This window comes from Paraburkholderia dinghuensis (assembly GCF_003837865.1).
Lineage (GTDB): Bacteria > Pseudomonadota > Gammaproteobacteria > Burkholderiales > Burkholderiaceae > Paraburkholderia > Paraburkholderia dinghuensis.
This window is the reverse complement of record NZ_RQIS01000002.1, coordinates 288,358-346,028: the sequence shown is the minus strand read 5'-3', so window position 1 is coordinate 346,028 and position 57,671 is coordinate 288,358. Positions and strand designations below refer to the sequence as shown.

General features: G+C 60.9%; 48 protein-coding genes and 1 pseudogene (2 of these 49 only partly in view). 16 read left to right on the top strand and 33 right to left on the bottom strand.

Going from position 1 to position 57,671, the window contains the following annotated elements; all coding sequences use genetic code 11:
- The 4 genes from hutI to D1Y85_RS04375 all read right to left on the bottom strand — a co-directional run.
- A protein-coding gene (gene hutI / locus D1Y85_RS04390) for an imidazolonepropionase (RefSeq protein ID WP_124149807.1) crosses the window boundary here: on the bottom strand, window positions 1-1,111 show its 5' portion. 113 nt of this gene lie to the left of the window's left edge; 1,111 of the gene's 1,224 nt are visible here — the first part of the coding sequence; its start codon is at window positions 1,109-1,111; its stop codon lies off the left edge, out of view.
- Window positions 1,108-1,782, bottom strand: coding sequence for a HutD/Ves family protein (locus D1Y85_RS04385; RefSeq protein WP_124149806.1), 675 nt, complete (start codon window positions 1,780-1,782; stop codon window positions 1,108-1,110). Before D1Y85_RS04385 ends, hutI begins: the two co-directional genes overlap by 4 nt.
- Window positions 1,779-3,467: a urocanate hydratase gene (hutU, locus tag D1Y85_RS04380; RefSeq protein ID WP_124149805.1), complete on the bottom strand. Its 1,689-nt coding sequence runs from the start codon at window positions 3,465-3,467 to the stop codon at window positions 1,779-1,781. Before hutU ends, D1Y85_RS04385 begins: the two co-directional genes overlap by 4 nt.
- An 886-nt stretch (window positions 3,468-4,353) precedes the next feature.
- Complete coding sequence (locus D1Y85_RS04375) at window positions 4,354-12,597, bottom strand: dermonecrotic toxin domain-containing protein (RefSeq protein ID WP_185218902.1); 8,244 nt, start codon at window positions 12,595-12,597, stop codon at window positions 4,354-4,356.
- Window positions 12,598-13,903: 1,306 nt separating this feature from the next.
- On the opposite strand from D1Y85_RS04375, the gene D1Y85_RS04370 reads away from it, so the two are divergent.
- Window positions 13,904-14,188, top strand: coding sequence for a type 2 periplasmic-binding domain-containing protein (locus D1Y85_RS04370; RefSeq protein ID WP_246024773.1), 285 nt, complete (start codon window positions 13,904-13,906; stop codon window positions 14,186-14,188).
- Between the two features lie 287 nt (window positions 14,189-14,475).
- A complete protein-coding gene (locus tag D1Y85_RS04365) occupies window positions 14,476-15,474 on the top strand; it encodes a DUF1521 domain-containing protein (protein ID WP_124149802.1) in 999 nt (332 codons plus the stop codon).
- A 108-nt stretch (window positions 15,475-15,582) separates the two neighbouring features.
- On the opposite strand, the gene D1Y85_RS04360 is transcribed toward D1Y85_RS04365, so the two are convergent.
- From D1Y85_RS04360 to sctC, 15 genes are all read right to left on the bottom strand, one after another.
- Entirely contained in the window at window positions 15,583-15,786 is a 204-nt protein-coding gene (locus D1Y85_RS04360) for a hypothetical protein (protein ID WP_124149801.1), read from the bottom strand.
- A 218-nt stretch (window positions 15,787-16,004) separates the two neighbouring features.
- Window positions 16,005-17,321 (bottom strand): FliI/YscN family ATPase, encoded by a 1,317-nt coding sequence (locus D1Y85_RS04355; protein WP_246024772.1) that lies wholly within the window; start codon window positions 17,319-17,321, stop codon window positions 16,005-16,007.
- Window positions 17,322-17,345: 24 nt separating this feature from the next.
- A complete protein-coding gene (locus tag D1Y85_RS04350) occupies window positions 17,346-19,403 on the bottom strand; it encodes a flagellar biosynthesis protein FlhA (protein ID WP_246024771.1) in 2,058 nt (685 codons plus the stop codon).
- Between the two features lie 19 nt (window positions 19,404-19,422).
- Window positions 19,423-20,163: an EscU/YscU/HrcU family type III secretion system export apparatus switch protein gene (locus D1Y85_RS04345; protein WP_124149798.1), complete on the bottom strand. Its 741-nt coding sequence runs from the start codon at window positions 20,161-20,163 to the stop codon at window positions 19,423-19,425.
- A complete protein-coding gene (locus tag D1Y85_RS04340) occupies window positions 20,160-20,888 on the bottom strand; it encodes an EscT/YscT/HrcT family type III secretion system export apparatus protein (protein WP_246024770.1) in 729 nt (242 codons plus the stop codon). Before D1Y85_RS04340 ends, D1Y85_RS04345 begins: the two co-directional genes overlap by 4 nt.
- On the bottom strand, window positions 20,885-21,160 hold the full coding sequence (gene sctS, locus D1Y85_RS04335) for a type III secretion system export apparatus subunit SctS (protein ID WP_124149797.1): 276 nt from the start codon (window positions 21,158-21,160) through the stop codon (window positions 20,885-20,887). The genes D1Y85_RS04340 and sctS overlap by 4 nt, the downstream gene beginning before the upstream one ends.
- Entirely contained in the window at window positions 21,157-21,804 is a 648-nt protein-coding gene (locus D1Y85_RS04330) for an EscR/YscR/HrcR family type III secretion system export apparatus protein (RefSeq protein WP_124149796.1), read from the bottom strand. Before D1Y85_RS04330 ends, sctS begins: the two co-directional genes overlap by 4 nt.
- Complete coding sequence (locus D1Y85_RS04325; RefSeq protein WP_246024769.1) at window positions 21,801-22,706, bottom strand: FliM/FliN family flagellar motor switch protein; 906 nt, start codon at window positions 22,704-22,706, stop codon at window positions 21,801-21,803. Before D1Y85_RS04325 ends, D1Y85_RS04330 begins: the two co-directional genes overlap by 4 nt.
- Before the next feature lie 74 nt (window positions 22,707-22,780).
- Window positions 22,781-23,422, bottom strand: a complete 642-nt coding sequence (locus D1Y85_RS04320) for a FliH/SctL family protein (RefSeq protein WP_221410263.1) — start codon at window positions 23,420-23,422, stop codon at window positions 22,781-22,783.
- 83 nt (window positions 23,423-23,505) lie between these two features.
- Entirely contained in the window at window positions 23,506-24,081 is a 576-nt protein-coding gene (locus D1Y85_RS27290; RefSeq protein ID WP_221410262.1) for a hypothetical protein, read from the bottom strand.
- Window positions 24,078-24,908 (bottom strand): type III secretion system inner membrane ring lipoprotein SctJ, encoded by an 831-nt coding sequence (sctJ, locus tag D1Y85_RS04310; protein WP_124149792.1) that lies wholly within the window; start codon window positions 24,906-24,908, stop codon window positions 24,078-24,080. Before sctJ ends, D1Y85_RS27290 begins: the two co-directional genes overlap by 4 nt.
- Window positions 24,908-25,240, bottom strand: coding sequence for a hypothetical protein (locus D1Y85_RS04305; protein WP_124149791.1), 333 nt, complete (start codon window positions 25,238-25,240; stop codon window positions 24,908-24,910). The genes sctJ and D1Y85_RS04305 overlap by 1 nt, the downstream gene beginning before the upstream one ends.
- Before the next feature lie 64 nt (window positions 25,241-25,304).
- Window positions 25,305-25,493, bottom strand: coding sequence for a hypothetical protein (locus tag D1Y85_RS04300; RefSeq protein WP_124149790.1), 189 nt, complete (start codon window positions 25,491-25,493; stop codon window positions 25,305-25,307).
- Window positions 25,494-25,621: 128 nt separating this feature from the next.
- Window positions 25,622-26,722: an FHA domain-containing protein gene (locus tag D1Y85_RS04295; protein ID WP_124149789.1), complete on the bottom strand. Its 1,101-nt coding sequence runs from the start codon at window positions 26,720-26,722 to the stop codon at window positions 25,622-25,624.
- On the bottom strand, window positions 26,719-28,701 hold the full coding sequence (gene sctC / locus D1Y85_RS04290) for a type III secretion system outer membrane ring subunit SctC (protein WP_246024768.1): 1,983 nt from the start codon (window positions 28,699-28,701) through the stop codon (window positions 26,719-26,721). Before sctC ends, D1Y85_RS04295 begins: the two co-directional genes overlap by 4 nt.
- Before the next feature lie 62 nt (window positions 28,702-28,763).
- Here sctC and D1Y85_RS04285 point away from each other — a divergent pair, with 62 nt between their 5' ends.
- The 5 genes and pseudogenes from D1Y85_RS04285 (at window position 28,764) to D1Y85_RS04270 (ending at window position 31,146) form a co-directional block, all read left to right on the top strand.
- The gene (locus D1Y85_RS04285; RefSeq protein WP_124149870.1) at window positions 28,764-29,063 is read left to right on the top strand and encodes a ribbon-helix-helix domain-containing protein; all 300 of its coding nucleotides are present in this window, start codon (window positions 28,764-28,766) and stop codon (window positions 29,061-29,063) included.
- Between the two features lie 92 nt (window positions 29,064-29,155).
- Window positions 29,156-29,411: pseudogene (locus D1Y85_RS27435) on the top strand (hypothetical protein); the annotation flags it as partial.
- A complete protein-coding gene (locus tag D1Y85_RS04280; RefSeq protein WP_124149787.1) occupies window positions 29,408-29,839 on the top strand; it encodes a hypothetical protein in 432 nt (143 codons plus the stop codon). The pseudogene D1Y85_RS27435 and the gene D1Y85_RS04280, both read left to right, overlap by 4 nt.
- 621 nt (window positions 29,840-30,460) lie before the next feature.
- Window positions 30,461-30,700: a hypothetical protein gene (locus D1Y85_RS04275; RefSeq protein ID WP_124149786.1), complete on the top strand. Its 240-nt coding sequence runs from the start codon at window positions 30,461-30,463 to the stop codon at window positions 30,698-30,700.
- 26 nt (window positions 30,701-30,726) lie between these two features.
- Window positions 30,727-31,146 carry a hypothetical protein gene (locus D1Y85_RS04270; RefSeq protein ID WP_124149785.1) on the top strand — a complete coding sequence of 140 codons (420 nt, stop codon included), beginning with the start codon at window positions 30,727-30,729 and terminating at the stop codon, window positions 31,144-31,146.
- A gap of 703 nt (window positions 31,147-31,849) precedes the next feature.
- Here D1Y85_RS04270 and D1Y85_RS04265 read toward each other — a convergent pair.
- From D1Y85_RS04265 to D1Y85_RS04255, 3 genes are all read right to left on the bottom strand, one after another.
- A complete protein-coding gene (locus tag D1Y85_RS04265; RefSeq protein ID WP_124149784.1) occupies window positions 31,850-32,239 on the bottom strand; it encodes a hypothetical protein in 390 nt (129 codons plus the stop codon).
- A gap of 144 nt (window positions 32,240-32,383) precedes the next feature.
- The gene (locus D1Y85_RS04260; protein ID WP_124149783.1) at window positions 32,384-33,544 is read right to left on the bottom strand and encodes an OmpA family protein; all 1,161 of its coding nucleotides are present in this window, start codon (window positions 33,542-33,544) and stop codon (window positions 32,384-32,386) included.
- A gap of 90 nt (window positions 33,545-33,634) precedes the next feature.
- Window positions 33,635-37,042, bottom strand: coding sequence for a YadA-like family protein (locus D1Y85_RS04255; protein WP_124149782.1), 3,408 nt, complete (start codon window positions 37,040-37,042; stop codon window positions 33,635-33,637).
- A gap of 367 nt (window positions 37,043-37,409) precedes the next feature.
- Here D1Y85_RS04255 and D1Y85_RS26955 point away from each other — a divergent pair, with 367 nt between their 5' ends.
- Window positions 37,410-37,553, top strand: coding sequence for a hypothetical protein (locus tag D1Y85_RS26955; protein WP_185218899.1), 144 nt, complete (start codon window positions 37,410-37,412; stop codon window positions 37,551-37,553).
- Window positions 37,554-38,047: 494 nt separating this feature from the next.
- Window positions 38,048-38,431 carry a hypothetical protein gene (locus D1Y85_RS26950; RefSeq protein WP_185218898.1) on the top strand — a complete coding sequence of 128 codons (384 nt, stop codon included), beginning with the start codon at window positions 38,048-38,050 and terminating at the stop codon, window positions 38,429-38,431.
- 854 nt (window positions 38,432-39,285) lie between these two features.
- Here D1Y85_RS26950 and D1Y85_RS04240 read toward each other — a convergent pair.
- The 4 genes from D1Y85_RS04240 to D1Y85_RS04225 all read right to left on the bottom strand — a co-directional run bounded on the left by D1Y85_RS04240 (window position 39,286) and on the right by D1Y85_RS04225 (window position 42,876).
- On the bottom strand, window positions 39,286-39,744 hold the full coding sequence (locus tag D1Y85_RS04240; RefSeq protein WP_124149869.1) for an MEKHLA domain-containing protein: 459 nt from the start codon (window positions 39,742-39,744) through the stop codon (window positions 39,286-39,288).
- Window positions 39,745-39,938: 194 nt separating this feature from the next.
- The gene (gene hutC, locus D1Y85_RS04235; RefSeq protein WP_246024766.1) at window positions 39,939-40,652 is read right to left on the bottom strand and encodes a histidine utilization transcriptional repressor HutC; all 714 of its coding nucleotides are present in this window, start codon (window positions 40,650-40,652) and stop codon (window positions 39,939-39,941) included.
- Window positions 40,653-40,748: 96 nt separating this feature from the next.
- Window positions 40,749-42,182, bottom strand: coding sequence for a sensor histidine kinase (locus D1Y85_RS04230; protein WP_124149778.1), 1,434 nt, complete (start codon window positions 42,180-42,182; stop codon window positions 40,749-40,751).
- Window positions 42,183-42,198: 16 nt separating this feature from the next.
- Complete coding sequence (locus tag D1Y85_RS04225) at window positions 42,199-42,876, bottom strand: response regulator (protein ID WP_124149777.1); 678 nt, start codon at window positions 42,874-42,876, stop codon at window positions 42,199-42,201.
- A gap of 195 nt (window positions 42,877-43,071) precedes the next feature.
- Between D1Y85_RS04225 and D1Y85_RS04220 the strand changes: the two genes are divergently transcribed.
- From D1Y85_RS04220 to D1Y85_RS04210, 3 genes are all read left to right on the top strand, one after another.
- Window positions 43,072-44,091: an ABC transporter substrate-binding protein gene (locus D1Y85_RS04220; protein ID WP_124149776.1), complete on the top strand. Its 1,020-nt coding sequence runs from the start codon at window positions 43,072-43,074 to the stop codon at window positions 44,089-44,091.
- Window positions 44,092-44,169: 78 nt separating this feature from the next.
- Window positions 44,170-44,964: an ABC transporter ATP-binding protein gene (locus D1Y85_RS04215; RefSeq protein WP_124149775.1), complete on the top strand. Its 795-nt coding sequence runs from the start codon at window positions 44,170-44,172 to the stop codon at window positions 44,962-44,964.
- 47 nt (window positions 44,965-45,011) lie between these two features.
- The gene (locus tag D1Y85_RS04210) at window positions 45,012-45,875 is read left to right on the top strand and encodes an ABC transporter permease (protein ID WP_124149774.1); all 864 of its coding nucleotides are present in this window, start codon (window positions 45,012-45,014) and stop codon (window positions 45,873-45,875) included.
- 91 nt (window positions 45,876-45,966) lie between these two features.
- Here D1Y85_RS04210 and D1Y85_RS04205 read toward each other — a convergent pair whose 3' ends face one another.
- Entirely contained in the window at window positions 45,967-46,620 is a 654-nt protein-coding gene (locus tag D1Y85_RS04205; RefSeq protein ID WP_124149773.1) for a peroxiredoxin, read from the bottom strand.
- 181 nt (window positions 46,621-46,801) lie between these two features.
- On the opposite strand from D1Y85_RS04205, the gene D1Y85_RS04200 reads away from it, so the two are divergent.
- Window positions 46,802-48,769, top strand: a complete 1,968-nt coding sequence (locus D1Y85_RS04200; RefSeq protein ID WP_124149772.1) for a beta-galactosidase — start codon at window positions 46,802-46,804, stop codon at window positions 48,767-48,769.
- 18 nt (window positions 48,770-48,787) lie between these two features.
- Here D1Y85_RS04200 and D1Y85_RS04195 read toward each other — a convergent pair whose 3' ends face one another.
- Complete coding sequence (locus tag D1Y85_RS04195) at window positions 48,788-50,755, bottom strand: enterotoxin (protein WP_124149771.1); 1,968 nt, start codon at window positions 50,753-50,755, stop codon at window positions 48,788-48,790.
- Between the two features lie 249 nt (window positions 50,756-51,004).
- Here D1Y85_RS04195 and D1Y85_RS04190 point away from each other — a divergent pair, with 249 nt between their 5' ends.
- Window positions 51,005-51,370, top strand: coding sequence for a hypothetical protein (locus D1Y85_RS04190; protein ID WP_124149770.1), 366 nt, complete (start codon window positions 51,005-51,007; stop codon window positions 51,368-51,370).
- 230 nt (window positions 51,371-51,600) lie between these two features.
- On the opposite strand, the gene D1Y85_RS04185 is transcribed toward D1Y85_RS04190, so the two are convergent.
- Window positions 51,601-51,963 (bottom strand): hypothetical protein, encoded by a 363-nt coding sequence (locus D1Y85_RS04185; protein ID WP_185218897.1) that lies wholly within the window; start codon window positions 51,961-51,963, stop codon window positions 51,601-51,603.
- A 309-nt stretch (window positions 51,964-52,272) separates the two neighbouring features.
- Between D1Y85_RS04185 and D1Y85_RS04180 the strand changes: the two genes are divergently transcribed.
- Window positions 52,273-53,328 (top strand): phytoene/squalene synthase family protein, encoded by a 1,056-nt coding sequence (locus D1Y85_RS04180; protein WP_124149768.1) that lies wholly within the window; start codon window positions 52,273-52,275, stop codon window positions 53,326-53,328.
- A gap of 66 nt (window positions 53,329-53,394) precedes the next feature.
- Here the strand turns inward: D1Y85_RS04180 and mmsB are convergent, their stop codons facing one another.
- Genes mmsB through D1Y85_RS04165 form a run of 3 tightly spaced genes read right to left on the bottom strand, consistent with a single transcriptional unit; the run spans window position 53,395 to window position 56,138 of the window.
- Window positions 53,395-54,285, bottom strand: coding sequence for a 3-hydroxyisobutyrate dehydrogenase (mmsB, locus tag D1Y85_RS04175; RefSeq protein ID WP_124149767.1), 891 nt, complete (start codon window positions 54,283-54,285; stop codon window positions 53,395-53,397).
- 48 nt (window positions 54,286-54,333) lie between these two features.
- Window positions 54,334-55,860 carry a CoA-acylating methylmalonate-semialdehyde dehydrogenase gene (locus tag D1Y85_RS04170; RefSeq protein WP_124149868.1) on the bottom strand — a complete coding sequence of 509 codons (1,527 nt, stop codon included), beginning with the start codon at window positions 55,858-55,860 and terminating at the stop codon, window positions 54,334-54,336.
- A 20-nt stretch (window positions 55,861-55,880) separates the two neighbouring features.
- Window positions 55,881-56,138, bottom strand: coding sequence for a hypothetical protein (locus D1Y85_RS04165; RefSeq protein ID WP_124149766.1), 258 nt, complete (start codon window positions 56,136-56,138; stop codon window positions 55,881-55,883).
- A gap of 122 nt (window positions 56,139-56,260) precedes the next feature.
- Between D1Y85_RS04165 and D1Y85_RS04160 the strand changes: the two genes are divergently transcribed.
- Complete coding sequence (locus tag D1Y85_RS04160; RefSeq protein ID WP_124149765.1) at window positions 56,261-57,214, top strand: LysR family transcriptional regulator; 954 nt, start codon at window positions 56,261-56,263, stop codon at window positions 57,212-57,214.
- A gap of 146 nt (window positions 57,215-57,360) precedes the next feature.
- Here the strand turns inward: D1Y85_RS04160 and D1Y85_RS04155 are convergent, their stop codons facing one another.
- Window positions 57,361-57,671, bottom strand: partial view of a BON domain-containing protein gene (locus D1Y85_RS04155; RefSeq protein ID WP_124149867.1) — the 3' portion only. Its footprint extends 79 nt past the window's final position; the window shows 311 of its 390 coding nt (coding positions 80-390); its start codon lies beyond the right edge, outside the window; it ends in the stop codon at window positions 57,361-57,363.

The following is a 57,671-nucleotide window of genomic DNA, read 5'->3' as shown; positions in this document are numbered from 1 at the left end:
CGAAATCAGCGGGACGGCCCGTGGCGAGCGTGCCGTGGCGATCAGCGTCGCCGAACGCTCGGGCCGCGTGCTGCGTCACGCCGAGCAGGACTTCGGGCACCGTCATGCGAAACAGCGTCGTCGCCATGTTCATCATCAGCAGGAGCGACGTAGCGGGCGATGTCCCCGGATTGCTGTCCGTCGAAATCGCGATCGGCACCTCGTAGCGGCGCAGCAAGTCGAGCGGCGGCAACTGCGTTTCGCGGATGAAGTAGTACGCGCCCGGCAACAGCACCGCGACGCTACCCGCACCTTTCATCGCCGCGACGCCCGCTTCGTCGAGAAATTCGAGGTGGTCGGCCGACAACGCGCCGTGGCGTGCAGCAAGCGCCGCACCGCCACCGTTCGAAAGCTGCTCGGCGTGCATCTTGACCGGCAGGTTACGACGCGCCGCCGCTTCGAACACACGCTCGCTCTCTTCGAGCGTGAAGCCGATGCGCTCGCAAAACACGTCGACCGCGTCGACCAGTCCTTCGTCCGCGAGCGCGGGCAGCATATGCTCGCAGACCTCGTCGATGTAATCGCCCGAACGCCCCGCGAATTCGGGCGGTAATGCATGCGCGCCGAGGAATGTCGTGCGCACCGTCACCGGATAACGGTCGCCCAGCCGTCGCGCGACGCGCAACATCTTGCGCTCTGCAGCGAGTTCGAGGCCGTAGCCCGACTTGATCTCGACGGCCGTCACGCCTTCGGCCAGAAGCGGTTCGAGACGCGCCGCCGACTGGGCGAACAGCGCGTCCTCGCTTGCGGCGCGCGTCGCGCGAACCGTCGAGACGATGCCGCCGCCCTGGCGCGCGATCTCTTCATAGCTCACGCCCGCGAGCCGCTGCGCGAATTCATCGGCGCGCTGCCCGGCGTAAACAAGGTGCGTGTGGCAATCGACAAGCCCAGGCGTCACCCACGCGCCGTGCAGGTCTTCACGCGGCCAGGGCGCGTACTGCGCAGGCATGTCCGCAACCGCGCCGAGCCAGGCGAGCTTGCCATCCTCGACGGCAATCGCCGCATCTTCGACCGTGTGCCGGGGATCGCCCTGCGCGCACAGTTTGAGGTTGTGCCAGACAGTTTGCTTCATGACGTCCTCGCGGCGTTCAACGACACCGCACCATTGGATTGCCCGTCCGGATGCAGGCGAAGCACATCGAGCGCGACCGCCAGCAATGCGCCCTCGCCTTGCGTCTCTACGTTCACCGGTTCACTCGCGTCGATCCGCAGCGTATCGCCAGCGACGAGCGAAAACGCACGCTCGCCACGGTCCACGCGGACATCGAACGCGCCTTTCGCGCAATAGAGCAGTACGGTTTGCGCCGCGATGTCACGCACGATCGGCGCGCGCCACACGTCGAGCGTACCGCGCGCCGCATCGCGGCGCACCATCAGGTTGAAGTCGCGCGTGGGCCCGTCCACGAGCCGCGCGTCGATCGCCGTTTCGCCCGCGAAGCGCGCGGTGTCGAGCGGTTGCACGAGGGCGTGCGTCATCGCGGCAGGCCCTGCCTCGTCGAGCAGCATGCCCGCGCCTTCGAGCAGCACCAGCGTCCGATCGACGCCCTCGAAACGCGAGAACGGCCCAGGCTGCGCGACGTCGGCCACACTCACGCGCCACGCGAACGAATCGAGCGTGGCGTCCTGGGTTTCGGCGGAAGCCGCCGCGATCTCGCGCGTGACGCCGCCGCCGTTCTTCCACGGCGACGCAACCAGGTCCGCGCCGCGCAAGAGCACGACGCGGGGTCCGTGCGTGCCGCTCATCGCCCGAGCATCGGCAGCTTCAGGCCCGCTTCGCGCGCCGTCTGCTGTGCGAGTTCGTAGCCGGCGTCCGCGTGACGCATCACGCCCGTCGCCGGGTCGTTGTGCAGCACGCGCCCCAGACGCGCGTGCGCCGCATCCGTGCCGTCCGCCACGATCACCACGCCCGAATGCTGCGAAAAACCCATACCGACACCGCCGCCATGATGCAGCGACACCCACGACGCGCCGCCGGCCGTGTTGAGCAGTGCGTTGAGCAGCGGCCAGTCGCTCACGGCGTCCGAGCCGTCCTTCATCGCTTCGGTTTCGCGGTTCGGGCTCGCGACCGAGCCCGTGTCGAGGTGATCGCGGCCGATCACGATCGGCGCCTTCAGCTCGCCGTTCTTCACCATTTCGTTGAAGGCCTGGCCGAGGCGATAGCGGTCCTTCACCCCCACCCAGCAGATCCGCGCCGGCAGCCCCTGGAACGCAATGCGCTCTCGCGCCATGTCGAGCCAGTTGTGCAGGTGCGCATCGTCCGGAATCAGCTCCTTCACCTTCGCATCGGTCTTGTAGATGTCTTCAGGATCGCCCGAGAGCGCGACCCAGCGGAACGGCCCCTTGCCCTCGCAGAAAAGCGGCCGGATATAGGCCGGCACGAAACCCGGGAAATCGAAAGCGTTTTCGACGCCCATTTCCAGCGCCATCTGACGAATGTTGTTGCCGTAGTCGAGCGTGGCCGCGCCGCGCTCCTGCAGTGTGAGCATCGCGCGCACCTGATTGGCCATCGACTGCTTCGCAGGCAACACGATGCTCTGCGGATCGATCTTCTGCGCCTCGCGCCATTGTTCGACGCTCCAGCCAAGCGGCAAATAGCCGTTGATCGGGTCGTGCGCGCTCGTCTGGTCGGTCACGCAGTCCGGCGTGACGCCGCGGCGGACGAGTTCGGCGAACACAGCCGCAGCGTTACCCAGCAGCCCCACCGACACCGGCTTGCCCGTGCGCTTCGCGTCCTCGACGATGGCCAGCGCCTCGTCGAGCGTCTTCGCCTTGCGGTCCACGTAGCGCGTCTTCAGACGCAAGTCGATGCGCGTCTCGTCGCATTCCACCGCGATCATCGAGAAGCCCGCCATCGTCGCCGCGAGCGGCTGCGCGCCACCCATGCCGCCGAGGCCGCCCGTGAGAATCCAGCGGCCCTTGGGGTCGCCGTTGAAGTGCTGGTTCGCCACGGCGTAGAACGTTTCGTAGGTGCCCTGCACGATGCCCTGCGAGCCGATGTAGATCCAGCTGCCGGCCGTCATCTGGCCGTACATCATGAGGCCTTTGCGATCGAGTTCGTGGAAGTGGTCCCACGTCGCCCAGTGCGGCACGAGGTTCGAGTTCGCGAGCAGCACGCGCGGCGCATCGGCATGCGTGCGGAACACGCCCACCGGCTTGCCCGACTGGATCAGCAGCGTCTCATCCTCATTCAGGTCCTTCAGCGAAGCGAGAATCTGGTCGAAGCACGCCCAGTTACGCGCGGCGCGGCCAATGCCGCCATACACGACGAGCGCATGCGGGTGCTCGGCGACCTCCGGGTCCAGATTGTTCTGGATCATCCGGTAGGCGGCTTCGGCAATCCAGGTCTTGCAGACCTTCTCGCTGCCGCGCGGCGCGCGGATCGTGCGGGTGGGATCGAGGCGGGGATCGGTGAAGTTCGGCTGGTTCATGGCGTCCGTGCTTGTCGGGAAAGTGTGGGTTCGGGTCAGCGCCAGCGCACGCCCTTCAGGGACGGCGGCATAGCGCTGCAATGTGTGCCAAGTCTAACGCCGCTAAGTTGTATATACAACTCGTTTCGATTATTTCCCCGTAGGGAATTACCCTGGAGAATTCGCTGAAATTCCGGCAACAGTGGGGCTGCGGGTAAGCAAAGCCTCACCCGCATTGACTAGACAACACGACGGCCAGCCCATCCTCGAGAGGTACGATCGAACTCAGACGTTGTATCCAGAATCGCGCATCAACTGCCGCGACACCTCGCTGCCCGGGCCTTGCGCCTCGAATTGCGTGCGAAGCCTCGCGTCGGCCTTGCGCGTCACCCCGCGGTGCATCCCAACAACGATCGCGAAAAAGGCTATGAGAAACAAGAAAGGCATCATCGTGCTCCTGGCTGGTCAGACCGGTTGTGTTTCTGGCAACGGTCGAGCGCACCGCTTCGCAAATCACCGTGTCTGTACCCCGATGAGGCGCATAGATCGGGCCTGGACGTGCCCGAGGGGAACTTGAGGGAATCGCAGCGCAAATTTGTGCGAGGCCATTGTTCATCGGGCCGGCCGGGTCTCGAAACGACCGACTGGGTGGTTCCAACCCACTCCTGGTGCGCGATGTCGCTCACCGTCAGCGTCACCGCACTCAACGCTTCGATTAGTGCGGTTGTCTCGTCCCTGTCCGTTTTCCTTTACGTCGCACGTTATTGCTGTCCTTGCGACTTTTCCTGCCGTCATTGACTTCGCGCGTGCGCACAAGGCGATGCAACAGCCAGTCGCCCGCGCGCTCGTCAAAACGAAAGGCTGAGCCCAATTCAGCACACGGCTCAGCCGTTGGCCGTCTTACAGGTTACCGATTATCACCACCACTGCCCGGCGCCTTCTCCTGGTCCGTCTTGCTGGTTCCCGACCCATCACCACCACTGCCTGACGCCGCCCCCTGGGCCGTCGGACCGGTTCCCGAACCAATAACACCACTGGCCGCGATGTTGTCCTTGGCATCCGTGAAGCCCTTTCGCCGCGTATCCGTTATATCGCTGTCCCAGAGCGGATTGAGCGGGAAGTTATAACCACGGTCCTTCGCTGCCTGAACCATTTCTTTCAACTCAGCCTTGTCGTGAATGACGCAGATTTCGTCAAAGCGCCCCATTTTGTACGGAAGGAAGAACGTCGCCGGGTAGTTCGCATCCTGATCCGTTACAGGGTTGGTCGAGTCATCGGCGTGGTGCGCAACGTTTTCACGCGGACGGCCGTCATTCGCCTTGATCTCGTCATTGATGGCAGGGACCAGATTGGCGACGCGCTGCGACGAATTACCGAGATCCGGATCGTCATTCTTGTGGAATTCCTTTTTATCGTCATAGGCCGGTTTCAGATTGGGATTGATGCCATCCTTGTTCTGGTAGGTGTCCACCCGCTGCTTGAATACGTCCTGGTGCACGTCAGGCGTGGGCACCCTGTCCTGTGGACCGACGTCAGCGAGATGCGGCGCGACAGCAAATAGATCGTAATCCGCGGTGAACGGTTTCGCGCCCTTCGTCGTCGGGGCCAGGACTTCAATGGGCTGGTTGTTGCTGGTGATGGTGAAGTTCCCGTTTTTCGTCGGGGTCGCTTCGAAATAATATAGCTTGCCACTCGGCGCGACGGCACCAAAGGTGCGCGCACCCTTCGAATTGGGTTCCGATACTACCGATATGGTCCCCATATCCGAGAGCTTCTGGAGCCGGTCCCACGACAACTCGAGCGGGATTTTCGTGGCATCGCCTCCGTCGATGCTCTTTGTGATTTCCTGATTGAATTTGTCGATGCGCGCGGAATCGGTGTTTTCAAGCTTGCTGAACTTCTGGTCCGCACAGATGAGCCCCGCCTGCGGCCCCCACGATGCGCTCTTTCCTTTGATATGGAAGCCCTTCGTTGCATAACCCTCTTCGATCAGGCCGGTGGCGTATTTATCGACGGGCCGGATACTGATGATCGTGTTGTATTTGTAGGCCATCTTTTGCAGCACCGGCAAATCGACCTTGACGACGCCCGTTTCGCTCGAGGTGTGCGAGACCACATCGTCGATATGAGTCGAATAATCGGGTGATGCGGGGTCCGGTATGTGATTCTGCTCAACCTCTTTTTTGATCTGCACATCGCGCTCGTGGAGACTGCCCGCGCTCGGCGTAATGACTTCCGGATTCGGGACGGTGCTCGTCGACTGGCTCGTTTGCGTCGCTGGCGCGGCCGCGGTATTCGTCGAGGTCGATGGACCCTGGCTCGCTGCGGTATTCGTCGAGGTCGATGGACCCTGACTCACAGCATCACTAGTTCCCGACCCAGACGCCTGTGTTTGCCCAGCATTGGTTTCCACCTTCTGGCCTTGTTGCCCGGATGTGCCCGCGCTGGCCGGGTCACCGCCCGGCAGTCCGGGTCTGCTCCTGCCTTCGTTGAAAAACGCCGTGACATTGTCGATGTCCTGCTGGTTTTGCAGGACCGGGACAGGATTGCGCGCTTCTGGCGCCAGGTAGTTCATCGCGTTTTGCTGGCCCTGCGGCGTGAGTCCGGGCAGTTCGCGAATGACGTTATCGGTGGTCAGCTGGAGGTTCAGATTCGTCACGCCTCCCGAGGTCGACGGTCCCGGCGCGGCGTCCTGCTTTTGTGCTGCGAGCATTTCCGCTCTTCCGCGCTCCATCTCCGCGTCAAATTCGTCCTGGGGAAGTTTCTCGATACGCTTCATTTCCTCCGCTGTACGGTGGTCCTGAAGCCAGGTGATCACCGCGTCGGCATCGGCCGGGGGCGTCGGTGACGAAGCCGCTCTATGCTCGAGCTCTGCCCGTTCCTGCGCACGGGCCGGTGACTGCGACGCATCGGCACTGCCCTGCGTGGACGGAGTTGAAGACCCTGACGAGGTTGAAGACGAGGACCCGGACGACGTCGCCACCGGCGTCGTGGGGGTGCCTTCCTCAGGCATATTCGCGCGCCGCCTGATCATCCCGAGTTCCCCTTCGACCTGGGAATTGGGCAGATCGGCAAGCCGGTGAAGCTCTTCCGGGGTAAGGTTCTTCGACATCCAGCGCATCAAGTCCGGATTGGTGGGCTCCTCCGGATTGACCCACCCCAGTTCGTTCCAGACCTCCTGAAGGTCACGTTCACGTAACGCGGGCAGCGGCGCATCGGCATCGACATTCTGCGCGAACGTAGACTGATGGGATGACTGAGCGGGCGCGGATGAACCGCCCGATGTGCCCGGCTGCGCGCTGGAAGGCGTGCTATCCAGACCGGCCTTGATGTCGTCGACCTTCTTCTGGCTGTTCGGGGACAACGGGGCATCGAGGTCGAGCCCCGCCGGCAACGGAGACGGCACTGGCAGCGGCGCTTCGACATAACCGGGATCATTGCGGATCCGGCTCACGGTCGTGATGCTGATTCCGAAACGAGTGCCGATCTCGGCGTTTGTCAGGCCCTCGTGACTCAGCATGAAGTCGCGGATTTCGATCTTCCGATCGTTACTCAGGGGAATACCCGCACCGCTGGACTTTTGCAGGCCATAATCATGGCGCAGCCTGGAGATCGTCATCCCCGAGACGCCGCACGCCTTGCCGATTTCATCGTTGGAGCCACCGATGTTCTTGCGGATGTACTCGACGATCTCCGCCTTGCGTTGATCGGGAATACCGGTGACCTTGGGAGGGTCGAGTTCCTGGCGAATGGTCTCGGCGAGCGACTTGGTGATATTAAACCGGATCGCGATATCGTCATTGACGGCATCGTCATGCTGCTTAATGTAGTTTTTGATCTCGGTTCTGGTGTTCTCGGAGATGCCACTGGAACGGCCTGAGGTTCTCATCAGGTTAAAGCTTTCGCGCAGGTCAGTGACTACTCTGGTTGGGATCTGGTAATGCAGGGCGACCGTGCTGTCCGCCAGACGCTGATTCGCGCGGACGGTGGCGAGGATACTGTTCTTTAGCTGATCCGAAATGTAGAAGCCACCGTAAATGCCCCCCCCCGTAAAGGTCGGAGCCGCCGGCTGTTGTCCGCTGTTCGCATTGGTCGTCGAAGTCGATGGCTGTCGTCCGTCGTTGGGATTGGTCGTCGAAGTCGATGGCTGTTGCCCGTCGTTGGCATCGGTCCGCGGGCGCTTGGGCTGCGATGGACCATCGCCGCCCGGCGCGCCGCCCAAAAGTCTGAGCTTGCCTCCTTCTTCGTTAAAGAACCGCGTGAGGGCAACGACGTCCTGCTTGTCCTGTATGACCAGCGGCGGGTTCCCGTTTTCGGTGAAGTAGCGCGCCGCATTCAGGTGGCCCTGCGCCGTGAGCCCGGGTAGTTCGCTGGTAACATTCCCCGCGTTCAGCCGGACTTCGGGACGGGTGCCGCCGCCGGCAGGCGACGACGCGGGCGTGGTTGCAGGTGTCGCCGGTTGATCGGTGGCGGGCTTGCCCGTGTTCGTCTGCGATGTGGTGGGTTTCGGTTCGGACGCCTTATCGGTCGGGCCGTTGGGACCGGTGCTGCCGCCGGCAGGCGATGAAGCGGGCGTGGCTGCAGGTGTCGCCGGTTGATCGGTGGCTGGCTTGCCCGTGCTCGTCTGCGACGTGGCGGGTTTCGACCCGGGCGCGCCATCGGCATCGATGTACGGGAAGTCGTAGTGCTCGCCGAACGGCTTTTGTGCGTCCGGTGCTTTGGGTTCCGTGGCCGTGCCTTTCGCCGCTGCGGGCTCGGATTTGTACAGCGTGAAGGAATCCGGAGCCATGACGCCCTTGTCCGAATAGGCCGCGTCGAAGTATGGTTCCAGACCTCTGCTCAACGAATCTTCGGTTTTGTACTTGAACACGCCATTGTTCGAATCGAATAACTGGTATTGCTGATCTTTGGTACGCTGGACTACCAGCATGTGACCCGTATCCAGCGTCTCACCATGCTTGCCCTTGATTTTCGTTCTCAGCAGGGCAACGTCGCCCGGCGCCATGCTCCGGATATCGTTTTCCAGCGCATTGATCGACATCTGCCGGTCAGCGTCATAGCGCTTCGTCGGCTGCTGGCCAAGATTCTGGAACGTCGTCTGCGTCGGATTTATCTGTTGACTCACTACGCTGGTAGAGATCGCCTTCCGGTCGGGACCGGAATTCGCCAAACTCCGCCTGATGTCCAGCACCGCGGATGATAAATCCTTTCCTGAAGCCGAGCCACTGTCAATCCGCTTTATGGCTTCGAGAGAAAGGCCCTGGCTCACCCCGTCCGGATTGGAAATCTGGAATATCGAATAATTGTTTTGATCGAACGTCTTATAGGAAACCGCCCCCGTCTTGAGCGCATCGCCCCCTCTGTCCGCCCGGAAGTTTTTCCGGCTGGCCTGTGTCGGCGACTGCACGGTCTTGCGGGGTTGGGCCGCGGGCGTGCCATCGGCCGTGGTTGCCTTCGGGGCGTCTTGCGTTCCCCCTTTCTGGTCGGTCTTCGGCTTGCCCTGAGCGCCGAATCCCCCTGGCGGGATTTCCTTCGGGCGATTGGTCTGCTTTGGCTGGCTGGCAGGTGTCGTGCTTGCCGTCGCGGGCGTCGTGGGTGTCGCGCTTGTCGTCGCGGACGTCTTCGGTGCCGAATCCTTTGTCGCTTTCGCAGCCTTGCCCGGCTCAATCCTGGGGATTTTTATATTCACGTTAATGGTTTTTTTTACTTTAGGCAGCCTGAATTTCAAGGTCACCGTTTTGCCGCCGAACGCGTCATTCTTGACAGCACCTCCGGAAATAACATCCTTCATCAGCTCGATTATGGAACTCGTGTCGTCCGCCGTCGGAGGCTTGCCTTCAACAACATTGGCAGACGTACCAAAAATCGTGTCCGAAACATCTCTATACTGCCCCCAATACGGGATAAAACCTTCAACCACGCGGCCGACGGATTCCATAAGCCCCTGGGCTGTTTCCCCTCCGCCCATAGCCTTCGTCATGCCCGCCAACGTCTTGCCGATTGGATTGTCGCCCCATTCGTTCAGTTGCTTTCGCCTTTCGGGGGTAGCATTGGGTTCGGTAAGTTGCAGCAACGTGCCAAGCGGATTGCTCAGTTGCCTCAAGACATATGCCGAGATACCTTTCACGTAGAAATCATCGGCTTCAGCCTGCGACGCGAAGCGATGCTCCTTGTTATCGAAATCCACAACCAGCCAGTACGGAGGCGGTGGCTCATAATGACCGCTGTATTCTTTCCAAGGCTTGTAGTCGTGCCTGATGGCGCTTCTAAAATCCTCCACGGCACGACGTCTGATCGCGTCGCCGCCAACATCGGCGGGAGCCTTTTTCCTCGCCTGCTCAAGAAAATAATCGAATCCCGGCGGCGTGGCGTAGTCTCGCCATCCGCCGATGTCACGAAGATAAAGCGCTGCCGTATCGGCATTGGAGGTCAGGATGTCTGCCCGGGTCACATCGTCGTTCAGCAGTTTTTTCCGGACTTCCTGCTTGTCCTTGTCGCTATATATCCAGTTGAGCCGGTCCGCGTATTTTTCCTGGTTTGCCGGGGTCCAGCGGTTGTAGACCTTTACTGCGTCCGCTCTCGAGCTATCGTTGGGAACGGTGCTGTTTGGCAAGCCCAGAACGTACCGGACGGAGTTGTCGTCGAGCGTGGTCGGCGCCCTCCCGAGCACCTGCCAGCAGGTGATGACGTTCGGTACGCTGGATTTAAACTGATGCAGGGCGGTTTTGGCCGAGGTCAGGGCAAATCCATCTTTCGTCTCCTCCACCATGGCGGTCATGAAATCCTGCGTATTGGCCGACAGGCGCGTGAGCTGGTTCATGATGGAATCCACCAGGTCCACGTTATATCGCTTTCCTGCTTCAGCGTCTGAAAGCTTGCTGCGTCCCATATCCGGCGCCTCGAGGTTGATCGCCATCTTGTGGCGATCCTTGAGGTTGATGAACGCATGGGTAGGCGCCTGCGTTTCATGTTCCGGAACCGGTTTGCTCTTGTCGCTTCGTTCGAAAAACTCAATGTCCCTGTAATCGTTCTCCTTCATGAGCTTGAATCGCTCGAATGCATCCGAAGCCAGATTCCCGAGGCGCTCATAGGCCTGATTCAATGCATTTTCGTCCATCGTGTCGAGCGACAGGATCAGCGACGAAAGAATGTCCACCTTCTTGTTCGGGTCGTGGAGCCGCTTGTTGGCATCGTCCAGCCGCTTGTACACCTCGTCGAGCGAATTCTGGAGTCTCTGGAAATTCGTTTTGTCCTTCCCGGTAGCCGACACGTCCCTGACTGCGCTCAGCGACGTATACAACGCCGGATTCGCCTGACCCGTGATCGTCTGGATATTTTTGGTGAATTCGTTCATGGCCTCCGCCCCGTTGCCGGGCGGAAACGATGTCGTGCTGAAATCCTTCTGCCACGGGCCGGAGTAATCGGACGGCGAAGTCGCGGGGGGTTCCGCTCGCACCGCGGCGGCCGACGATTCAGGCGCCAGCAGCAACGTGGCCGCCACACTCATTCCCGGCGCCTCGTTGATGGCCTGGCGCCGGAAGTCGGTGTCAGCGGCGAAGGCACCCCCGCCCTCGCTACCCACGAGTTCCGCAAAGCTTCCAGCCGACAGCGCGCGCTCAATGGGCTTGGTCAGCGAGTCGGTGTGGCCGCTGATCAGATTGTTCAGCCAGATGTCGTGTGTCTCGTGCTTGAGGCTGATTTGAGTAAGATCCTCATCGTTGCGGTTCCGGATACGGTCTGCCATATCCGAAAACGCATCGCCACTAATCTCCTCATTCGCCATGTTGATGCTGCCCGAGTCCCATGCGCCGGAGGCCAGATTCGCAAGCGCCTCATTGATGCCGGACTTTGAAAAGGCACCCCAGTTTCCGGTGCTGCGATCGTAGGCGGAGAAATGGCTCGCCAGTTCCTTTTGCGCAGCGGGATCCTTCGTCTGGGCAATCACCCATTTGTCGAGAGCTGCTTCGTTCTTGAATTCATAGAACGACTGCTTCGATCCGGGAATATAGAGCACGGTGCGGCCGTCCTTGCCCACCATGCGAAGAATGTCGGTGGCCGTATATTTGTCGATATCGAAGCGCCGCACCTTCACGGAAGCGTCCGGTTTGGCCTCGGCTTCCATGTCCTTCATCTTTGCGGGCTTGTCCAGTGCAACATTACTCGCGGCGCCCTTCATCGCGATTTCGTAGCCTTGCCTGGAAAGATGGCCGTCGACGGACGCCTTTTTCGCCAGCGCCGAAAATTCGAATTTCGCCATCTCCCGCCACTGTGGCTTCTGCGCCTCCCAGAACGATTTCTGCTTGGCGTTCAGGTGTTGCTCGAGTTTCTCACCCTGGAACATCGCCCTCAGATCCGTCGGCAGGATTTTGACCTCGTTGTTCGCGCCGTAGGTCGCCGCATTGCTTGAGGTGTACAGGCCATGATAGGAGTTCAATGTGCCCGCGTAGCTGTTTGCCCATTGGTCATCTGCGCCCTTGAGGAGAAAATCGGTCAACGACATGAATTGTTCCACCTGGCTGGCCTTGTGCTGCCAGCCGGTAACGCTTTTATTGCCGTCCGGCGACGCCTCTCCCCCGGAAAAACGCACAAGGTAGGTCTGGTCGGGATCGATGTCGAGACCGGTCTTTGCCTTGATCGTGTCGCGGATGAAGTTGCTGGCCTGGACCATGACATCACCGGATGGGGCCTTTTCCTTGAAAGCCTTGGTCTGTTCAAACAGGTTCTGGAATTCATCCTGTACGTCCTGCGTGATTGATTCCGGATCGACATGGATCTTTTCGATGTCCTGTGAATCCGCATCCGGATTTCCGTCGGCGCTCAAGGCGGAGGCCGCCGGCTCAGGGTTTTCCGGCGGGGCGTCGCGTCTGACGATGTGATGGGCCGACGACACCGACGCAACCGGCGCGGACGATTTCGACTGCGCTGCGGAGCCTCCTGAACTCCTGGCAGAGCGGTTACCGTTTTTTGTTTTTGCATCTTTATCTGAATCTTGTGATGAAATACGCTGCTGTTTTGCATTGGCAGGCAGGAGTGCTGAAGCGTTTACTTTTTGAGCAGTGTCTTTTGTGCCGGTGTCTTTGTTCTTGTCTTTGTCCTTATCGTGGTTTTGGTTATAGAGCGGGATGGGTGCAACATATTGGTTAACTTGCATCGATTTCTCCAATGATTCGATAGCCCATCGTTCGGGCGAAGAGGAACCTGGCATGCATCTGCCATTTTCTGACTAATTAGAAACGGTTAAGACTCACTATCCTGAGTCGTGCGCTTCCGTATCTCCTCCATTTTTTTTCATAAATCGTCATCCGAAAGTTTCTCTATCCTGGCAATCTATTCGATGAAACATTTTCGAAAATCCACCGCATCGTCGCGTCGATCACGTCATGAGACGTCGCCATTCCCATGAGCTAGTCTGGACAGGAACGGGATTCGCGCCAATACTCTCGGTCTCGTCGAGCGAGATGTTTTCCTGCATCCCATCTGTCATTGATCAGCTATCCGTATCATCGTAAACCGCACCGGTCGATTATCTCCATGCGTGTGGCGCTCGCCGATCCCGTGTCCGAAGTGCTCCGGCATCCGTAGCAGTGAACGGATCCTGATTCGCGTGATCCTGCTCACGAAGCCGTTGAAGCATTTTCCCGATAAGCCTCTCCGACACGCGAAAATACCTGCCAGTCTAAAATGATGGCTCGTGTGTACGATCGCCTGATCACCCTCTTTGTTACGTCATCCAAATGAATGATCGGGAGCGCGACTCGTGAGCGTCGCAGGTAACGTGGACGCATTCTCATAGCCCGAGCGCGCGGCAAACACACGCGACGGATCCGGCGATAGATTCTGCTCGTTGCAATGCGAGACCGAAGCGACAGGCGCAGACTTCGGTGAAGACTCGACGCGCGGCGGCTCGTCGTTATGGACGTCCGTGGGCTCGTCAATGGAAGGGTTGACTTGCATATCTCGATCTCCGTGGGGAGTCGAGATCAGTTTCGATGCGCGCCAACACGCCTTGGTGATACGTGCGCATGCACAACACATAGAAGGCACGCGCGACGTACAGCATCCGCAGTGCGGACCAGTTCTGACCATCGGCGTCGAAGCCGACCTGGCGCGCGCCCGGCTCTTCACGCCCACGCGCAACAAGTCGACAAGGACAGCGCGACATCCATGAAAACACGCGTATCAAACCGCTCGACGAGGAGCGCCCTTTTTGCATGGCGGCGCAATATGACTGTCCGATGAAGCACAGCCCTCGTCGCATGGCTCGTTCTGCTAGCGGCGCTCGCGGCGACACCGCGCGTGCACGGGCAGAGGAAACCTGAACCCGTGCGCGTCAGCACGTTCGTAACAGCGCCATTCGTGATGCCGCAACACCGCCAGGCGACGGTTTCTTCATCGACTTGTAGAACGAGATCGCCACGCGTCTGCACCGCCAGACGTACGTCGATGCCGCGCCTGATGTGAACGCGCTTTTCCAGATGCTGCGTGAGGGTGAGGCCGTTGTCTCGGCGTCCGGGCTCTTCTACAGCGCCGAACGCGATCGCGAATTCGATTTTTCATACCCGATGACGGTGGCGGGTCTGCGCGAAATGGTGCGCGATACCCACGAGACCACGTCCGTGTCACCGCTGCGCAGTTTCGGCGAATTGTGGGTCTCGCACACGACGGTGGTCCCGGTCACCATGGTAGAACTGCTCACGGTGATCGCAGCGCATAGGGTGTGTTCGTCAACTACGGTTTCATAACCCGGGGCTCTGGAATGTGATGACCCGATGGAACCTATTTCGAGCGTCTCCTCGACATTCATGTTGCGTTGCTTTCTCCAACTACTTCCGTTATCCGTTTCCGCTTCGTCGATAACTTGTGTTATCGACTCTTATACCCGTTAGCACTGCGATACGCCTGTAGTGCATGCGAAACGTATCCATTCCGTAGACTTTTTCTGCCGGTGAAGACAGGAGCAAACCTGTCCTATCCGGATAGATCCAGCAACCAGCAGGATCGACAAGTCAACCATTCGAGGACTCATTAAATGCAAGCCACAATCGATCGCAGCAGTTTTGCATCGTACAGCCAGACTCAATCCTCATTCGCGACGAGTAGCGCATCGTATCGAAGCACAACACAATCATCCAGTTCGAAGTCGGTCTCGACCGGAACTCGCGATAATGGCACAGGGAATCAGCAATTCTCCGCAACGAGCTATTATCAGCAGAATTCCCGGTCACCGAACAGTACGTCGACATCGACGTGGACGGCCACTTTTCAACAGGTCAGCACCAATACCGGGGCCATGAACAACAATAAAAATATCAGCAGTCGAAATTTCAGCTCGGGCAATACACAGGTCAAGGACAACAAGGGGCATTGCAGCGGTCAGCAAAGTAGCCGGAGCAATACACAGTCAAAAAACAGCAATAGCCGTTGCAGCAGCCAGCAAAGCAGCTGGAGCAATACACAGTTCACGAACATCACGAAGAGCTTCAGTGGTCAACAGAGTAACGGGCGCAACAAGCAATCCGGAAACAACGTAAGCAATTGCAGCAGCCCAAAAAATAGCTGGAGCAACACGGCGGTCCAGAACAACCAGGCGAGTATTAATCTCGGCGATTACACTATCGATCTGAAGAAGAGTGATTCTTCGCTCCTTCTGACGAACAGCCAGACCGGTAATACGACCAAAATCTGGGGTGATCCACACCTCGACACCAACGGCACATCCAACATGTTCAACGGGTCGCTAACGTTCGATCTGCCCGATAAGACGAAAGTCACCGTCGGAACGCAGGCGATGGGCTCCGTCAGTTACGCTGACCAGGTAACGATCACTCAAGGCAACAAGGCCTACGTGGTCAATGGTTTGAGTCAACTCGACAGCAATCCGCTTACCGTGGAACGCAGCCGCAACGGCCGCCAACTCGATCAACAGACCCCTGACGGCTATACGCTCATCGCCAATAGTTCAGGCACAGGCTGGATCGATCCGAATACGGGCAAAGCGCCGACTGCGGCAGACATCCTCAAGGCCTGACCGTAGAAGCCAAGGTCGCCGTAATACGGCGACCTGTGAATGTGCGGGACTCAAACCACCGAAGTCTCACCCGGACGACAATGCCGGGTTCCGTTCGACGTTAGATCATCAATCGTCGGGATCGCTATCGTCCTGCTGTGCAGCGACGAGACGGCGCACCTGCTCCCGCGCATAGTCCAGCCCGCGCATCTCCTTTTGCAGAACATGCAGCGCCGAAACGACGCGTTCCTGTGCGCGCTCCCCGGCATGGCATGCAACGGCTAGCGCCGATTCCAGCGCGTACTTTCCGGCGTCGTGCCGATGCAACGCCATACGCCAAAGCGTCGCGCCCCTTTCGCCACAGGAACATGCATCCAGAATTGTGCAGCGCCTTGCCGCGTGCTCCGCGAGGGCATTCCTTCGCGACGCAACATCTGCTACCGCTCGCTGAACGCCAAGGCGTGCCTCATTCAACAGGCGGCGCGCCCGCTCGACTCTTAGCTGTCGCACACGTGCGAGCAACGTCCACGCACGCACCTGTGCCGCGTCCTTCATTTGTCCGCCCCGCGGCAAAGGGCGTGCAGCGATGAAATCGTGCTCCCCCAATCGCCACATTGGTCTTGCGGCTGGCGCAGGAAGCGTTCAATCAATTTATGACGATCGATCGCGAGATCGCTTTCGGAATCGTTGCCACGCCGATATTCGCCTATCTGCAGCAACAGTTCAACTTCCTGATACCGGCTCATCCAGCCACGTACGCGATTTGCATCGTCGCGATGTTTTTGACTCGTCACGCGTGTCATCACGCGACTCTTGCTCTTCAGCACATCAATGGCCGGATAATGTCCCGCCGCACCGAGTCGTCCCGAGAGTTGAATATGTCCGTCGAGCAGCGAGCGCGCCTCCTCCGCGATGGGGTCCGTCATTTCTTCGTCTTCGGCCAGCACCGTAAAGAACGCAGTGACCGAGCCCTGCCGAGTCAGCCCTGCTGATTCGGTCAGTCTCGGCAACTCGGCGAACACTCGCGGTGGATATCCGCGGCGCACGGGAGGCTCGCCCACTGCGAGGCCAACCTCGCGCAGCGCGCGCGCATAGCGCGTCAGTGAATCGAACAGTAGCAGGACCTGCTTACCCTCGGCGCGCAGTTCGCTCGCGACACTGCACGCCAGTTCGGCAGCCTTGATGCGCTCGGCCGCCGGCCGCTCGGCCGTCGACGTGATCACGATGGACGATGCGCGCCGCGGGCCAAGATGATCGTGAATGAACTCGGCCACTTCGCGGCCACGCTCGCCGATCAGCGCGATGACAATCGCGTCGACGACTGCCCCGTTTGCAATCATGCCTATCAACGTGCTCTTGCCGCCGCCTGCCGGCGCGAAGATGCCGACGCGCTGGCCGACTCCGCAGGACAAGAGGCCGTCGATTGCCCGGACACCGGTCGCGAATGGCGTCGAAATCACCGGACGGTCGAGTGGATTGACCAGTGGCAGCATGCTCGTCTGCTGCCGCGCGGTTGCCGTCGTCGGGGCGGTGCCGCCATCAAGGGGCCGCCCAAGTCCGTCAACCACTCGTCCGAGCAGCGAAGACGCGTCGAAGCCACGCCAGTTGAGCCCGCAGCCTTCCACCTGGGTAATATTCGACAATCCCATCAGCCCGTCGAACGGCACGACGAGCGCCCCGTCCTGCCCGAAGCCAACCACCTCGCCGATTTGCACCTCCTGCGTATCGGGCCGGATAAGCCGCACCATTTCGCCGACGCGCAACGAGGCGCCGACCACACGCACGATTACTCCCCGCGCTTCTGCAAGCCTTGCATTGAGCACTGGTTTCGTCGAAAGTAGCGGCGTTTGCGCCACAAGCGTTTTCATTTTGCTGTTCATTGGTTGCATGGATCAACCCCGTTCGAGCGTCGCGATCGCGTGGACGCGATAGGTGTCGAGCGGAATTTCTTCCATTGCGAGCACATCGGTGCGAATGCCGAGCGTGCGCAGAATGCGCGCGAGATGAGGACGCAGAAGCGCCGTCGTCACCACGAGCCGCACTGGATCGCTTTGCTCGGCAAAGGTCTGCTGCAGGATTTCCAGTTGATCGGCGTCGAGTACGCATCGCGGTTCGCCATCGGGGCCGACTTCAATCTGCGCTTCGAGATCGGCTTCCCACTCCGGTTCGAGCACGACTGCATTGACTACCCAGTTGTTCAGATCCGCCAGCGGGCGAACCACTTGATGTCCGAGGGCGATGCGTGCCTCCCGCACCATCCGGTCGAGCGAGCGCTCCCCGTCCGGCACGCGAAGGATTGCCTCGATAATGCCACGCAGATTCCGAATCGGAATTCGCTGGTCCAGCAGACTGCCCAGCACGCAGGCAAGCTGCACCGTGGTTATCACCTGCTGAATCTGATTCACGAGTTCGCGAAACTCGATGCTGAGCTGATCAAGGAGAATGCGCGTTTCCTGCGTTCCGAAGAACGTCGACGCATGCTGCTCGAACACGTCCATCAGGTGATCACAGAGCGCTGCATCGGCGCTCGATTTTATGATACGTGCGTCGTCGATTGCGGCGGCCGACTGCTCGGGCACCCATACCGATTTCTCCGCGCGCGGGTGATAACCCGACATGCCGTCCATAGTCACCAGCGATGCATCACCGCTCACCAGCACGTGTCCGGCAACCAGCGCCCCCCCGTAGAACGGCACGTCGTCGATATCGAAGATATAGCGATCTTCGTCGAGTTGCGAATCTCGCAAGAGACCGACACCCGGAAACGGCACACCGAGCCGCACCATCAGGTCGCGGCGCATTCGCGCGAAGCGACGGTTAAGTTCGACTGGATGCAGCGCTTCGTACGCTTTGACGCCGATACGCACACGAAGCGGCGAACTCGTGCCCAGTTCGACATCGTCGAGAATGCGTTGCACGTAGGTTCCGCCATCACGCGTCATCCCCGGCATCCGCGGCCGCTCCAACCTTTCCGCCGCCGCACGCTGGCGCTTCGTCACAATTGCCAGGCCGATCTGCGCGCCCCCCGCCAGAATGAACTGGACGTGAGGAAAGCCCGGAATGACCGCGAGACCAAGACAGGCAACGCCCGCCATCACCAGTGCTGCCGGATACAGCGACAATTGCCGAAAAATATCCCGGCCGAGATTCGTGCTTCCACCGCTCGACGAGACGCGCGTAACCAGCAAACCCGCCGATATCGATACGATCAACGACGGAATCTGCGAGACGAGGCCATCGCCAACCGTCAGGATCGTATACGTGTTCAGCGCGTCGCCGAACGACATACCGCGTTGGCCGATGCCGATGGTAAGGCCACCGACAATATTGACAAGCGCGACGACAAGTCCCGCAATGCTATCGCCCTTGACGAACTTCATCGCTCCATCAAGCGATCCATAAAAGTATGTCTCGCGCTCCAGCTCGGCACGTAACCGGACGGCGTCGGAGGCCGTGATCTGGCCGCTGCGCAGATCGGCGTCGATGCTCATCTGACGCCCGGGAATGCCGTCGAGCGTAAAGCGTGCCGACACTTCGGCGACGCGGTCCGCTCCTTTCGCCACGACGATGAACTGGATCACCGACAATACGACGAACACCACAATGCCGACCGCCACATTGCCGCCAACCACTAATTGGCCGAACGCGCTGATGATCTGTCCGGCGTGCGCATCAAGCAGAATCATTTTCGTCGACGCAATCGCGAGGGCCAGCCTCAGCAACGTCGTCACGAGAAGCAGCGACGGGAAGCTCGATAGCTCCGCCGGCTTCGCCGCGTAGATCGTTGCCGCGAGCATCACGAAGCTGGTCGTGAAACTCACGCAGATGAACAGATCGAGGACGAATGGCGGTACTGGTACGATCAACAGCACAAGCACGCAGAGCAGGCCGCCCCCCACGCCAAGGTCCGCGTAACGCGTCAACAGCCCCGTTAAATCGACACGGTTCATTTGGTTTTTCTCGAGCATCTTATTGGCTCAGCTCCCTGTGCAAGGACCGGCGACGCCCCTTGACAAGGGGGTCGCCTTCTTCGTCGCGGTATTCGCGCCTGATTTCGTTCTTGTCCATTCTCAAACGCCGGCGCCACTGGAACTGCTGCAACCTGACGTCCACGGCCGCAGGCACGAGTTGCGAAATGCTCATCATGGCCAGCAAACGCGCAAGCGACTGGCAAGTGACGCTCAGTTGCCCACCGAACGAGAGCGCAAACGAAGGTAGCAACTGCGCACACCACACCTTGAACGCATATGCGAATATGAATAGCAGTATAGAAAACTGCGCCAGCGTGATTGCGGTCTCCACCAACGTCTTCACCCCGAACAGGTTTTTAAGTCCCGACACCGGGTTCATGCGTTTAATGTCCGGCGCCGCACGCTTGAATGCGATCAGACCGCGGGTTTGCGCCACTTCGGGCACGACGATCGCGATCACGCTGACACCGAGTGTTGCGATCACGACCGGCAGCATCGCTGTGAGCGCGCTCACCACTTCGATGTAGCGCTCATCGAACGGTAGCGTTTGATCGATTCGCGTCACAGAATCCACCGCATGAACGCAGACCTGATACATGTGCGGTGCTTCGGTTACCAGAAAGAGCCACCAGAAGAGACCACTCACAGCGACAGTAATATGCGCGCTCTTCGCAATATCGCCGTCTTTGCGCGCGCGTCGTAGCCGGTGAGGAGTCGGGGCTTCAGTTTTGTCGCTCATCGTAATATCGCGCCGGCCAGGAAAATAGCGTTGAATCGTTCGAGCAGAACAGGCACGCAGAAAATAATCGTGAATGACAACACGATCGCCTTGACGGAGGGTGCGGTCATGAACGGATTGATCCGTTTCGCGTAGCGGGACATCAACCCCAGCGAAATATCAACAAGGAACATCAGGCCGATGAGCGGCATCGCCAGTTTTATGCCTTCAACGATTGACAGCGCCAGTCTGCTCTCCGCCAACTCCTGCATCACTCGCATGTAGTCGGGACGTGGCGCACCGGGCGGCCAGAGCGCCCATGCATCGGCGAAGAAGCCGTAGACGGCCTTCAGGCCCGTTCCGGTGAAAAACGTCAACGTGGCCAACCAGACGAAGAGCTTCTCGAAATGCGCTGCTTCGGTGCGGAAATTCGGATCGTAGGACGCGCCGACCATGTAACCACCTTGCTGGTCGATCAACGCACCGGCAGCGGCGGCCGCGTGGAATGTCACGCTCAGCAAGAGGCCAAGCGTCAGGCCGATCAACACCTCAACCCCGATCGCAATGACCGGATTGTCCGGCCAGCCTGCTTGATGCGGCAACACGGCAAGCATCAAGGTCAACGGCAACCGCAACGCTATGCCTAGCGATTCTGTGCCCGCAAAGGGAATCAGCGATAGTGCTACGACCGGCCGGATGCTACAAAACGCCAACCCCTCGATATATCCGATGTAGTCGTCCATCATTTCACGCGTCCCGTTGCGATGTATGAAAACGCCTGATCGAGAAAATGGGACACCTCGGTCTTGCCCCACGGCACCGCGATCATCAACGTAAACGCGACAGCGATGATCTTCACGCTATACGGAAGAGCCTGATCCTGAATTTGCGTAATGGATTGCACGAGACCAATCAGCAGACCGACCGCTGTGGCGACCACGAGCGTGGGCAGCGAAAGCCAGAACACGAGCAACAACGCATCGCTCGCCAGCGAGTGTAGTGACGGACTCCAGTTCATCTTGCGTAGCTGACTATGAGACCGTGCATCAGTTTTGAAATACCCGACACGGACACGAGCACAAAGAGCTTCAACGGTGTCGATACCATCGTGGGCGACAGCATCACCATGCCCATCGCCATCAAGATATTGGCGACGACGAGGTCGATGACGAGAAACGCCATATAAAGCAGAAAGCCAGCTTCGAATCCGCTCGAGATCTCACTGATCATAAACGCCGGAATCAAAACCGAAAAATCGGTTTCCTGTACATCGTGTTCAGGATTCAGGCGCTTTGCGGCCGTCACCATAAACGCACGCTCGGCGGGTCGTGAATGTTGGAACATGAAATCACCGAGCGGCCCCCTCACTCCCCGATAGAGGTCAGCGACGGCGGGCATCTCACCGCGTTCGATGCTCTCGTTGATAGCCGGATCGGCGCCGATTTTCTCCAGTGTCGGCGCCATCACAACCAGCGTTGCCGCGAGCGCCAGCGCCGAAAGCGCCATGTTGCCCGGCGCCTGCTGCACGCCGACCGCTGAACGCAGTAATGTCAACACGATGCTGATCTTGGTGAACGATGTGGTCATCGTGACGATCAGCGGCAGCAGCCCAAGGAAGAAAAAAAGGACGATGAACTGAAGATTGACGACCTGATCTCTCATGATGACTCTTGTGTCTCCGTCATATGCGCCAGATCGACAATGCGTACACCTAGCGCGTCATCAATGTCGATCAGTTCGCCGCGGGCGAACGGAACGCCCTGGCACAGCAACAAGACCGAATTTCTGCGCACCGGCAACTGCAACGACACGATCGAACCCGTACGCAGACGAGTCAACTCATCGAGTGTCAGCGACAGTGTGCCAATCACCGCGTCAACCGGGAACGTCAGGGCGCCGGCGGGAACCAGTTCGCTTGTCATCTCGGCGGATTCCGTGTTTTCGTCGATCATCGGAACATCTATCAACATGTATTCCCCTGCAGGTTTGAGCAAAATACGGCGCGCTCCATGACAGAGCGGCAGACGCAAGAACAGCGACGAGCGATCGAGAAGCAGCGCATCACCGCGCCTCATCCCGCGCAGGCGCCGCAGCGTCAGCGAGGGGCCTGCCTTGCACACTGGCACGGGCACCAGCAGCCGGCGCGATAGACGGGCCATGTCATTCACGGGAGCAGGCTGGCGTTCCAGCCATTGATCGATTGCTTCGCTGTCCAGTGCGAAGTGCGCTGCTCGATGGGTCCGCGCGTGCGTGAGGACGAGACCATGTGCCCCAGGCGGTGGCGCCACATCGAACGACGTGCTACTCACGTCGAGCGTGAATCCGAACACGCCTTCGAGTGCGTCCAGCCAGTCCTCGAAGGCTTGCATGATCAACACATGAGCACTGGCTCCGGCCTGCGTCAATGATTGCCGGGCCAGTTCGGGAAAAAGCGCCTGCGCGTCGCAGTCGAGAGTCAGCATCGCGCCCCCCGCTTGCCCATGAAGCCGCAGTGGATAACTCGCACGACACGGCTCGAATTGCAGCGTGAACATCTGCTTGCCGACGCTGACCGGATAGGCCACGCCAAAATGCAGCGCGGCGACGTTTTGCCGCCGCGCGTGCTCAAGCGAGATCCGCCTGATGTCTCGCCACGGACTCATTTTCCCTCTCCGTCTTCCAGTCCGTTATTCGGCTCCGCAAGCAAGGCGATCACGTCGCGCAAACCGCTGTCGACCAGATCAAACTGCCTCGCCGATTCGCCATCGATGTAGCGGTACTCATCGAGCAGCGTCTTGATTGCGTCTCTCATGCCCTGTTCCAGCACCCGTAGTTGCGGCGTCAGACTGCCGTCGATCACGCCATGCTCGGTTTCGACGACAAGCGAATGTGGCGGCAAGCCCGCATCGGCCAGCACCGTGAAAACCGAGGCGTTCAGTTCCTGTTCAAGCGTGCGTATGCTGCGTTGTGTCTCGTCGTAATCGTCTGCCGACACGCGCACCGAGAGCACCTGTTGCGCACGTGACGCATCAAGGCATCGCCGCAGCTGGATCGGCAGCACTACGTCAGCGGGCAGTTCACCGACTATCCCGGCGACCATCTTCAGCACCATGTCGGCAAGCCGTTCTTCCAGACAACGCGACGCGAACGATACGGCTACCGGTTGCGCGACGAACTCGTACAGCGCGGCGCGACGGCCGGCCTCGTACCCTCTGCGCCACGCGCGGCGCTTCAGTGCACGCACGCGCTCCGCGAGGCGTGCGACCTCGCATTCGGCGTCCCGCGCGCGGAACGCTTCCATTTCCCGCAACCCTTCAAGCCCCTGAAGCTCCGTGGACGACACAAAACCATCAGACTCCACGCGCCACTCACCTCTTCGGCATATCAACATGCTTCACCTCGCGCAAGCGCGTACGCAGCATCGAGCAAGTCGCGGGCGGTTTCTACACGCATGTCGCACACGCCGACGTCCGCCATGCCCCGCACGACGGCGCGTGGTAGACGCAATTCCACCAATACGCGTAGCGCCGGGTCTTCAATCGTACGCAATGCCACCCTCAGACCGGCCGCGGTCATTTCCGCACGATCCAGGACATTTAGCGTCACGTTTTGATCCACATCCACCTGCTCTCCGCGCAAGTCGCGTTGAATCGCGTGCAGCAAGTGCGGTGCAATGCGAATCTCAAAGATTCGCTGCGCCCTCGCGCTGATAACCCTGCGCAATAACCGCGCGTGAGCGAGCGCCGCAGTCACACGCAATACCTTCGCGCATGCTGGGCGTGGCAATACGGCAAACGGCGGCATTGCTGGCGTCGTCTGCATTGCGGTCAGTTGCGGATAGCGCGCGAGCAGATCAGCGTTGGCGTCAACCTGTGCCCACTCCGTAAGCGCGCGTTCACCACGCGGCAGCCAACTGAAGTGCGCCCATTTCGACAAGGCGAGTATCGCGATGCGGGTCATGACGCGTCTTTTCCAGCTGAAGTGTCTGGCTTCTTGTCGGCTGGCTGCTTTTCGGCTGGCTGCCCTGCCATCTTCTTGATGTTTCTTCGCCGAAAGAATGTCGGTGCGAACGAGCGAACGCCCTTGCCCCACACCCACGCCGAAACAATCATCGCCGTCACGGCCAGAAATATCAGCGTCAACATAACGGCGCGGCGCGAATTGCCATCGGACGCGGCAATGCAAGCACTTCTGTTGCTGCCCGCAATGCCAGATTCGACATCAGGCGTGACCGGGACCAGCGTCAGATTAACGTGGTCGGGCGTCAGCCCTTCCACGCTGCCTGCCACCAGACCGCGAATCTTGTCCCTCATGTAGTCGAGGTTGTAGTCGCTGCGATAGCGAATCATTACCGACGCCGATGGCGCCGTGACCTGCTGCATTAGCGGATCGCGTTCGGGTTGAACTACGTGTACACGCGCAATGAGTACCCCGTCGATTTTTTCGAGCGTCTCCGATAGTTCCTCCGTCAATCCATACACATAGCGCACCTGGTCTTCCCCAGGATTCGAAATCAACCCCTGGCGGCTGAACAATTCGCCAAAATTCGCATGGCCGCCGTGAGGCAACGCGTATTCACGCGTAATTTCGGTTGCGGTGGTGACGTTATTACTATCTACAGAGATGCTCCATGTCTTGTCTGCGTTACGCTCCTTGACAGCATCTATACCGTGCTGGCTCAGAACGGCGGCGATCTGGTTTGCCTGGTCCTCGTCCAGGCTTTCGAACAGTGACGATTTGCAGCCGATGAGAAATAGCAGCGGCAGCAGGATCAGTGCGCGGCGCATTAATTCCTCTGTGTAAGCGTGGTCAATGCCTGACTAAATTGATTGGCGACGTTTTTCGCCAGCGTGGCGCTGAATTGCATGTCATCCAGGTCATATTGCAGCTGCAATAGATTGAGCAGTTTCGCCGTCGAGGACTGGCTTTTCGCGTGCGCTTTGAGATCGTCATCAATACGCTGGTCCTGAGCCTTTGAGATTTCTTCCGCACGCTCGAGGATCCAGATAAAAGGAGAATTGCCGGTATTGCCATACGTATTGGTGGGCGACTGAATCTGCCCCGAATCCGGAGCCAGGTCATGATGAAATGCATTCATCACCACGGGTTGCAGCTGCATTTATTTGCCTCTTCAATTTTGTTTGCATTCGAGGCGCCGTCAGTGCGGCGCCTCTATCATGAAATTACTTCAGGTTCGCGATCACACCCATACGCGTCTGATTGCGCTTCGACTCCATGTTGCTTTCTTTCGTCATTTCTTCCTGAAATGCGTTTTGAGCCTTTTGATCCTGAAGGTCCTGAGTGGTCTGCCCATTGCCCGCGCCGGCCGACGAGCCTGTGCCACCCATGTTTCCAGCGTAAGGAGAGTTCATTCCAGCGCCACCTACTTGCATATTAAATACTCCTGATTACATAAATAACGCGCGTTTTAGTTCACATCGACTTATTGCACGCCAGGCAACGCGCGCACATACCCGGCGGGCAAAACCTGTCTCGCTACTCAGTTACACTTCTTGTTGTTGTCACCATTCTGAGCGGAGAGCACATATGGCGTTCCATCGTCGTTGCGGACGATTGTCACCGTGCACCCCGATATGTTCGTAATCTTGCCCAGCGCCAGCTGTGCGCCTGCAAAATAACGCACACCCCGCGTATCAACGAGCCACGAGCCATGGTTCGAGCGTGCCAGATTCATGCCAATGGCTCCGAGGGGTGCTCGCACCGGACTGCTGTCCGCCACATGGCCTTCGAACCGAAGTTCGCGCAGACCGTTGATCGACGCGTAGGCAAGGCGCGCGACGCGTGCGTAATCCCACGATTCCGGCAGAAGATACCCTTCGTCAGCCGGGGGAATGACAGCGAACGTGCCCGGGACGCCTGCCTTGATCTGCGCGCCGCGGTAATACTTCGTCAGAAAGTCCGCGAGTTGTTCCTTCATCTGATCGACGACCACCACGCGCATCACCGATGCACACGTATCGCGGCGAACAATGGCCGCCAGCGAGGAGAGATCTGGCGAGGTTGACACATAGCCATCGTAGACGTACGCATGCGTTTTCGGGTCTTCATGGACTGTCACGAAACGGAACGCACCGTCGAGTTTCGGTGCCTCACGCCCGACATCGTGCGGGCCGTACGTTTGCCATATCACGCCTGCTCCGGCTGACACCAGCATTATCATCAGCGTGAACTTCACGCCGCGCGAAGCCAGCGCCCAACGTTTCGCCACATAGGCGAGGGGCGCATGCGCCAACAGCCACGCAAGCTCCGCCGAGCGCACCTCATCTGGGGTCAACGAGTCGGGTCCGCTGAACTGTATTTGCGCATCGCCCACCGTGAACGACGCCCCCTGCCTCACCACAGTTGTCTTGCCCGGTGCCAACGCGTGACCGAACACCCGCACGCCGACGTTGTGTGATGTCAGTCTCAGCAAATTGCCGCTCCGGCAAATGGTCGCGTGGTGCGCCACGATGCCCGTGTCGACAAGCACGATATTCGCGTCTGCATCGTTTCCGATCGTCATGTCATGACCGTCGGACAAGAGCACACTGGCCCCGGCGTGAATGCCGCCGGTCACGGTAATGATTCCACCGGTGCTCATCGGATTCGATCCTTCGTCGTGGATGAACCCGGCAACGAGCCTGTGGGAAGCGGAGGAAGCAAGTCGGTCGACCCCAGCGCGTACCGGGCAGACTGAATCATCGGTGTGGGTACGGTCGTACCGTCAATGCCGGATTGAGGTATCGACGGCGTAACGCCCGATGGCAAAGGCTCCACGCCAACGGCCGTTCGCGCAGCCGGGGTCGTCATCGACTTGATACGGGGAGTGATCAGGATCAGCCGTTCACGACGCTGTGCCTGCTCCTCCTTATCGCTGAACAAGTAGCCAATGAACGGCAGATCCGACAGCACTGGCACCCCCGACGAAGAATTTGCGTTGCGCTCATACACATAACCGCCGACGAGCAGACTTTCTCCGTCCTTGATAACGGCTTGCGTCACGATGGAGTTGTGACTGACCTTCGGAATGCCGTCAACCGAATCGGACGAATCGAACGCTCCATCTTCGATTTGCACACTCAGCAGGATATTCCTCACGTCCCCCGGCACGGACTCCACAGTAGGTGTTACCTTTAACGTCAGCCCGGTGTCGACGTTATAAAGGTCGACATCCTGATTACCTGCTACCCGCACATAGATAGAATTTCGCGACGACAATACCGCTTCGGTGTTGTTCAACGTCAGCACTTGCGGCCGCGACAAAACGCGCGCTTTGCCGCTCTCTTCGAGAGCACGAATTTTTGCAAATAGAAAAGCTGTCGGGCTGCCGATCATCGTCGCAAGATTGGCACCCGACAATATCGCTGATGTGGCCGCGTTCTGCGCAGACGACAATGCGCCCGTAATGGCGGTAGCCGCGCCCCATCCTCCGCTCGCCGTTCCGCTCAGGTGTATGCCCAGCTCCGTCGCAGCATCCGTCGACACATCAATGACTGCCGCTGTAATTTCGACGAGATCCTGCGGTTTATCGAGCAGCGCGATCGTACGCTCGTAGTTCGGCATCATTGACGGCACGTCATAGATCACAACGGAATTCGTGCGTGCATCGGCGACGATATTGCGTCGCATTGACGCGGCAACGGTGTTAATCACGCCGGCGTCCGGCAACGGTGTATCGATCACCGGCGCGCTATCGGCCAAACCCAGGCCGCGCAGGCTCGGTAGCGGCAGCATCCCGCCGCGATCCTCCCGGCGCTGGCTGCGCACCTTCATCGATGTTTCCGGGCTGGGTACTGAAACTGGAACATCCGCCATGAGCTTGCGCAACAGCGATGCCACTCCGGGCACGATCTGCTGCCGGTTTCCCGAGTTGTAAGTGATGTCCTGTGCCTGAGCGTAGCGAAGCGGAAAGACGCGGATCGCCATCTCGCTGACAACTGGGCTGACGACAATCTGCGCCTGTGCCTGCGCAACGGCATCGGCAATCGCATCGACGTACCCGGATGGACCGGTTACTACAGCCGTCGTCTCCGAATAGCGAACCGGCAGGTGACTGTCGTCGAGACCAAGATTGGACAATAGACTGACCACATCTGAGCGCGTCATGGGCGCAAACGGAATAGTCCGGTTTCGGATATCGCTCGTGCGAGAAACGTGAATGACATGCCCGTCGAAATACCAGCTAAGCCCGTAGGCTTCGATCAATCTGGCGAACACGCGTTCTGGCAATTCGTTGAATTCGCCGTTGACCGGCTCCTTTACCCCGGGCGAGATTTTTACCTGAAGCCCGCCCGCACTCACCACCTCTCTCAAAACGTCGGGTAAAGGTGTATCGCGTGCGAAGTAATGCATCGTTTCCGCGCGCCAGACCGGCTGGACAGCATTGCCCATTGAAGCGTTCAGCACGATTCCAGCAACTACGACCCGGCGAATTCCTACGGCAGCGCGATAACGCCTGACACATATTTTTTCAACTTTCGCGCGCTCGCTTCGTCGCGTCATGAACATATGAATTTCCACAAGTGAGCCCTGCGTATGATGTGACGAGACTCTATCGTGGTCGTTGTTTGCTGCGGTCATACGCAGATACCACCGAAGCAGATCTACGCCGTAGAGCATTACAGGAATCTAAATTACTTTGGATGCCAATGTTTCGAACAATGTCCTGCAATATCAACTCGGATCTTCTCAAGCTCAGACAGCGATCGGTTCGCCTCAACGGTATCGCTACGTGCCTTAGACTGGAAGAGATTTATTGGTCGATCATCGAGCAACTCGCTCGTGAAGAATCGCTAACTGTAGGAAAATTAATTTCACGATGGGCGATGGAAATGGATCTCGCGCACGAATCCATATGGAACTTTACGGGCTACGTGCGCGTAGTCTGTGTTGTTCAAATGATCAAGCGCATGGATTCATCTCATCAGATAGATCTTGCCTAGAACGTGTTAGCCAATTTCGGCCAAGCCACTTATCGCGTTATCCGCATTTTTTCGGCCGACTCTCATTGCAGTCCACATGCGAAGGTGGTCCGCTGACGCTGACCGATGCGAAGAATGGCTTCGTGCTGTTGTTGCGCCGCTGCGTGGTCGAACGCAGCGGCGGCTGACTCAATCCCTTCGGGCGACTGGCACGCGAATACCAGTCGCTTACCCGAATCCTTTGGCGGCCTTCATTTCGTCTCCTTCTCCGTGCTTATGCTCGTTCACACTGTGTCAATTGTGCAAAGTTCCCAACACGCGCGAATACTCCGTCGTTACCTGAAGCGTATGGCGATTTGTAATGCTTGACTTTGATCGTTACGTATTCACGAATCTGGAGGTTCCAATGTAAATATTTGTATTTCCATTCCTACACAACGGGCATTGTTGTCCACATTGAAAAATTGTTTTTCGTCCAGGAATTAAATATGTCGAACAATATTTCGAACATGAGTGCCATGCAGTCATTCAGCGCTGCCAGTGCTAGTCACATGTCTTCGTCTGGTCATTCGCCCGCAGCCAGTCAAGGCCAGTCGGCTCCGATGTTCCCGCCTGATTCTGCCTCGAATGGCCCTGGCGGGGCTGGCGGAGGTGACGGCCCTGGCGGAGCTGGCGGCGCTGGCGACCAGGGCTCGCAATCAGCGCAAAACATGATCCAGGATCTGATGAAGCTCCTCCAGGATGTGATGAGCAGCATGGGTAACTCCAACGGCATGTCAGGCGGCATGATGGGCTAACGCGTATTACTCGCCGTTGAAACGTCCGCCGCATCAAATGTATGGGAGAAGTCACCCGTATCTGGAATTGCGGCGGCCGGCGAAACGAGTCAGGTTGAAGCGTGTTCGGCTTTGTCGAAATACGCGCGTATGGCACCGTCGAGACGCAGTGATCGGATGATGTCGATGACGGGACTAAGGCCATCCTGAGACGCGGAACCAGAAACGGTGATATTCGCCGACTGTTCAGTCATTGCGATGTGAGCGTTGTTGCTTCACGAGCAGTCAACCCACGCCGCCGTTTGGCCCCGACGTGCGTAGCCCAGCAACGCTGCTAGCACCTGCACCGGTGGACGTGGGGATGCGGCGTAGAAATTGGACGCTGCCGGGCGCCAGCTGGCGCCCGGCGAGGGCGAGCGCAAACGCGGCGCGCCCATACCCGTGAGAGAGGGATTGATCCGATGCGCTTGTCTGCCAGTGCATTGGGGACTCTGTGGACGGACTTATCCATCAGCGCTTTGACCGGCTGGAAAGATGGTAATGGGTGGTAGCCAAGCCGGTCCACCTGACGACCTGGCACGTCGCCGGACGAGAGTAACCGGCTCGAATTCCTTCTCTCTAAATTTTTATCGAAGGTTTGCCTTGAAACGACCAAGCACTTCTACTCAAGAACAATGCACGAACGGCAACACCAGATCGTGGGCCACGGACGACGAACTGGAATTCCTGGACCACCTCGCTGCCGGACAAAACGCAGCGGATAGGCTTCACGGCTACATCCGCGCACTGCATCGGCGAACCGACTTCGGCGTGCTTGACTCCGGCGCGATCCTGAGCCACGCCAAGCGGCTGCTGCGCGAGGTCGAGCGCGTAGCAGGCTGATTCGCACCGCACCTACGTAGCCAACCATGGAAACTCCACGTCCCCCAGTCTTTACGTTCACGAAGTCCCTGTTCGCCGCGCTGATCGAACACGTATCGGTAAGCGAACTCGCCACAGCGCTGCGCGAGTTACCTCGATCGACGTGCGCCCGTCTCCTGCGCCTCGTGGTGGAAGGCGACGCCGAGCATGTCGGCCATATCGTCATCCACGCTTACAACCAGGTAATCGTCGCGAAAGAAAAAGCTGTTGCGCGTCGTGGAGGTGGAACAGTGGCGCACCGAAACGACCAACGCCACAGAGCCGCGTCACCGTACGGTTCGCGTCGGCGTGGGCGATTGAGTGTGGCTGTCGATGTGACCACGCTCGCGAATGATGCGCTGACCGCGCGTGCGGCCAGCGCAGCGCAAAACCTGTCGATGCACAACGCGACCGACGGTCGCGCGTGATTTGAGGCACGTACAGCGCGCGAAACGTGCCGCGCGGAGCTGGCGAAGATTTGCCAGAAGGTGTCGGTGTTCAGGAAACGGCACGCCGGATGTCGGTTCCACTCACACTCAAGACGCTGGCGAACTGCGCAGCGGCGAGATCGTTGACTTTGCGTTGAGCGAGCGAATGATGAGGAGTCTGGTCATACAGGCGTTATTTCGCGCCGTGTCGAGCCGGTACCCGAAGCCGGATCTGATCCATTACGCCAACCGCGGCTCGCAATAGTGCGCCCACGCATTTCAGAAACTCATCGGCCAGTTCGGCATGCGGGCGTCGGTGAGCCATTGCAGCAACAGCTACGATAGCGCGCCGATCGAACCATTCCGAGGTTCACTCGCGAGCGAACTGTTCTATCGACAGCGTTTCACTGCGCGAGAACAGTCGAGACGCTCCATCAATTTATCCACCCGAATGTTCGATAGCCGGCAGCGAATTAAGGCGCATCTGGACTACCTGTCGCCTGCCGCGGTTACGCCGCTATTCTGTCTGGATCGTAACGCTTCTTGACGCGTGACCGCCAATAACTCCGACCTCACTATCGAACCTGCAAGGTTCTGATGTAAGGATTTTCCATCCGTGTTTCGAACCCACAATCGCAGTACCCGGTAACATTAGCGCTGTGGGCCACGTTTCACACTGCCGCGACGATTGCGCGAGCGAAACCTATCTCGTCGAATGACGTCCCGACGTTACCAGGCTTACTGCTTCTCCAGAAGCCGTCTGCCAGTTGCGGCTCTGCGCATCCGTCGGCTTATTGGCAAAACGCCCCGCAACATTGGCGTTATGGCTCGCTTCAAAGATATCCGGGCGACACACGTAAAAGTCGCTATTAATTCCTCGGATGACGTAGTCTCCCGGATCAACCCGCACAAGCCCCGCGAGTGTGTGAATGGCAAGCGTCCCCGACGGAGCTACGACGGCCGGAGTCAGACTGTCTTTGGTCCACTCGATAATCGCTTGATTGCTCTCGTCGCTTCCGTCAGTGAGGACAGCCTGAATGACCATCGGTTTCAAGCGGTACAGCTGAGGGACGAACTGACTGAAATTTTCCATAGCCGAAACTCCTTTATTCAGGTGTGTTTCAAAATGTTTACTGACGCTTATCCAGGCGTCATTAACACAGGTCATCAACGAAACGCGAACGGATAGCGGCAGCAGCCAGAGAAAGCAAAGCACGCCACTTTTAGCCCTGCGGCGCTAGCGGTACGCCGGCACCTGCGTTCCGGACGGCGGCTGGTCGGACGGCGGCTGAGGCACCGTTCGCGTGTGACCGGTCGGCGCAACCTGCGAAGCGGCGTTTGCGACACCTTGGCGCGAGAAGGTCAACTCGACGCGCCGGTTGGGCGCGAGGCAGTCGATGAGCGCGTGGCGCTCGCGTTCGCCGCATTGGACCACCGGATTCGCTTTGCCATGCCCGGCGGCGTTCATCGGAACAGTGGCTCCCTGGTTGCGCAGATATGAAACGACCGTATCCGCGCGACGCTGCGACAGAGCCATGTTGTACCGTTCGCCGCCGATGCGATCGGTGTAGCCGTCGGCATGGATCGCCGTCACGTCGAGGTCCGCGCCGAGATCGCGCGCCAGCTCGTTCAGTTGGGTACGGCCTTGCGGCAACATGCCTGCGACGTCGCCGCGGTCGAATTCAAACAGCGTATTGGAGGGCAACGCGACCTTCGGCGGCAGCGCCCGAGGCGGCGGCAACGGTCGCGGCGGCGGGGGTGCGCATGCGCTCAGCGTGTGCGGCAGCGTCGCGATCTGCTGTTCGATAGCTGCAACGCGCCGCTGGCTCGCGTCGAAAGCGCGTGTCCACGCTTCGTGTCCCGCGTGGATCAGGCCGACTTCGGCGCACGCGACGACCTGCTGCGCTTGAGGACAGTCCGGCCACCCCGCCGATGACTTCGCCGACATCAACTGCTGCCAAAGATCCGGACGCAGCAGCGACGCGGTACGCAGCTTCGGATTCTCCGCCGATGGTTGCGCGTGACTTTCGAGCGCACCCGTGAGCAGATCGGCCTGGCGCGTGGCCTCTTCGACGAAGCCCCAGCCGTCGTGCAGCGCGCGCTCTTCGCTCGCCGCATTGATCCAGCACTGCGCTTTCGCGCCGAAGTAGCCACCCCGTTCGCGCGGGCCGAGCGAATGCAGGCGTATCCGCACGTCGTCGGGCGTCGAGGTGCGTGCGGTGCGCCCATACTGCTCGATCCACTCGTCGGTGACGGCGCCGGCCTGCGTGCTCTGCTCCGTATGGAATCCGTCGGCTAGCACCGTGGGGTCCTGAATCTGTAACGCGTCGCGCGCCGCTTGCGACGCGCATCCGGCGACCGCTAGCGCCACGGCGATCGCCATTAGGGAATATTTCATGTTTGTTGCCCGTGAAGGAGCCGCGCGGCCCGGTCATACAACAACGGGAGCTGTCGCTCTCGCCCTTTTGTCCATTCCCGGCCGCGCACGTTAGCCGCCGAACACAATGCCGATGCCGGCGCGAACGATGGTGCTGTTGCCGCCCGCCGACGAAACGCCGAGGTTGTAGTTGACGGTGCCCTTCTGGTTCCAGCGCGACAGGCCGATGCCCAGCGCCGCCTGGCCGCGGTAGGACGCGACGCCGGCGTTGAGTGTCGTGCGGCCGGGCAGGTACGGCGTGACGATGTTCAGCGCCGATGCTGCCGCGATCCCGCGCCGCGCACTGCGATCGACGTCGTCGATGCGCCCGTTCATGCCGCCCATCGCGTTGTTGAGCTGACCGACGTTGACGGCATCGGTGGACACCGTACCCGCTGCAACGTTGGTGATCTGCCGCTCATTGCCGGCGCTGCCCACCGACACCGTATCGTTGCGCGCCGCCACAGAATTCGCGCCGATTGCGACGGAATTCGAGCCGGTGGCGCTCGCCTGATCGCCGATTGCCGTGGATGCATTGCCGCTCGCGCTCGCGCCCCCGCCGACCGCGAGCGAACTGCTGCCGCTCGCGTTAGCGGCGCCGCTCGACGTATTCACCGCGAGGTACTTCGAGCCGGCGGACGCGACGTTCTGCACCGCCTGATCGAGGCTCGCGACCTGCTGGTTGGTGGCGTAGAGCTGGGCGCCGGTCACGGCGTCGGTGCTGGTGTCGCTCAGCGTGGCATCAGTGAGATTCGTCAGGCTGACCTTGCGGTTAGCGTCCACGCCGCCCAGCGTGACCTTGTCGTGCGCCGACGAATCGTACTGGACCGCGTTCGCAGCCGAGCCCGCGATCTGCGTCACCGTGGTCTGCAGATTCGTGATGGCCGTGGTGTTCTGCGTGACGCGGCCATCGAGATTCGTGATCGCGTCGCCGACGTTGTTGACCGTCGCGCCGCCGACCGAATAGGCGGGCGCACTCAGCGTGCCGTCCGGCTTGACCGCCGCACCGCCGCCGAGCGCCGAGGCCACGCTCGACGCGTTGGCGTAGAGTTGCGCGCCATTGATCGCGTCGCCGCTCATCGGCTTCACCTGCCCGGCCGCCACGCCGGTCAGCACGCGATCGCCCGCGCTGCCGGAAATATTCACGATACTGCCGCCCGTGTTTGCGCCGACCGTGATCGTGTGACTCACGGGGTCCTGCGCGACGAGGCCGATGCCCGATGTCGAAACCTGTTGCTGGAGCGACGACAGGCCGGAATCAAGCGTATCGAGCGCCCCGCCGACCGTATGTTGCGTACCGCCTTGCATGTGGTAAGTCGGCGAGATGATCGTGCCGTTGGCCGAGAGGTCGGCGCCGCCGCCGAGCGTCGAAGCAAGCGCGCGCAATTGAGCGGCGTTGACGGCGTCCGAGTCCGCCGACCCTGCCGTGAGATTCGAAATCTTCGTGCCGTTCGCGCCAGCGAGCGTCACCGACGATTTCGTCGCGTCGTCGTAGGCCACGAACGCGTTCGTCACGTTGCCACCGGTGTCGACCTGCAGGCCCGCCGTCCTCAGCTGGCCCACGTTCACCGCATCGCGGTCGGCCGTGCCTGCCGCCAGATTCGTGATGCGCGTGCCGCCGGAACCGCCGAGCGTCACCTGCGACCGGCTCGTATCGTCATAAGCGACAAACGCGTTCGTTACGTTGCCTCCTGTATCGACCTGAAGGCCAGCCGCCCGCAACTGGCCGACGTTCGCTGCGTCCGTGTCGGTCCAGCCCGCGGCCAGATTGACGATGCGCCGGGTATTGGCCTCATTGGTGATCGTGTAAGCCTTCCCCGAAGCGTCGTACGCCGTGTACGACGCGCCGCGGCTGCCCACCGACACCGTATTCGCCTGGTCCGCCACCGAGCCCGAGCCGAGCGCCACCGCGTCGCTCGCCGACGTATAAGCCTGCACGCCCACGGCCGTGCCCGCCGTGCCGGTGGTCAGCGCGTTGGAACCGATGGCGATGGAGCCGTTCGCGGTCGCACGCGCGACGTCGGAGGGCGGCGCCGTGCCCCGGTCGTCGCCGCGCCCGGCCACCTGCGAGTAGTACGCCGCCGTGTCGTACGTGACGTCGAGCCCGTCCGTGTTGACGTTCGGGCCGCGCTGCGGCTGCGCGCTCGACATCGACATGACCCGCGTCTGGTTCGCGCCGCCTCCCGGGGTCGAGGCATTGATCATGTCGTACACCTGGCCCACGTTCGCTGCATCGGTGTCCTGAATGCCGTTGGCGACGTTGCTGATCACCGTGCCTGCCGGCAGGTGTCCCGCTGCGCGGTTACCGTCGCGAAAGTAGACGCTGTCGCCGACGCCGGGATCCAGCGTGATGGTGGGCGATCCTGCGGCACTCGTGCCGGCGTCGTAGGTGACGGCACCGTTCATGATGCTGCCCGCGCTGTCGAAGTGAAACCCTGCCGACTTGAGTTGGGCCACGTTGAGCGCGTCGCTGTCCTCGATCCCCGCCGCTACGCCCTGGAGCCGGCGCGTGCCTGCCGTGCCGGTGAAGTCGACCGTCGTGCCGTCCGTAGCCGCAGCGACGGTGATCGCGCGCGTCGCCGGGTCCTGGCGGACGAGACCGATCGTGCCGTTGTCGATGTCGATCGCGAGGTTCTTGATCCGCGCGCCGTTGGCGTTCACCCCGTCGTCGAGCGCCGTAAGCGCGCTGCCCACGTCATGCTCCGTGAAGCCCTGCACCCGATAGCTGGGCGCCGCAATCGTGCCGTCCGCCACGATGCCTGCGTCGCCGCCAAGCAGCCCCGTCACCGCCCGCAACTGGCCGACGTTGACAGCATCGGTATCGCCGTGCCCAGCGGCCATGTTGACGATACGGCGCGTGTTGGCCTGATTCTGGATCGTATAGGCCTTGCCGCTCGCATCGTACGCAACGTACGAACCCGAACCGTCACTGCCGACCGACACGGTGTTCGCCTCATCCGCGACCGAACCCGCGCCGAGCGCCACCGAGTCCTTCGCACTCGCAAAGGACTGTACGCCGACCGCGACCGCCGCCCCGCCCGGCGTGAACGCGTTGGAGCCGATAGCGATCGAGCCGCTGCCGGCGGCGCGCGCCGCATCGGATGGTGGCGATGTCCCGGTGTCGTCCGCGAGGCCGGCGACTCTCGAATAATAGGCCGCGGTTTTGTACACCCTGTCCAGCCCGGATAGATCGACCCCGGATCCCGCGGGCAATGAGCCTGCCAACATCAGGTTTTGTGCAGCAAGGGCGCTGGCCGGCGCCATTTGATCGGCTGAATTGCTGACCAGCATGCTCGCCGTGCCCGCCGCGGACTCGTCCGCGTACGCCGACAGGGCAAGGCCGCCCACGCCGACTACCGCCAACGTCTTCACGATCGTCGCGATGCCGGGCCCACCGCCCCGCCTCCCCTTGACGCTCTCCGGCGCCGCCACCCATGTTGCCGATGACGCGTTCCAGACAGATCGATAAGCCTTGTTCATACAGATTCCCTGTGCGTAGACGTTTTCTTGAACGAATGCACTGTATCGAGGCGTCACCACTACCCTGATTCAGTTAGCTATCCATAATTAATAAGAAACTGGCCGATGTGCGGCGGCTCTACATCGCCGGGTCCATGCGTTACCTTCGTTTCGACCAGTACCGCAAAAGTACTCAACTGGATGACCATGGGTGTGGTACACGATCATCGCGCGGGTTACGACTTGACCAGGCGCAGCAATATCAAATGACGGCAGCCCGACAAACATGAGGGAGTTCGTACAGGAGTCGCTAACGCGAGTCGTCAACGAAGCGCGAACAGATAACGGCGGCAGGCAAGGAAAGGGACGCGGCGTGAATGCCGGGACGATGTTCGAAACAAATGCGAAGCTCGCGGAAATCGGCAACCCGGGCATGCGTATACGCGACGAGCCAGCGATGCTGCCGGAGCCGCTTCCCGCGTTCTACGCTGGGACGAGCTATACGGGCCGTGTGCCACGTTGTCTCAGGTAACGCCGAAAGCGGACAAAGTCGTAGACCGTGTCCGCATGCAGTTTTCCCGGGTTCTTGTGGGGCTGAGGGTTCAGGGCAGAACCGCAGTATTGGCGTCGAGCGTGGGCTCGAACGTCATCGAGTCGTGCCGGTTGGCGCCCGTGAAGGTGATGGCCCAGGTCCTGGCGATCGAGATTCACCCCGATACTGCCGGACTCCCTGGATTATTTCGGATTTTTGATTGAATAATCGAGGTAAATCTGCTGGGCAGTGCGTACCTGATCGGCGTAGCGGAATGTCAAGAGGCGCGATTCGGCGTGGTCGCCGCCCGATGGCCGTGTAAAACATTCATCAACCGCACACGAAAGCCAAGTCGCCACAGATCAACTGGATCGATGAGCGGTCTCACACGACCATGCTCAACGAGTTCTATCGCGTTGCCTTCCGGAAGAAAATCTACGAATCGTTGGACGCCTTGCAGACTGATCTTGATGTGCGGTTCGAGCAGTACAACAATGAACGTGAACATCAGCCGCGAAGGTGTTACGGCAAGACGCCAAATCGCACCTTCCTTGAATCACCGGAACTCGCCATGGAGAAACTCATGCCCCATTGCTCGCTTCTTCTCTATCGGCCACGACTACATGTCAGATCAAGTTCCGCCTAATCATATTAGACAACTACGATCCACCTGTATTTTTGTCAGCCTGATTCCGGGCGTTCCCTCAACCCTGATGGGATTCGAAATCGACCTTCTTGAGCAGTCCACTCTGATTATCGAAGTAGAACGACGCATTCTTCGTAGTTCCCACAGGAACACCAACGAATATGATTCCGACTGCCGCACGTCTTACGTAGTGGTATTTCCAGATTTCGAAGCTCCCCGCGAGCATTTTTGAATCGGGTGCGCCTAGTTGCGTGGCGACGTCGTCCCGAGAAGCGACGCCTACTTCGAACTGCTTCTGGAGTGATTCCAGCGACGCGTCCGAGAGTTTTTGAGCGCCTTCACCCGGCCCGACAGATACGGCACATCCGGCGAGGCACGAGACAACCACGAGTGCTAGCGAAGTTTTCTTGAAATGGTACATTCTGAAGTGCTTCCCAGTTGTGATGCTTTCCCGTTTTCCGTTGGCTCAGCGAGTGATTATCATTGCGCGGCTGTTTCGACGCGTTTCATGACAAGCGTCGCAGGATTTCGAACCACCAGTATCACCCGTAACGGTAGTTCCCCCTTTTTAAATCACTCCTCGATCCTGATGGCCATCAAGGACAAGAAGGGGGATCGATCGATTCGTCGGTCCAACATCGAAGCAAGAGGATGCTCCGTTTCGCCAAGATTCATTGCCAACTCGATGCATCCCCGAATAACGTCGTTCTCAAGCTTCAAATTTTCAATTCACGATGTGCAGGCATCGACATCGACCTCGCTTTTCGCGCTTGCACTGAGGACAATATGCGTACCATTTTTCCTCTGGTCACGCGATAGCAGTGCGGACATTTCTATCTGCGCTCATCGATTGTTTCGTTATCTGCTTCGCCAATCACCCGATACGTTTCAGTTTTTTTTGTTCCGTGCAAGATATCTCAAAGCAGGGCTTTCAGCGGTTTTCGTGTAGCCACAGACTGTGCGAACATATGCGCATCTGATGGTGCGTCCCGGAGAAACGACGCTTTTTGCGTAAGCCGCAATCGCTGAACGCGGTTCTAGGCAGCGTCAACGGATAAATAACAAATCAACGATTGACACGCGCATTCAGATGTCGCGCGTGCGCGGTATGACGACCGCCTGTCCGTGCAACTTACCGTCCGCATCGAGCAGTTGCCACAATGTGGCCTCCTCGATTTCGAAACGCGCACCTGATTTGGTGATACGCACGCCCTTGTAGCCCGTCTCGTAGCCGAGCCGCTGAACGCGTTCGAGGAATTGCTGCCGCTCCTCGCGATTCGGCGCCTCGGCCGAGAGCCGGGACGGCAGTCGCGTTATTTCATCCCAGCTATATCCGAAGCGGCGCTGCGCAGTTTTGTTGCCGTAAATAAAGACCGGGTCGGGATCGGTATTGTGTGCGAGCACCGCGAACGGAGCACTTTCATAGAGCCATTCGGTAGCTTCGACCAGGGACATGGCCTGCGGCACCAGGGGACGGCCGAGCAGCCGGGCGTAGCTGTCGGCAAGGAGCTGATAGAAGGCGGGATCGCGGTGGAGTGGAATCATCTGGAACATCCCGGCGGTGATCGTTGGGCCAGCAGGAATGGCAAAGGCCCTCACGATACTGCATCTTCACGCGACATTTCGTGATTGCCGTCGTCGCGCAGACACATTGGGCGACATTAGCGCAATCGCCCGGTCGATCGCGCGATCAAGCTGCGACGCCCGGCGTGGTGACAAGCAGCCCAGCCCCAGCGCGATCAGACCGTCCCAGCGAGATGAAACCGCGACGACGGGTGCCACAACCGCACCGACGTAGCCACATGGCGCCCGACCCACGTGCGCCGAAGCAGCAGCAGACACGGTTCGCCAATCTCCATTTCGAGGTACTGCCGCACGCGCGAATCGGGTTTTTGCGCATAGATGCGGAATTCGGCGCGCTGCACCGGCGCGAGACGGACCATATAGTGATTGGGCGTTTCCTGCGTGAAGTCCTGCGCGAGATAATCCGGAAAAACCTCGGGATTCACGTAGCGGTCTTCGTACTGGATCGGTTCGCCCTCTTCGCAATGCACGATGCGCGAATGAAAGACCGGCCCCGACTCGCGTTCAAGCGCCGCGACGGCCGACGGGTCATCGCTCGTCTCCAGCCCCAGCACGCGCGCCGTATGGCGATGGCCGCGCGCGGCGATTTCATCGGCGATATTGCGGATCTGGAGCACCGTCGATTCATACTGACGCGGCGCCACGTAAGTCCCCGATCCGCGCACGCGATTCAGCACGCCTTCGGCCATCAGTTCGCGCAGCGCGCGCGAAACAGTCATGCGCGCAACGCCGAACTCCTTGACGAGTTCCGTTTCGGAAGGCACGACGTCACCCGGCCCCAGAACGCCGCTTTCGATCTGTTCGAGGACGTAACGCTTGATCTGTTCGTAGGCGGGCAAGGGAGCGCCACTGGCCGATTTGTTTTGCATGGGTTCGAACCGGGAATGAACGGATAATCGGGTGAATGGCCAACCGGCTTCGGCCAGACGCCATTTTACTGTCATGCGGCCGCCGCGCCTTGATATTCACGTATCACTTAACGTCGCGCGCTGTTCGGCGACACAGGCTTGCGTCGCCGCCTCGTCGCGCAACCGCGCGAGCACGACCTGGGCGCGCACGCCACGGCCGTCCTCGCCCGGCGAGAGCGTCACGTCGGCGCGATGCGACTGGGCGATCTCGCGCACAATGGCAAGCCCGAGCCCGGTCCCTTCCGTATGGGCCGAAGCGCGGAAGAACGGCTCGAACACGCGCGAACGCGCTTCGGGCGCGATGCCGGGACCGTCGTCGATCACTTCGAACACGACCGTCTCGTCGTCAGTGCGCACCGAAACCGTCACGCGAGCGTCCTGCGGCGAGTAGCGCAGCGCGTTATCAACGAGATTGCTCGCCATCGCACGCAATAGTTCGCGATGCCCTGCCACGATCGCCACGTCCGCCAGCTCCGCGCCGAGGTCAATACCGCGCGTCTGCGCGAGCAGAGCGAGCGATTCGACGACCTCGCGCGCGAGCTGCGTCATGTCGACCGGCTCCAGAGGCAGTTGCGCCGGATCGAGCGCCTCGGCCTGCGCGAGCAGCAACAGCTTGTTCGTGAGGGCAACCATCGAGCGATTGCTCACATGCATGGCCGCGAGCACCTCATCCAGCGCGCTATCGCCGGCCCGCTGCTGCCGCGCGTATTGCAGTTGCGTGCCAAGCAGCGTGAGCGGTGTGCGCAACTGGTGCGCGGCATCGGCGATGAAGCGTCGTTGCGCCGCCGTCTGCGCGGAGAGGCGCGCGATGCACTGGTTGATCGCATCGACCACGGGCCGCAGTTCCGTATGCAGGCCCTCGGCGCGGATCGGCACGAGATGCATCGGATCGCGGTCACTCACGTCGTTTTTGAGCTTCATGAGCGGCCGCAACTCGAACGTGAGACCGATGCACGCGAGCGCCACCGCCAACAGCACCATGCCGATCTGCCGAATGAACTGCGGGCGCCACAGTGCAGTGGTCATCGCATCGCGCGACTGCGCGGTCTTGCCGACGGACACGCGTACGCGCCAGACACGGCCGTTGTCGTACATCGGCCGCACGATGCTCACCGCCCGCACGGCGCGGTCACGCAGCACAGCGTCGTACCAGACGGGCGTATCGACGGCGGGCGCCGATGCAGCACGCGGGAAGTCCGGCATGCCGGCAAGCAGCGGGCCGTCCTCCACCTGCACCTTGTAGAACACCTGGTCGCGCTGCGGCGACGCGAACATTTCCAGTGCGGCGGGCGGCACATCGGCACGCAGCGCGCCATAGGACCACTCGACCTCGCCGGCCATCATCCTCGCTGACGAAAGCAGGAGGCCGTCCTGCACGAGGTCGGCGGTGTGGCGCGCGGCGCGATACTCGGATGTCGCGGTGAAAATCACATACAGCGCGAGCGGCACGAGCATCCACCACAGGAGCCGGATGCGCAGGCTGCCGGTCATCGTCGGTGGTCCATGATCAGAGCGCCTCGTCCTTTCTGCGCAGCAGGTAGCCGAGCCCGCGCAGCGTGACGATGACCGCCGCGCTGCCTTCCAGTTTCTTGCGCAGCCGCGAAATATAGATCTCGACGGCATCCTCACTCGGTTCGTCTGCGAGCGTGAAGACGGCATCCATGAGCGCCGCCTTCGATACCGTCTTGCCGAGCCGCAGCACCAGCGTCTCCAGCACCGTGCGCTCGCGCGGCGTGACGTTGAGCGGCGCGCCCTTCAGCGCGAATTGCTGCGTGTCGATGTCGTACACGAGGTCGCCGCAGCACACTTCGTTGGCGCGCGCGGGCATCTGCCGGCGAACCAGCACCTTGATGCGCGCAATCACCTCGCGGACCTCGAACGGTTTGACGAGATAGTCATCGGCGCCCGCGCCGAGTAGTTCGACCTTTTCGTCGATCGAGCCGCTCGCGGTGAGCACCATGACCGGCGTCGCATCGCCGCGCTGACGCAGCCGCCGCAGCACGTTCTTGCCCGAGAGTTTCGGCAGATTCAGGTCGAGCAGCACGACGTCATAACGGTTGGTGCGCAGCAGTTGATCGGCGGCTTCGCCGTCCTGCACCGTATCGAGCGCGAACGCCTGCTCTTCGAGCGTCTTCACGAGCCAGTGCGAAAGCGTCGGATTATCTTCGATCAGCAGCAGCTTCATCGCTTCGTGAACGCAAGGGGCGTGATTGGGGTGTCGATTGTGCCGTCCCACGCTCGCCACCGCCCTGCGGGTTAACACGGATGTTTTCGAAAGGCCGTAGAAGGATGGCAGAAAGCTTTCGATCCCTATACTCTGCAACATCCATCAGAAAGCGCCGCCCTCGATGCGCGGCGCACCACCCAAGGAGACCCACCGATGCGTTCCCTGCGTCAGATCGCCGTTGTATCGAGTGTTGCGTTCGCCCTCGCCGCCGCCTCCGCGGCCGCCCATGCGGAAAAAATCACGATCATGGTCGGCGGCGCCACCAAGATCATCTATCTGCCCGCCAAACTCACCGAACAACTCGGCTACTTCAAGGACGAAGGGCTCGACGTCGACGTAGAGTCGCAGCCGGCCGGCGTGGACGCCGAAAACGAACTGATCGCCGGCGCCGTGCAAGGCGTGGTGGGCTTCTACGATCACACGATCGACCTGCAAAGCAAGGGCAAGGAGATCGAGACCGTCGTGGTGTTCGGCCAGGTGCCGGGCGAAGTGGAAATGGTGACGAGCGCGGCGTCCGCCACGGTCAAGACCATGGCCGATGTGAAGGGCAAGACCCTCGGCGTGACAGGGCTCGGCTCGTCGACGAGCTTCCTCACGCAGTACCTCGCGCAGCGGGCGGGCGTGTCCGCTAACCAGTTCACGATGCTGCCGGTAGGCGCGGACAATTCGTTCATTGCCGCGGTCAAACAAGGCCGCATCGACTTGGGGATGACCACCGAACCGACCGTCTCGCGCCTCCTGCAGACCGGCGACGCGAAGGTGCTCGTCGACATGCGCACGGTGGAAGGCACGCGCGCCGCGCTGGGCGGCACGTATCCGGCGTCGAGCTTCTACGTGCAGCGCGCGTGGGCGCAGGCGCACAAGGACGAGGCGACGAAGCTCGCGCACGCGTTCTCGCGCACGCTGAATTTCATCGCGACGCATAGCGCGGAAGAGATCGCGGAAAAGATGCCGAAGGACTACTACGGCAACAACAAAGACCTCTATGTGGGCGCGTTGAAGGCCTCGATGCCGATGTTCACGAAGGACGGCCGCATGCCCGCCGATGGTCCGCAGACCGTGCTGAACGTGCTCTCCGCGTTCAACCCGTCGGTGAAGGGCAAGCACATCGATCTCGCGAAGACGTACTCGAACGACTATCTGCCGGCCGCTACGGCCACCGCATCGAAGTAAGCATACCGAAGCAAATATAAAGGCGCGCGGCCTCGTGCCGCGCGCCTCGCCCGACGCATTTCACCGAGGCACAGAAGCATGACTTCCCCCTATTCCAGCGGCACGCCGGCCATCGAGCTGAACCACGTTTCGTGCCGCTTCATTTCCCCCGACGGCAAGGCGACGGTCGCACTGCGCGACTTCAGCATGTCGGTGGCGCGCGGCGAATTCGTCGCGATCGTCGGGCCCACGGGTTGCGGAAAGTCCACGACGCTGAGCATGATTACCGGCCTGCTCAAGCCGACCACGGGCGAAGTCCGCGTGATGGGCGCCCCCGTCGATGGCATCGATCCGCGCATCGGTTTCGTGTTTCAGGCCGACGCCGTGTTCCCGTGGCGCTCAGTGCTCGACAACGTGGCGGCCGGGCCGCTCTATCGCGGCCGCTCGAAGTCGGCTGCCTACGACGAGGCGAACGAATGGCTGCGCCGCGTCGGGCTCGCGAACTTCGGCAAGCACTATCCGCATCAGCTTTCGGGCGGCATGAGAAAACGCGTGGCGCTCGCGCAGACCTTCATCAACAAGCCCGAAATCCTGCTGATGGACGAGCCGTTCTCCGCGCTCGACATGCAGACGCGCACGCTGATGCAGGATGAACTGCTGCAGCTGTGGGGCGGCACCGGATCGGTGGTGTTCGTCACGCACGATCTTGAAGAAGCGATCGCGCTCGCCGACCGCGTGTTCGTGCTGACCGCGCGCCCCGCAACGCTCAAGAAGGTCTACGAAATCGACCTGCCGCGCCCGCGCGTGATCTCCGAGATCCGCTACGCGCCGCATTTCGTCGAATTGTCGCGCGACATCTGGAACGATCTGCGCGAAGAAGTGCAGATCGCTTGATTTCCTTACTCAATCAGACTCAATCAGGCAACGTGGAGCCGTCCCCCATGTCCACCCCGCAACAAACCCTGCCGCAAGGCCTCGACGCCGCCTCGCTCGACCAGGTCGAACGCGACGCGCAACAACGCATCCGCCGCCGCAACGCGCTCGTCATCGCATTGCGCGTGCTCGTTCTCATCGTCGTGCTCGGCGGCTGGGAACTGTCCGCGCGTCTCGCGTGGATCGACCCGTTCTTTTTCTCTATGCCGTCCGCGATCTTCGCGCAGATCGTCGACTGGTTCGTCAACGGAACCTCGCAAGGGCCGCTCCTCACGCAGGTCTGGGTCACGCTCGAAGAGACCGGGCTCGGTTTCATCATCGGGTCGATCGCCGGTGTGATCTGCGGCATCGTGCTCGGCCGCAACAAGCTGCTCTCGGATGTGTTCAGCCTCTACATCAAGATCGCCAACTCGATTCCGCGCGTCGTGCTGGGGTCCGTGTTTGTGATCGCGCTCGGCCTCGGCATGGCGTCGAAGGTTGCGCTCGCGGTCGTGATGGTGTTCTTCGTCGTGTTCGCCAACGCGTTCCAGGGCGTGCGCGAAGCAGACCGCTACATGATCGCGAACGCGCAGATACTCGGTGCGTCGCGTCGCCAGGTGACGACCTCGGTCGTGATTCCCTCGGCATTGAGCTGGATTCTCGCGAGCCTGCACGTGAGCTTCGGCTTCGCGCTGGTGGGCGCCGTCGTGGGCGAATTCCTCGGCTCGAAACAGGGCATCGGCCTGTTGATCTCGACGGCGCAAGGCGCCTTCAATGCGAGCGGCGTGTTCGCCGCGATGATCGTGCTCGCCGTGGTCGCACTCGCCGCCGACTACCTGCTCACGTTCGTCGAGCAACGTCTGCTCAAGTGGCGGCCCGCTCCCGCGAACTGAGCGATTTTGTTTCCCCTGTCCGGGCTGTCCGGGGTTTGCGTCCCTCCAGCCCGTTTTTGCGCGGCGCACTTTCGTGCGCCGCGTTTTTCGTTTACTTCGGCTGAGCGACGTAACGCAGATACGGCTTCAGTGTCTTGAACCCCTGCGGGTACTTCTGTTTCGCGGCATCGTCCGAAACCGAAGTCGGGATGATCACGTCTTCGCCCTGCTTCCAGTTCACGGGCGTCGCGACCGTGTGCTTCGCGTTCAGCTGAAGCGCATCGAGCAAACGCAGTACCTCGTCGAAATTGCGTCCGGCGCTCATCGGATAGACCAGCATGGCCTTGACCTTCTTGTCGGGCCCGACGATGAACACCGAACGCACCGTGGCGTTGTCCACCGCCGTGCGCGGGCCGCCGCTCGCGTTCGGATGAATCATGTCGTAGAGCTTCGCGACCTTGAGATCCTCGTCGCCGATCATCGGATAGTTAACCGCGGTGCCCTGCGTTTCCTCGATATCCTTGACCCACTTGCGGTGATCGCTCACGGGGTCGATGCTCAAGCCGATGATGCGCGTGTTGCGGCGGTCGAATTCCGGCTTCAGACGCGCCATGTAGCCCAGTTCCGTGGTGCAGACGGGCGTGAAATCCTTCGGGTGCGAGAACAGAATGGCCCAGTGATCGCCGATCCATTCGTGAAAGTTAATCGTGCCTTCGGTGGTCTCCGCGGTGAAATCCGGTGCATCTTCGCCTAGACGAATCGTCATATCGAGCCTCCATGAGGTTTATGGGTGCATGGGTGAACACGCTAGTGCTCCACGCTGTTGCATTGTAGACAGCGAATCGCAGGGTTTCAGACTTCTTGCGGCAAGCGCTGCGCGATGCGTCTGACTGTTATGTTGTCTGGCGAACGTATTCGCGTATCCGTTCTGGATGGCATAGAACGTTATGAAACATGTTTTCGTAAAGGGTCTGCAAGGAGTAGCCCGGCTCGCCGGGATTGCACCGGTCCGGCGCGGTCCGGGTGCAAGCGTGGAGATCCCCCATGGCGCGACTGAAAGCGCCCGCCCTGCCGTGTTCAGCTATTCCGGCAACGGCAAAGACTTCCTCCTCCACGGTCAGCCGATCCAGATCCGCAGCGGCGAGCTGCATCCCGCGCGCATTCCGCGGGCCTACTGGCAGCACCGCATCCGCATGGCGAAAGCCATGGGCATGAACACCATCGCACTCTATGTGATGTGGAACTACCACGAAGCGCGTCCGGGGGAGTGCGATTTTCACAGCGAGAATCGCGACATTGCAGCGTTCATCCGCCTCTGCCACGAGGAGGGTATGTGGGTACTGCTGCGCCCCGGGCCATACGTCTGTGCTGAATGGGATCTGGGCGGCCTCCCACCCTGGCTGCTCGCCGTGCCGGATATCCGGCTGCGCACCAATTCGACGACAGACCCTCGCTATATGGCGGCTGTCGGGCGCTATATCGCTGCGCTTGCGCTGCAAGTCGCGCCGCTCATGGCCGCGAACGGCGGTCCGGTCCTGATGATCCAGATCGAGAACGAATTCGGCTCATATGGCTGCAATCCGGCTTATCTCGACGAACTCTGCGCCTTATGGCGCGATAACGGAATCGACGCCCCTTTCTATACAGAAGACGGCCTCGCGCAACTCCGGCAGAACCGGTCGAACGTCCCGGGTGGCGCGATTGCGCTCAGCAATGGCGACGCGAATCAGATACGCCTCGCACGGCGAGCGTATCGCGACGTACCCGTCATGGCTGGCGAAGTCTATCCCGGCTGGCTCACGCATTGGGGCGACTCCGTGATGCAAGGCGCCGCCTATGATCTTTCCGCCACGCTGCACGCATTCATGCGCGAAAAGCTGTCGTTCAACCTTTACGTGATTCACGGCGGCACGAGCTTCGGGTATTACGCGGGTGCGAACATCGATCCGCAAACGCGCGACTATCAGCCCGACATCACGAGCTACGACTATTCGGCGCCGATCACCGAACAAGGCGTCGCGACGCCCAAATTCCACGCCTACCGTCACATCATCGGATCCTGGCTGCCGCCTGAAACGCCGCTCGCGGGGATTCCCGAACCGCTGCCGACACTGGCGCGCTCAGGGCACGAAGCGCTGCAGCCAATACGTTGCGCCTCTTTGTGGAACGACTTACCCGAGCCACTGCCTCTGCACCAGACCATCGATCCGCTTCCCTTCGAACACTATGGTCAGTCGTATGGATTCGTCCTCTACCGCAAACGGCTGGAAGGTTACAAGGGCGGCCGGTTGACGATCGACGCGGTCCACGACTACGCAACTGTCTTCGTCGGCGAGCGCTACGTGGGCGGTTTCTCGCGGGCACGCGTACAGCCGTCGTATGCGGAACCGCTGCGGCTCGTTTGCGGTACGTCGCTGGAATTGCCGCCAGCCGGGCCGGATCAAGAGGAAGCCGTCCTGCTGGAAATTCTGGTGGAAGGCATGGGCCGGGTGAACTATGGCACTGACCTTTCCGATCGGAAAGGCATCATCGGATCGGTCATGCTGCATGATCCTGAAGGCAATCCCCAGGTGTTAACCGGATGGGAGATCACCCTGCTCCCGATGGAGACGGACTATATCGCGCGTCTTTCTCGCGCAGCCGCTTCCGCCGCCAGATCAGAAAAGGCAGGATGGTTCTACCGGGCGCCCCTGGAACTGGATTTCACCGCCGATACCTATCTGGACATGCAGCACTGGACAAAGGGACTCGTGTGGGTCAACGGGCACGCGCTCGGACGCTATTGGCGAATCGGCCCGCAACAGCGGCTCTTCTGTCCTGCGCCATGGCTGAAACGGGGCGAAAACGTGATCACGATATTCGATCTGCACCAGTCCGAGGCGATGCCGATAGCGCTGGAGCGCACGCTAATCTGAAGCACGCGCCGTCGCGTTTCAACCCGGTTGCGACGGACCCTCCAGTTCCAGCACGCGCACCTCGAACGGTGCGAGCTTTAGCGGATGCTCCCGGCCAATGTCCATCCACGCGGGTACGTTTGTGGTGCCGCCTCCCCAAACGTCGCTTACGGCAAACCGGCCCGCAGCGAGTTCAGGCAGTTCGAGATCCCGCCGCAGATCGAGCACGAACGTCTGTGCGCGATCGCTCGGATTGCGCAGCGCAATAACGCCGGCCGGCGCTGCCCATGACGCCCATCCGTAGACATCGAGTTCCTCCGGCACGCCGCCGATCCAATGGCTGTCGCCTAGCACGCCCGCATGCGTGCGCGCCCAATGCGCCGCGTGCGCCAACTCGTCCCAATCCTCGCCGGACAAAAGTGCAGGCGTGACATAGAGTTCCTGCAATTGCGTGCCGCTTGCGAAATACGACCGCACTTCGTGCTGGAAAGCCGCTCCATGCCGCGCGTTCAGCCGTGTGTGCTTCTGCGCAAAGATGACGCCGTGGAGCATCAGCGAGTTCAGTGGAAATAGCGGGCTGCCACGCACCACGTTGCGCCAGGTCTGCCCGTCGCGATACGTGATCCAGCGTTCGCGCGGATTGCCCGCGCCGGCTTCGCCGTCATCCGAGCCACCGCGCCAGATCGAATCGACATGGCGCAACCAGAATGGCGACGGCAACGTGCCCGTGGAGAGATTGACAAAGGCTGCGGGGCGCTCGGCGCGAATTTCACTGATCAGATGAATCGCTGCGTCCCAGTCGCTGTCGAACCGGCTACCCGGCACGACGCGGTCGGCATTGCCGGTCCCGTCGAATTTGAAGTGATTCACCCCCTGTTCGCGCAACAGGTCCATAACGACTTCGCGAAAACGACGGTAATAGTGCGGCCCGGAGAGTGCGAAGCCACCGTCGACGACTTCGTAACCGCGTTCGCGTCCATGTGCGACGCGTGCCACGCGCGGCGCACCGTAGCCGCCCCAGGGCGATAGCCAGATGCCCGGCGCCGCGCCATAGCGCGCGGCGGCTTCACGCAACGGCACGAAACCCCGTGAAAACGCAGAGCTGAAACGCCAATCGCCGCCGAGATCATCCCATCCATCGTCGAACACGAACGAGTCGAGTTGCACGTCGCGGCGCTCGTACAGTTCCCGGCCGATAGCAACGATACGATCGAGGGCGTCCTCCTGCGAATACGGCGTGAGATAACCGATGTCGTACCACGAGTTGTAGTGCAGGAACGGCGCATACGGTCGCGCGCGGGTGACTTCGAGATACCGGGCGAAGTCCCGCCGCAGTTTGCCCGAGCGCGCGACGCCCGCCACCGCCGAAACGACGACACGCTTGCCACGTTCGAGCGGCAAACTGCGGCGCAGCGCAAAACGTAATCCGGCGTCGTCCGCCTCGGCTTGTGCGAGTGGACTCTCGATGCCGAGATACACGTCATCGACCCTGCCCGGCATACCCGGATAGTCGCCGCAAACCCGGGCATGAGGTGCCTCTACCTGCAGCATGGAAATCGCTGCGATGGACTCGTTCCGATCGACTGCAGCAATCTCGAGACCCATGCGCAACCATGCCTCTCCGGCGCGTTGCTCCACGTACCACATCACAAGCAAACGCCGTTGCCGATCGGAAAACGAGGCGCTCGCGCGCGAACCGGCCTTACGCCCTTCGAGACAGCAGGAACCGGCGTCGGCAGTCAGCATTTCCTCACGGAACGCATCGAGCAGGTCGAGATTGGGGACACCGAACGTTGCGCCGCCCGCCATCGCCAACGCGAACGGTTCCGCCAGCGAAAGTGTGCGCCCATGCACGCGGTCGATCAGGACGAAGCCGCCCGCGCGTGCCTCTGCAACGCGCCACGCAAGTGCTACGACGTCATTGCCGAAGGTGAACGCCTCGCCGTTTCGCTCGAAGCGCGGCGCTCCGGAGTCTGGGCAGCACTCCGCTTCATGATTCGTCTGCATGAATTCGTGCCTCCGCGCTGCACGGGAATGCGCGCTGTTCAAGCGTAGCACCGGCCGCGCGTCCGGTAACCGAAGCGCGACTGCGCGCCCGCGACGCGTCGCAGCGGGCGTTTCCGATCCGCATCGTCGAGCCATTGCGCCCCTCGCGCGGCGAGACGCGCGCTCCCATGACGTGTTATCTTTTTATTGCCGGAGTCGAACGCCTGAGCGCCCCGTCAACCGAACGCTGACACTTTCGCGAGCGTCGCCATGAGTGATGTACGCCACCACCTGAGTCCGCGCGACCGCGTGGAATTGCTCTGCTGGCTCACCTGCGGGAGCCTCGGAGCCTACTATCTCAACGAGAGCTGGCCAAACGCGGCCTTCCACGTGCAGGCCGCGCACAAGTGGCTCGACCGCCACGGCCGCGAAGCCGACTGGCTCACAATCGCAAGGCTTACGGCCATTGCACAGGAAATCGCGCAACAGCATGCGTGGTTCGTCGACGCGGCGTGGGCACGCGACGCAGTCGAAGAAATCCTCGACACCGACGATCTCAACTACCAGGCCAAGCTCGTGCTGCAGGTACTCAAGGACTGCGAACGCGCGCTCGCCGACCGGCGCGTCGCCGATTAAGCAATTACTTCATTGACTCGCCCGACCCGAATCCTTCTCCATCAAATGATGGAGGCGTGGGTTCCTATGTCCGAACAGGTCGAAGTGTGCACGCCACGCGCGCGAAGTCGGCTGCGAATCGCATCGTTCGCGGCTTTCTCAAAGCCATTCGCAATCCAGAACAAATCCGAAAGCGCATATGACGGTGAAGTCGGAAACGGCGGTATGCGAGCCAGCCCGCCCCCCCGATGCTAGCCCCTTTCCAGCCGCCGGACCGTGCCAAACTCGGCGCTGGAAACCGTGCGGATCAAGAGCGTCATTGCCTCGCCCACGCGGTCGCGCGCCAGTTCGACATGCAAGCACGCGACATCACGACGACGATCGATGTCGATAGTATGGACGCCGATCGTGCTACCCAGCATGCGGTGCAGAGCACGACGCGCCGTTCCGGCATCGCGTGTCGCCACACGCACGACCATCTGCACAGTGGGCTCGCGCGGCGCAGCGCAGTGGCTCACACGGACAAGCGGCGTCGAAACGGGCTTCGCGGCTCGACAGGTCTGAAACGGATGCATTTCGAGAAGTTGCGCACTACCGCTCAGTGCGGCGCGCATTTTGTGGAACACGTTGCCCATTCTATGAAGGGCCGCGCAAAGAACCTGTAAAGAATCGCCTCACGCATGCAAAAGGCGCGTAGCGCGCCAGTCGACGCGCGGCATGCAAGACGCGCTGCAAGCCGTCCGTGATGACGCGTCGGCACTTGCATGAAAGTGCGCATAAACCGCCGATACGCGCGGCATGCTCAGCGACCTGCACCTGAAGATCGAAGCACGCCCGGTCGAACCTCATCGGCGGCTGGTCTCCCGCGTACACGATACAATGCGGCTCTCATCTGATCCGTCCCTTGCCGCCTCGCTTACGACATGCAGAATTCCAACCGGGCCTTCCTGCTCGGACCGTTGCTCAAAGGGGTTTCCCGTTCGTTCTATCTCACGATGCGCGTGCTGCCAGGCGGCATGCGCGATCCGGTTGGCGAGGCGTACCTGCTCGCGCGCGCCGCAGACACGATCGCCGACACAGCACTGATCCCGCCCGATCGGCGCCTCGCGCTGTTGCTTTCGCTGCGCGAGCACGTAAACGGCACGAGCGAGGACAATACAGGGCTCCGGCAAATTGCCGATGAAGTCGCGGGTCAGCAGACGCAATCGGATGAAAAGCTGCTGCTCGAATCGCTCGGCGGCGCACTCGACGTGCTCGCCCAACTCGACGAAGCCGATCGCGCCGCTGTCCGCGACATCGTCACGACGCTGACGCACGGCATGGAATTCGATTTGCGGACTTTCCCCGATGAACGCTCGGGAGACATCACGGCGCTCCGCACACTCGATGAACTCGACCGTTACACCTGGCTGGTCGCGGGCTGCGTCGGCGAGTTCTGGACGAAGATGATTTATATGCATCTGCCGGACACGCTCGATCCCGCATCGCGCGAAACGATGTGCCGGCAAGGCGTGCGCTTCGGCAAGGCGCTGCAGCTCGTGAACGTGTTGCGCGACTGCGGCAAAGACCTGCGCATCGGCCGCTGCTACCTGCCCGCACCCATGCTCGCGCAGGTGGGCCTCACCGCGCAGGACCTGTTGCAGCCTGACGCATCGGTGCCTGCGCGGACGATCATGCTCGAACTCGTGCGCGTCGCGCTCGACCATTTCCGCGCGGCCATCGACTACACGCTCGCGTTGCCGCGCTCATCAGTGCGGCTGAGGCTCGCTTGCCTGTGGCCGATCCTCATCGGGCTCGAGACGCTCGAACTGCTCGTCGCCAATCGTGACTGGCTCGACCCCGCGAAGGCGTCGAAGCTAAAACGCAACGATGTTTATCGCATCCTCGCGTGCTCGACGCCGCTCGCGCCGTTCAACTCGCTGCTTGGTGTGTGGTTCAACCGGCTCATCGCGCGTATCGAAGCGCGTATCACGGCATAACGCGAGGCACAAAACGAGGCCTGCAAACAGCGGCGCGCCCCTGACGCGACGCGCCGCTGTTTGCGCTCACTCGTTCTGGGCCCGATAGAGCTTGATGATGGCCGAGAAGTCGAGCTTGCCGTCGCCGCGGCTACTCATCGCCTGATACAGCTGCTGCGCGAGCGCGCCCATATAAGCGGGCTGTCGAACGTTCTTCGCGGCGTCGGTGGCCAGTCCGAGATCCTTAAGCATCAGATCCGTGCCGAAGCCGCCTGTATAGCCGCGCGATGAAGGTGCCGTTTCGATCACGCCCGGGAACGGGTTATACGTGTCCGAACTCCAGCAGCGTCCAGTCGACGTGTTCATGATGCCGCCCAGCACCTTCGGATCGATGCCGAGCGACTCGCCGAGCGCCATCGCCTCCGCGACACCTGCCATCGTGATGCCCAGCACGAGGTTATTGCAGATCTTCGCGACCTGCCCCGTGCCCGTATCGCCGCAATGAACGATGTTCCTGCCCATACCGGAGAGAACGGGCTTCACGCTCTCATAGGCTGCCGCACTGCCACCGACCATGAAGGTCAGCGTACCCGCCGCCGCACCGCCCGTGCCGCCGGATACCGGCGCATCGACGAACGCATTGCCCTGCGCTGCCGCGAGCGCCGCGAACTCGCGCGCGCTCGCGGGATCGATCGTGCTCGAGTCGATGATCGTGACGCCCTTTGCGACTCCCGCCAGCACGCCGTCCTTCGCGGTCAGCACACTGCGCACGTGTGCGGCCGCAGGCAGCATCGTGACGACCCATTCAGCGCCGCTTGCCGCCGCCTTCGGCGACGCGGCGCGTTGCGCGCCGGCATCGGCGAGCGTTTGCATTGCGGTCTCGGCGAGGTCGAACACAGATAGCGTGTGTCCAGCCTTGAGCAGATTGAGCGCCATTGGCGCACCCATATGGCCCAACCCGATGAAGCCGATTTTCATGAGCGTGTCTCCCTCTTTTTCGTTGCGTGGTTGCTCAGGCGCCCGGTTTCAGCGCAGGCTGATCGTCGTGTTCACGCCATCCGTCACGGTCGCGTCGTCGAACCAGCGCGCCGTGACCGTCTTCGTCTGCGTGTAGAACTGCACGACCTGCTTGCCGTAAGGACCGAGATCGCCGAGCTTCGAACCGCGCGAGCCCGTGAAGCTGAAATATGGCACCGGCACCGGAATCGGAATATTGATGCCGACCTGGCCGATGTCGATCTCGCTCTGGAATTTGCGCGCTGCCGCGCCGCTCTGTGTGAAAAGGCCCACACCGTTACCGAACGGATTCGCGTTGACGATCGCGATGGCCTCGTCGAGCGTCGCCGCGGTCAGCACCACGAGGACCGGCCCGAAGATTTCGTTCGTGTAGATGTCCATCGCGGTCTTCACGTTCGTGAACACCGTCGGCCCAACGAAATTGCCTTGCTCGTAGCCCTTCACCTTCACGTCGCGGCCATCGAGCGCGAGCGTCGCGCCCTGCTTCACACCCGAATCGATCAGCCCGAGAATGCGTGTCAACGCGGTTCGCGAAACCACCGGACCGACATCAGTGCCCGGCTCGTGGCCCGCGTTGACCTTCAGCGCCTTAGCCTTCTCCACGAGTTCCGGAACCCACTGCTGCGCGGCGCCGACGAGCACGACGACCGACGTGGCCATACAACGCTGCCCCGCCGCGCCGAATGCCGCGCCGACGAGAGCGTTGATCGCCTGCTCACGGTTCGCGTCGGGCAGGACGACGGCGTGGTTCTTCGCGCCCATCATCGACTGCACACGCTTGCCGTGCTCGCTGCCGAGGCGATAGACGTGCGTGCCCACCGCCGTCGAGCCGACGAACGAAATCGCCTTCACGAGTTCGTGCGAGCAGATCGCGTCGACAACTTCCTTGCCGCCGTGCACGACGTTGAGCACGCCCTTCGGAATGCCGGCTTCGATCGCGAGTTCGACGAGCTGCATCGTGGAGAGCGGGTCCTGCTCCGATGGTTTCAGCACAAACGTGTTGCCGCAGACGATCGCCATCGGAAACATCCACAGCGGAATCATCGCGGGAAAGTTGAACGGCGTGATACCGGCACAGACGCCGAGCGGCTGCTGCAGCGTATAAGTATCGACACCGCCCGCCACGTTCTCCGCAAAGCCGCCCTGCTGCAATGTACCGATCGAACAGGCATGCTCGACGACTTCGAGGCCGCGGAAGATGTCGCCCTCGGCGTCGGGCAGCGTCTTGCCCTGCTCGGCGGTGAGCGTCTTCGCGATACGCGACATGTTCTCGCGGATCAACGCCTGGAACTTGAGCATGATGCGCAGGCGCGTGCCTATCGGCGTGTTCTTCCACGTCGCAAATGCGGCTTGCGCGCTGCGCACTGCCGCGTCGACTTCCGCGACGGTCGCGAACGGCACCCGCGCCAGCACTTCCTGCGTGGCCGGATTGACAATATCGCGCCATTCGCTCGTCTTCGATTCAACGAATTCGCCGTCGATCAGCAGCTTGACGGTCGATACGTGGGCATTCGATGCCTGGGTGACTGCGTTCATCATGGACTCTCTTTGGCGGGTTAGAAAGGGCCGGTCGTGGCCGGATAATCAGGAATGCGATTCGATCGCCGCATCGAAGCACGAGCGAAAGTAACGCGCCGGCGGTAACGGCCTGCAGGATGTGGGGACTTCGGGATCTTGAGCTGATTTGCAGACCAGGCGAGCACGAGAACGACGACCTGGTAAAACCAGGTGAGTCCCGCAACGCGCGTACCGATGATATTGAGCCGTTCGCACGGCTGGCGGCCCAGCCCGTCGAGCGTCGACTGCGTGTGCATCGTCTGTCTCCATCCTTGTTGTGCGTGGACCGTCTGTGGATCGTCTGGCCTGTCGAGCGGTCTGCTAACGCAGTATAGTTACTCGAATATCCACGGCATAGAGGCGAAAAAGCCCATCCGATATGCAAAAACACACAACGCGCAAGCCTGAGACACTGAACTGGGACGATCTGCGGTATTTCCTCGAAGTAGCGCGCACACAGCGTGCCAGCGCTGCGGCGAAGAAACTTGGCGTGGACCACACGACGGTGGCTCGCCGCGTGCGGGAACTGGAGACGGCACTCGGCACCGTGCTGTTCGACAAGTCACGCGCGGGCGGTTTCGTGCCGACCGCCGAAGGTCAGCGGCTGCTGGCCTACGCGGACGCCGTGGAAACCACGGTGCAATCGGCAAGTGAACAGTTCGCGCTTGGCGCGCAGTCGCTATCGGGGCACGTGCGCGTGGGTTCGACGGAGGGCTTCGGCTGCTTTTTTCTGGCGCCGCAGCTGGCGCGCTTCACGGGCAAGCACCCGGACATGTCGATCGACCTGCTGCCGGTACCGCATTTCGTGAGCCTTTCAAAGCGTGAAGCCGACCTCGCGATCATGCTGGAGCGACCAGAACGCGGACAGTACGTTTATACGAAGCTTTGCGACTACCGCCTCCGCCTTTATGGCACCCCCGACTATCTGGAAAGCCACGCGCCCATACGGTCTGCCGCGGATCTGCGACATCACGCGTTCATCAGCTATGTCGGCGATCTCGCGTTTAGCCGCGAACTACTCTATCTCGAGCGCGCAGCACCGAACGTCACGGTCAATCTGTGCAGTACGAGCGTAATCGCGCAATACCACGCTGCATTACAGGGCAGCGCCCTCGCGATCCTGCCGTGCTTCATGGCCGAACCCGACACGCGACTCGTCTCCATCCTGCCCGACGAGATCGTGGTGACGCGACGCTTCTGGTTATGCAGCCGCGAAGATCTGCGCAAGCTGCGGCGCATCACGTCACTATGGGAATATCTGCGAGCCGCAGCCGATGCGAACCGTCCGCTGTTGATGGGCGAATCGGCACAGATGAACTACGTCGAACCCTAAGCAGGAAAGTGAGAGGCATGCAAAAGCCGCACATGCAGCCCATCCGCTGGACTTGATGTGCGGCCTGATAGATGCAGCAAAGGCATCCCACTGCCTGACACACACCGGCCACCCCAGGGCGGCCGGTGCGTGAAGGCGATGGTTGGTCAGGTTCCGACCGGGCGAATCGACAGAGCGTTCTTCACCGACGTCACGCCCTCGACGCCCTTGGCAATTTCCGATGCGCGATCGATCTGCGGTTGTGCCGGCACAGTGCCTTGCAGGGTAACGGCGCCGTCCTTTGCACGCACGGTGATATTGGCGACGCTGACGCTGCTGTCGCGCGCAAGCGCTGCGCGGACCTTGCGGGCAAGCGCGCGATTAGCGGCTCTGGCCGCCCTGTACTGCGCCTTCGCTTCCTGGTGCTGCTGCCGGGCCTGCTCAGTCGGACCACTCGCCGCCGCGGCCGGCGACGCTG

Bases quoted from the DNA above. Each gene is read 5' to 3' on its own strand.
- D1Y85_RS04385 (WP_124149806.1), bottom strand. From the start codon at position 1,782: ATGAGCGGCACGCACGGACCCCGCGTCGTGCTCTTGCGCGGCGCGGAC.
- hutU (WP_124149805.1), bottom strand. From the start codon at position 3,467: ATGAACCAGCCGAACTTCACCGATCCCCGCCTCGATCCCACCCGCACG.
- D1Y85_RS04375 (WP_185218902.1), bottom strand. From the start codon at position 12,597: ATGCAAGTTAACCAATATGTTGCACCCATCCCGCTCTATAACCAAAAC.
- D1Y85_RS04365 (WP_124149802.1), top strand. From the start codon at position 14,476: ATGCAAGCCACAATCGATCGCAGCAGTTTTGCATCGTACAGCCAGACT.
- D1Y85_RS04360 (WP_124149801.1), bottom strand. From the start codon at position 15,786: ATGGCGTTGCATCGGCACGACGCCGGAAAGTACGCGCTGGAATCGGCG.
- D1Y85_RS04355 (WP_246024772.1), bottom strand. From the start codon at position 17,321: ATGAAAACGCTTGTGGCGCAAACGCCGCTACTTTCGACGAAACCAGTG.
- D1Y85_RS04350 (WP_246024771.1), bottom strand. From the start codon at position 19,403: ATGAACCGTGTCGATTTAACGGGGCTGTTGACGCGTTACGCGGACCTT.
- D1Y85_RS04345 (WP_124149798.1), bottom strand. From the start codon at position 20,163: ATGAGCGACAAAACTGAAGCCCCGACTCCTCACCGGCTACGACGCGCG.
- D1Y85_RS04340 (WP_246024770.1), bottom strand. From the start codon at position 20,888: ATGATGGACGACTACATCGGATATATCGAGGGGTTGGCGTTTTGTAGC.
- sctS (WP_124149797.1), bottom strand. From the start codon at position 21,160: ATGAACTGGAGTCCGTCACTACACTCGCTGGCGAGCGATGCGTTGTTG.
- D1Y85_RS04330 (WP_124149796.1), bottom strand. From the start codon at position 21,804: ATGAGAGATCAGGTCGTCAATCTTCAGTTCATCGTCCTTTTTTTCTTC.
- D1Y85_RS04320 (WP_221410263.1), bottom strand. From the start codon at position 23,422: ATGGAAGCGTTCCGCGCGCGGGACGCCGAATGCGAGGTCGCACGCCTC.
- D1Y85_RS27290 (WP_221410262.1), bottom strand. From the start codon at position 24,081: ATGACCCGCATCGCGATACTCGCCTTGTCGAAATGGGCGCACTTCAGT.
- sctJ (WP_124149792.1), bottom strand. From the start codon at position 24,908: ATGCGCCGCGCACTGATCCTGCTGCCGCTGCTATTTCTCATCGGCTGC.
- D1Y85_RS04305 (WP_124149791.1), bottom strand. From the start codon at position 25,240: ATGCAGCTGCAACCCGTGGTGATGAATGCATTTCATCATGACCTGGCT.
- D1Y85_RS04300 (WP_124149790.1), bottom strand. From the start codon at position 25,493: ATGAACTCTCCTTACGCTGGAAACATGGGTGGCACAGGCTCGTCGGCC.
- D1Y85_RS04295 (WP_124149789.1), bottom strand. From the start codon at position 26,722: ATGAGCACCGGTGGAATCATTACCGTGACCGGCGGCATTCACGCCGGG.
- sctC (WP_246024768.1), bottom strand. From the start codon at position 28,701: ATGACCGCAGCAAACAACGACCACGATAGAGTCTCGTCACATCATACG.
- D1Y85_RS04285 (WP_124149870.1), top strand. From the start codon at position 28,764: ATGCCAATGTTTCGAACAATGTCCTGCAATATCAACTCGGATCTTCTC.
- D1Y85_RS04270 (WP_124149785.1), top strand. From the start codon at position 30,727: ATGGAAACTCCACGTCCCCCAGTCTTTACGTTCACGAAGTCCCTGTTC.
- D1Y85_RS04265 (WP_124149784.1), bottom strand. From the start codon at position 32,239: ATGGAAAATTTCAGTCAGTTCGTCCCTCAGCTGTACCGCTTGAAACCG.
- D1Y85_RS04260 (WP_124149783.1), bottom strand. From the start codon at position 33,544: ATGAAATATTCCCTAATGGCGATCGCCGTGGCGCTAGCGGTCGCCGGA.
- D1Y85_RS04255 (WP_124149782.1), bottom strand. From the start codon at position 37,042: ATGAACAAGGCTTATCGATCTGTCTGGAACGCGTCATCGGCAACATGG.
- D1Y85_RS26955 (WP_185218899.1), top strand. From the start codon at position 37,410: ATGTTCGAAACAAATGCGAAGCTCGCGGAAATCGGCAACCCGGGCATG.
- D1Y85_RS26950 (WP_185218898.1), top strand. From the start codon at position 38,048: ATGAACGTGAACATCAGCCGCGAAGGTGTTACGGCAAGACGCCAAATC.
- D1Y85_RS04240 (WP_124149869.1), bottom strand. From the start codon at position 39,744: ATGATTCCACTCCACCGCGATCCCGCCTTCTATCAGCTCCTTGCCGAC.
- hutC (WP_246024766.1), bottom strand. From the start codon at position 40,652: ATGCAAAACAAATCGGCCAGTGGCGCTCCCTTGCCCGCCTACGAACAG.
- D1Y85_RS04230 (WP_124149778.1), bottom strand. From the start codon at position 42,182: ATGACCGGCAGCCTGCGCATCCGGCTCCTGTGGTGGATGCTCGTGCCG.
- D1Y85_RS04225 (WP_124149777.1), bottom strand. From the start codon at position 42,876: ATGAAGCTGCTGCTGATCGAAGATAATCCGACGCTTTCGCACTGGCTC.
- D1Y85_RS04220 (WP_124149776.1), top strand. From the start codon at position 43,072: ATGCGTTCCCTGCGTCAGATCGCCGTTGTATCGAGTGTTGCGTTCGCC.
- D1Y85_RS04215 (WP_124149775.1), top strand. From the start codon at position 44,170: ATGACTTCCCCCTATTCCAGCGGCACGCCGGCCATCGAGCTGAACCAC.
- D1Y85_RS04210 (WP_124149774.1), top strand. From the start codon at position 45,012: ATGTCCACCCCGCAACAAACCCTGCCGCAAGGCCTCGACGCCGCCTCG.
- D1Y85_RS04205 (WP_124149773.1), bottom strand. From the start codon at position 46,620: ATGACGATTCGTCTAGGCGAAGATGCACCGGATTTCACCGCGGAGACC.
- D1Y85_RS04200 (WP_124149772.1), top strand. From the start codon at position 46,802: ATGAAACATGTTTTCGTAAAGGGTCTGCAAGGAGTAGCCCGGCTCGCC.
- D1Y85_RS04195 (WP_124149771.1), bottom strand. From the start codon at position 50,755: ATGCAGACGAATCATGAAGCGGAGTGCTGCCCAGACTCCGGAGCGCCG.
- D1Y85_RS04190 (WP_124149770.1), top strand. From the start codon at position 51,005: ATGAGTGATGTACGCCACCACCTGAGTCCGCGCGACCGCGTGGAATTG.
- D1Y85_RS04185 (WP_185218897.1), bottom strand. From the start codon at position 51,963: ATGCGCGCCGCACTGAGCGGTAGTGCGCAACTTCTCGAAATGCATCCG.
- D1Y85_RS04180 (WP_124149768.1), top strand. From the start codon at position 52,273: ATGCAGAATTCCAACCGGGCCTTCCTGCTCGGACCGTTGCTCAAAGGG.
- mmsB (WP_124149767.1), bottom strand. From the start codon at position 54,285: ATGAAAATCGGCTTCATCGGGTTGGGCCATATGGGTGCGCCAATGGCG.
- D1Y85_RS04170 (WP_124149868.1), bottom strand. From the start codon at position 55,860: ATGAACGCAGTCACCCAGGCATCGAATGCCCACGTATCGACCGTCAAG.
- D1Y85_RS04165 (WP_124149766.1), bottom strand. From the start codon at position 56,138: ATGCACACGCAGTCGACGCTCGACGGGCTGGGCCGCCAGCCGTGCGAA.
- D1Y85_RS04160 (WP_124149765.1), top strand. From the start codon at position 56,261: ATGCAAAAACACACAACGCGCAAGCCTGAGACACTGAACTGGGACGAT.